Genomic DNA, 56,050 nt, shown 5'->3' on the forward strand with positions numbered 1-56,050 from the left:
GAATGACGAGGAACATCTCGCCCGGCGTAGTGACCTGGGCGGCGAGCCACAGCGTCAGCGCGCCGACCAGATGGCAAATGGCGTAAACCCATTTGGCGCTGATCCATTTATCGGCAACGATACCGAGCAGCGTCGGCATAAATACCGCAGCGATACCGAGCGAGCTATAGACCGCTCCGATGGCCGCACCGTCGAACTTGAGGGTGACGAACATATACGAGCCGAGCGTGGTGAGCCAGCTTCCCCAGAGGCAGAACTGCAGGAACGACAGTACTTTGAGCTGCAGCTTAAGATTCATGTTTTGATCCTCACGGATATAGAATTGTTTTGTGTTTTAAATAACATTTATAGCGTTATTTTGGTTGGATTCTATCATTTATGCGGTGGATGCTTTTGTTAACTGCCGCAGAAAATCGCAAAACAGTTGCGCAACTCTATTGTGTATAGCAGAAGGAAGGCGCCCTTGAGGAAACAAGGGCGCTGGAGGGAGATTACCTGCGGCGATAGCCTTTCTGCGCAGAGTTAACCTTGTACAGATAACGACGCGACTCGGCGGAGGGGTGACGGCTGGTGATGGTTTGATAAACATCGCCCGGCGTCATGTTGTTGATGATATTCGCCGCCTGAACCTTATCGCTGGAGAAGACCCGCAGTACGCTGCCCGCGCCGCCGTTATACGCGGTGATGACCGCATAGCGACGCGAGGTCGGGTTGGTGATACCGGACAGATAGACGTTGTTAAGCATTGCCAGATAGGCGGTGCCGGTGTCGATGTTATTGACCGGATCGAACAGGTAGCTGCGGCTCGGTAGGCCTGATTTCCCCTGCGAACGGAACACGTCCTTCCCGGCGCTGTGCTGCACTACCTGCATCAGCCCCAGGGCGTCGGCGTGACTTACCGCATAGGGGTTAAAGGAGGATTCGGTTTGCATAATCGCCAGGATCAGCGATTCATCAACGCCGTATTTGCGCGATGCCTGACGGACCATACCAATGTACTTATGCGCGCGTTTGTCGAGGTGGTTCGGCACCAGGTTAATGGTGATGCTGTAGATCATGCGCGGGCCGTTGCTGCGGCTTTTCAGGCGTGTTTGCAGCAGATAGTCGGCGAAGCGCGAGGCGCGCCACTCCCAGCGAATGGCCTCGCCGGTGTTATCCACCACCTGGCCATACAGGAACGGCTCTTTTGAAATCTGAATATCATCGACGTCAGAATAGAGGTCAATGGAGTTAGGGTCATCGCCCATCAGCAGGGTTTTAATAATCGCCTGGCGCAGGCGCCCGGCCGGGTCGGTACCGGCGATAGTTTCAACGGTAATCGTCCCCGCATCAAAGTTGATGTGGCTGCGGGTTTGATACTGGTCGGTGTATTTAACGTAGTCCTTCGGCCCGGCGAGCAGAACTTCGTTATAACCCCAAATGTTCTCGATGTTATGGGCGAACTGGCCCATCAGGATATCAAAGCCGTTGGTGTCCTTCACCCACGCCTCGTTATACTCGGCGCCTTTTTTGGTTGAGCTGGAACACGAAACGAGCAAAGGCGCAATCAGCGCTAGCGCTAAGTATTTTTTCATCATTCCGGGAGTGCGTGTTGTGTTTATTGTTGTAAAGGGCCGTCAGGCCCTTACTGTTTTTCTGGCGGCGTATAGCCTTCGATGTGCACGTCTTTGCCTTCAAACAGGAACTGAACCATCTCCTGCTCCAGCAGTTTGCGATGCTCAGGGTTCATCATGCTGAGTTTTTTCTCGTTTATCAGCATCGTCTGCTTATGCTGCCATTGGGCCCAGGCTTCTTTGGAAATTTCGTTATAGATGCGTTTGCCCAGCTCGCCCGGATACAGCTGAAAATCCTGGCCATCGGCTTCACGCTGCAGGAAAGTACAAAAAATCGTTCTGCTCATTCTTAATCCTCTTTAATCGCCAGAAAGCTAAACCGGTGCTCCGGCTTTTAACTGTTGCAACAAGCGCTCCACGGGGGCCGCCAGACCGACGGACGGCGGCTGCGCTAAGTTATACCAGAGTGCGCCCCCTTCATCCATGCATGCGCCGGATGAGTGCACTGTAAGCCACATCGGCACAATATCCAGATGGAAATGGCTGAAAGTGTGGCGGAACGCGGTTAATTGCGTCAGATTCTCAGCCTTGATCTGCCGCTGGGCCAGCCACTCCCGCAGCGTATCTTCATCTTCAAACTGCGGGAAGCAGAACAATCCCCCCCATAATCCCACCGGTGGGCGCTGGGAGAGAAACACCTTGTCGCCGTGCTGCATCAGCAGGAAATAGCCGGTACGCTCGGGGATCGTCTGTTTCGGTTTTTTGCCTGGATATTGAGCCCATGAATGATTTGCGTAGGCCACGCAGCCGTTATTCAGCGGACAAAGCTCGCATTTCGGCTTTGAGCGGGTGCATACCATCGCTCCAAGGTCCATCATGGCCTGGTTAAAACGCTCGACCCCATTGGCCGGCGTGACGTCCTCGGCGATCTCCCACAGGCGTTTCTCAACCTCTTTTTTCCCCGGCCAACCGCTGACAGCATAGCAGCGCGCGAGCACGCGCTTCACGTTGCCGTCGAGAATCGGATAATGCTGACCGAGAGAAAGGGACAAAATCGCGCCGGCGGTGGAGCGGCCCACGCCTGGCAGCGCGGCGACTTCATCGAAGGTCTGTGGGAATTTTCCGCCGTGCAGGGTGGCCACCTGCTGCGCCGCTTTATGCAGATTGCGCGCGCGGGCGTAATAGCCAAGTCCGGTCCAAAGATGCAGGACTTCATCGAGGGGCGCGTTCGCCAGATCGGTAATTGTTGGGAAACGCGCCATAAAGCGTTCAAAATAGGGGATAACCGTCGCCACTTGCGTTTGTTGCAACATCACCTCGGAGAGCCATACTTTGTAAGGCGTCTTGCCAATTTGCCAGGGCAGGGTTTTGCGCCCGTATTTGTCGTACCAGTCCAGCACCTGGGCTGAAAATTGCGCGGCGAGAAAAGTCAAAGCTACGGCTCCGGGAAAGCGATTATAAGGTGGCAGATTGCAGCACAAGGGCGAGGGGCTGTAAACCCTTGCATCCGCCGGGTAACTTTGGATAATGCCCGTTTTCCGAACACATCTCACAAGCAGACTTAACTTTTATGAAAAACGACGTCATATCTCCGGAATTCGATGAAAACGGCCGCCCGCTGCGCCGTATTCGCAGCTTCGTCCGTCGTCAGGGCCGCCTGACCAAAGGTCAGCAGCACGCGCTGGACACTATTTGGCCGGTGATGGGCGTTGAATTCAACGAAGCGCCGCTCGATTTCGCCGCCCTGTTTGGCCGTGAAGCGCCGGTCACGCTGGAGATTGGTTTTGGCATGGGGGCGTCGCTGGTGGCGATGGCGAAAGAGAAGCCGCAGCAGAATTTCCTCGGCATTGAAGTGCACTCGCCGGGCGTCGGCGCCTGCCTGGCGTCCGCCGAAGAAGAGGGCGTGCAGAACCTGCGCGTCATGTGCCACGATGCGGTGGAAGTGCTGCATACCATGATTCCGGATAACTCCCTGAGCATGGTGCAGCTGTTTTTCCCTGACCCGTGGCACAAAGCGCGTCATAATAAGCGCCGTATCGTTCAGCCGCCTTTTGCCGAACTGGTGAAAAGTAAACTGAAGCTGGGGGGTGTCTTCCATATGGCGACCGACTGGGAGCAATATGCCGAGCATATGCTGGAAGTGATGTCCTCGCTTGAAGGGTATCGTAACCGGTCTGAAAGCAACGACTATGTGCCGCGCCCGGAATCGCGCCCGGTAACCAAATTTGAACAGCGTGGCCATCGTCTTGGCCACGGCGTATGGGACTTAATGTTCGAGAGGGTGAAATAATGGCAACGAATCGTAGCCGTCGTCTGCGTAAAAAAATGCATATCGACGAGTTTCAGGAAGTGGGTTTCTCCGTCGCGTGGCGCTTCGCGGAAGGAACCAGCGAAGAGCAGATCGACCAGACCGTTAACGATCTGATTGATGAAGTGATTGAGCCTAATAAGCTGGCCTTTGATGGCAGCGGCTATCTTTCCTGGGAAGGGCTGATCTGCCTGCAGGAAATCGGCAAATGCACCGAAGAACACCAGGCCATCGTGCGTAAATGGCTGGAAGATCGCGGGCTTGCCGATGTACGCACCAGCGAACTTTTTGATATCTGGTGGGACTAAGTTTGACAAGGGTCGGCAACTGCCGGCCCGTTTTGTCTGAAGGGAGTTAAATGATGCGCAAAACGCTGTTGGCAGTGGCGCTGTCCGTCACCGCTTTGTCCGCGCATGCGGACTACCAGTGTAGCGTCACGCCGCGTGACGATGTCATCCTCAGCCCGCAGCAGGTGCAGGTGAAAGGCGAAAACGGCGATCTGGTGATTAAGCCGGACGGCAATCTGACCTTTAACGGGAAAGCCTATGCGCTGAATGCCGCCCAGCGCGAGCAGGCGCAGGACTATCAGGCTGGACTGCGCAGCAGCCTGCCGTGGATTGATGAAGGCGCCCGCACGCGGGTAGAAAAAGGCCGAGCCGCGCTGGATAAAATCATTACCGAACAGGTGGGGGCCAGCAGCAGCATGCATAGCCGCCTGACCAAGCTTGATGCGCAGCTGAAAGCGCAAATGGGCCGTATTATTGAACATCGCAACGATGGGCTGACGTTCCACTATAAAGCCATCGATCAGGTGCGCGCCGACGGCCAGCAGCTGGTAAACCAGGCGATGGGCGGTATTCTGCAGGACAGCATCAACGAGATGGGCGCGAAGGCGGTTCTCAAAGGCGGCGGTAACCCGCTGCAGGGGATCCTTGGTAGCCTTGGCGGCCTGCAAACGGCCATTCAGGACGAATGGAAAAACCAGGAGGCAGATTTCCAGCAGTTTGGTAAGGACGTCTGCGGCCGCGTGGTCTCCCTTGAGGAGAGCCGCAAAGCGCTGGTGGGGTCGTTAAAGTAAGTTTTAATTCGCTACCTGCGGGCGCAGGTAGCGATTATGGTCAGTCGGTCACATCAGCCCCAGCAGCTGCGGAATAAACAGCGAGATCTGCGGGATATAGACAATCATCATCAGCGCGATCAGCAGGGCGGCGTAGAACGGCAGCAGCGGTTTAATGAGCTGCTGAATTTTAACGCCGGAAATAGAGCAGCCTACAAACAGCGCGCTACCTACCGGCGGCGTCAGCAGACCGATGCACAGGTTAGCGACCATCATGATGCCGAAATGCACCGGATCCATCCCCAAATCCTGCGCGATGGGCAGGAATATCGGCGTGAAAATCAGTACCGCCGGGGTCATATCCATAAAGATCCCGACGATTAACAGCACGATATTTATCAGCAGCAGAATCACCACCGGGTTTTCAGAAATCCCCATTAGCGCATCGCTTATCATGTAGGGTATATCGGCGTTGGTCATCGCCCACGACATGCCGACGGAAAAGCCGATCAGCAATAGCACGATGGAGGTCATCACCACCGATTCAAGGATCAGCTTCGGCAGATCGCGCCACTTCACTTCCCGGTAAATCAGCACTGACAGGATAAAGGTGTAAACCACGGCGATAGCCGACGCTTCGGTCGCGGTAAAAATGCCGCCGAGGATCCCGCCCATCACAATGATCACCAGCAGCAGGCTGGGCAAGGCGTCGAAAAACGCTTTTGCCGCCTGGGCGCAGGTGGGACGTTCAGAAACCGGATAACCGCGACGTTTAGCGATAAAAGCGCACACCACCATGATGGCCAGGCCCATCAGAATGCCCGGCAGATAACCGGCCATAAACAGCGACGCAACCGAGACGCCCCCGGCCGTCAGGGAGAAGACGATCAGGACGTTTGACGGCGGGATGAGCAGGCCCGTGATGCATGATGAGACGTTAACCGCCGTGGAGAACGCCGGGTCGTAGCCCTTCCGGGTCTGAATGGGGTTGAGCGTTCCCCCTACCGCCGCCGCCGCGGCGACCGCCGAACCTGAAATCGAGCCGAACATCATATTTGCCAGCACGTTGACGTGGCCCAGCGATCCCGGCACGCGTCCGACCATCACCTGCGCCAGATTGATTAAGCGGATGGCAATCCCGCCGCTGTTCATCAGGGTGCCGGCAAAGATAAAGAATGGAATCGCCAGCAGGGCGAAGTTGTCGAGGCCGTTCGCCAGGCGCTGAGAAACGGTAATCACCGCAATATCCCACGGGAACATCAGCAGCATCGAGCCGACGGTCGCGATGCCAATGGAGAAGGAGATGGGGACACCAATAAAAACCAGAATAAAGAAAGAGCCAAATAGCATCAGTGCGATATAGCTGTCCATCAATTTGCCCCCGCTTCATAGTTTTTCATATTTTTCAGACCGTTGCTGATAAAACAGAGCGTGTAAAACATCATAATGATGCCGGTTAGCGGCAGGATCAGATACACGTAGCCCATGGGGATCTGCATCGCGGCCGAGACCTGGGATGTCGACAGCGTTTTTTCAATCAGCTTCACGCCGCCGGTTACAATTACTGACCCGGCAAAAATAAAGATCAGCAGATTAATAATGACGCTGAACAGCGCTTGCTTGCGGGGAGGAAGCGTCATGGCGAGTAAATCGATCGCCAGATGACGCTGGGCGCCGACAGTATATGCCGCACCCAGCAGCCCGACCCAGATCATCAAAAATCGCGCCAGCTCGTCGGTCAGGGTGCTTGGCTGGTTTAGCACGTAGCGGCTGAACACCTGCCAGACGACGCAGACCACCAGCGCAATCATAACGGCGACGGAGAATGCGGCGATCGTGCGGTCCACCGCCAGCTTTATGCGGTTAAGTATCATCATTGTTTTCCCGATGAAAGCGGGCCAGCGGCTGGCCCGCTAAGTGTTATTCGGCGGCAGCTTCAAATTTGTCCAGCAGGGCGGCCTGCTTCGGATCTTTTTTGAAGTCATCAAACAGCGGCTGCACGGCGGCGCGGAACGGTGCTTTATCCACTTTGATGATTTCGCCGCCCATGGCTTTGGCCTGCGCGCGGGTGTCGGCGTCGATCTTGTCCCACAGTTTTTGCTGATACGCTTCGGAAGCTTTTGCCGCCTTGATCAGGATTTGCTGCTGATCCGGCGTCAGTTTGTCCCAGGTTTTACTGGAGATAACGAGGAAATCCGGGATGGAGGCATGTTCATCTTCAGAGAACACTTTCGCGATTTCGATATGGCGCGTTTGCACCCAGGAAGGCACATTGTTCTCCGCGCCGTCCACCACGCCCTGCTGCATGGCGGTATAAACTTCACCAAAGGAAATGGGCGTTGGCGAACCGCCCATTAATTCGACCATTTTTAAGGTTGTCGGGCTGGCCTGGACGCGGATTTTCAATCCTTTTAAATCTTCCGGTTTAGTGATGGGCTTTTTGGCGTAAAAACTGCGGGTCCCGGCAACATAAGCGGAAAGCGCAAAGAATCCTTTATCTTTCGTAGACTCCGTTATTTCCTTACCCACCTCACCGAAGACGACTTTATTGAAGTGATTCTGGTCTTTAAACAGGAACGGTAAATTATATATCGCGTAGACGTTATCGAAGGACTCCAGATCGCTGGCGGAACCTTTGGTCATATCCAGCGCGCCATTTTGTAATAACTCCAGAGTTTCACGCGCGCTGCCCATTTGGCTACTGGGATAAATACGGATCTTTATAGCCCCGTTGGAAAGTTGGTTAACCTCTTTGGACATCTCCTCAAAGGCCTGATGAACAACATGGCTGCGTTCAAGGTTATGTGCCAGTTTTAATGTGACTTTTTCAGCCGCGCTTGCGCCTGAGGAGAGCAGGGCAAGCAAAGATACACACACCAGAGAACGAGAAAAAGAGAATTTTTTCATGAGTCGGCTCCATGCACTTGGGGTAATTGGTCAATATCTTAAGGGGTAATTTTTGTTTCTGTATGACATATTATCCTTGTTGTCGTACATCTTTAAGCTATCTGTCTCACACTTTTTCTCAATAAGTCGATCAAAAAGATATTTTTGTGCGGTTGGTTATATTTATTTTAAATAAATGAATGTGAATTTATTTTCTTTGGAAATGTTGAATTGAGATGCTTCGGGAATAGTGATATTGATGTTTCGTAAAAAACGAATAATTAATTATCCCGCTATTTTTATAACGGGATAAGTGGAGAGGAGATTATTCGCTGAGGAAAAGTTCGAGAAGGGAATTCAAAAATAGCTTACCGTGCTCGGTAATTTGCCAGTAGCGCTCATCTTCCATCAGGTAGCCTTCGGCGATGGCGGCATCGATTTGCGGACGGATCGTACGCTCATCAAGGCCGGTGTAGCGGCTGAATTCATCGCGCGGGGCGGCTTCCAGCAGGCGGAAACGGTTCATAAAGAACTCAAACGGTTTATCCGCATCTTCCACATCGTGCTGGCGCTCCAGATAGCGGCCTTCCATGTAGCCGCGTGGATGCCGGGTTTTCGCCGTCCGCAATATGCGCCCATCCGGGAACGTCACTTTGCCGTGCGCGCCGCAGCCAATCCCCAGGTAGTCGCCAAAGCGCCAGTAGTTCAGGTTATGCTGGCACTGATAGCCCGGCTTAGCGTAGGCGGAGGTTTCATATTGCTGATAGCCCGCCGAACTGAGCAGGCTATGCCCCTGTTCATAAATGTCCCACAGCGCGTCGTCGTCCGGCAGGGTTGGCGGACGCGAGCCAAACAGGGTGTTTGGCTCAATGGTCAGCTGATACCAGGAGAGGTGCGGCGGATTGAGCGCGATTGCCTGGCGCAGGTCATCCAGCGCCTCTTCCAGAGACTGATCCGGCAGACCGTGCATTAAATCGAGGTTAAAGCTGCGCAGTCCCAGACCGCTTGCCAGATTTGCCGCGCGCCGGGCTTCCTGTGGCCCATGGATACGTCCGAGCCGCTGCAGCTTCTGTTCGCTAAAGCTCTGTACGCCGATGGAGATGCGATTAATACCTGCGCGCTGATACTCGACAAAGCGATCCGCTTCCACGGTGCCGGGGTTGGCTTCCATGGTGATTTCCGCGTTGGATGCCAGCGGAAGAGATTCGCGCACGCCGTCGAGCAGGGTTTGCATCGCCGTGCCTGAGAGCAGGCTCGGCGTACCGCCGCCGATGAAAATAGTCCCGATTTCACGTCCCTGCGCATAGTGGGCGTCGGCCCGCAGATCGTTCAGCAGATGCTGAACGTAGTCGTCGTGCGGTACCTCGCCCTTTAACGCATGCGAGTTAAAATCGCAGTACGGGCATTTTTGCACGCACCACGGGATGTGAATATAGAGGCTCAGGGGCGGCAAATTAGCCATTACGTAAGGCTTCCAGTAACAGTTTTAGCGCGCGTCCGCGGTGGGAAATGGCGCTCTTTTCTTCACGGCTCAGCTCCGCTGCGGTTTTACCTTCCGTCGGAACAAAGAATATTGGGTCGTAACCAAAGCCGCCGTTGCCTGCGGCTTCACGAGCGATGATGCCCGGCCAGCTGCCGTGGCAAACCAGCGGCGTTGGATCTTCCGCATGACGCAGATAGACCAGCACGCAGTGGAATTGCGCCTGGCGCTTATCGTCCGGCACGTCGCGCAGCGCGTCGAGCAGCTTTTCCAGATTGCGCTGGTCGGTCGCATCTTCACCGGAATAGCGGGCGGAGTAGATGCCGGGCGCCCCGCCTAACGCATCGACGGCCAGACCTGAGTCATCGGCGATGGCCGGGAGCCCGGTCACCTGCGCGGCATGGCGCGCCTTCAGAATGGCGTTTTCGATAAACGTCAGGCCGGTTTCCTCTGCGGAATCCACGCCCAGCTCGGTTTGCGCCACGATATCGAGGCCAAAATCTGCCAGCAGCGAGGCCAGCTCGCGCACTTTTCCGGGGTTGCCGGTAGCGAGAACAACTTTTTGCATATGAGATCCTGTTTATTCTGTCAGCGCGGCGACCCCGTCCGGGATCTGCTGCGGATGAATGATTTTTATCTGTTTGTGGCGGCCCAGTTCTCCTTTCTCAATAAGCACCTGGCTTTTCGCTACGCGAAACTGTTTGGCGAGGAATTTTACCAGATGGGCGTTGGCCTGGCCGTCAACGGGAGGCGCGGTAATGGCGACTTTGAGCTCGTCGCCATGTAAACCAACGATGCTGTCGCGGCTGGCCTTGGGCTGAATATACAGCCGTAAGACCAACCCGTCAGCGCAGGCTTCGACGGCACTCATAGCGCCATCCACAGCCCCGGAAGCAGAACGTTGCCGGTAGCCTGCAACAGTTCGGCGATACCCATATTGATTACGTACAGCAGCAGAACCAGCACCATCGGCGAGAAATCAATGCCGCCCATTGAGGGCAGCAGCCTGCGGATCGGGCGCAGCAGCGGGTCTGCCAGCTGCATCAGAACATATTCCACCGGGCTGCGGCCCTGGCTTACCCAGCTCATGATCGCCATTAACAGAAGAACCCAGAAGATCAGCGAGCCGACAGTTTTGATAAGGATCAGCAGCGCGGAGATCCAGATAATCGGCTGGAAGGTGACGACCATAAAAAGGACGATAGCTTTCACGACGCAGAGAATAAATGCGACCAGCAGGGAGGCGCTGTCGAGCGGCCCCATCGCCGGGATAATACGGCGCAGCGGCCCAACGACAGGCTGCGTAGCCTTGACCACGAACTGCGAAAACGGGTTATAAAAGTCGCAGCGCGCCCACTGCATCCAGACGCGTAACAACACGACCATTGTGTAAAGCTCAATGACCGTTGAGAGCAGGAAAGTCAACGTCTTCATGGCGTTCCTCAGATTCCTTGTTTTTTGCTGTAGTCGCGCGCGCCGAAAATTGCGGTTCCGATGCGCACCATAGTGCTTCCCGCCGCGATGGCGGCTTCCATATCATCCGACATTCCCAGCGACAGCGTATCGACGGTAGGGTAGTGCGTTTTTAGCCGCGCAAATGCTACCGCCATTTGTTGGGCGACGGCAAACTGCCTTACATATTCTGACTCTGGCGCGGGAATGGCCATTAAACCGCGTAGCTGCAGATTAGGGAGTTTAGCGATTTCTGCCGCCAGCGCGTCCAGCTCTTCAGGCGGAATACCCGACTTGCTCTGCTCATCGCTAATGTTGATTTGAATTAGCACGTTGAGCGGCGGCAGTTGAGCCGGGCGCTGTTCACTCAGGCGGACGGCGATTTTGAGACGATCGACGGTATGGCACCAGTCAAAATGCTCGGCCACCAGACGGCTCTTATTGGACTGCAGCGGACCAATAAAGTGCCACTGTAGACCGGTTGCGCCCGTTTCCTGAAAGTAGCGGATTTTATCCACGCCTTCCTGGACATAGTTTTCGCCAAACGCGAGCTGGCCGGCAGCCATCGCTTCTTCGATAGCGCTCGCAGGTTTCGTTTTACTGACTGCAAGCAACGTAACTTCTTCTGGAGCACGGCCGCAGCGTGCGGCAGCGGCTGAGATTTTGTCCCGGACCTGTGCCAGGTTATGCGCAATATCGTTCATATACCGAGGATGAGTTATGGAACTGGAAGAAATAGTGGCCCTTAGTGTAAAGCATAACGTCTCCGATCTACACCTGTGCAATGCTTCAGCGCCGCGCTGGCGTCGCCAGGGCAAGCTGGAGCCCGCGCCGTTTACCTCCCCTGATATTGGCAAAATACTCACTGATTGGCTCAACGCCGAGCAGCTCGACCAGTGGAAGGCCTGCGGACAGGTTGATTTCGCGCTGACTCCGGCGGGTGGGCCGCGTCTGCGCGCCAGCGCATTTGTGCACAATCGCGGTCTGTCGCTGGCGCTGCGTCTGTTGGCGGAAACCTGCCCTCAGCTGGCGGATCTCGGCGTGCCGGCCGCCTTAACGGAGCTGCTCAATGAGGAGAGCGGACTTATCCTGGTCACGGGGGCTACCGGTAGCGGGAAATCAACCACCCTGGCGGCGATGGTGGGCTATCTTAACCAGCGCCTCAGCGGCCATATCCTGACGCTGGAAGATCCGGTTGAATTTATTCACCGCAGCGAGCGCTGTCTGATTCAGCAGCGGGAAATCGGCCGCCACTGCCCCTCATTTGCCGCTGCCCTGCGCGCCGCGCTGCGTCAGGACCCGGATGTCATTCTGTTAGGAGAACTACGTGACAGCGAAACGATCCGCCTGGCATTAACGGCAGCGGAGACCGGACATCTGGTGATGGCGACGCTACATACGCGCGGCGCGGCGCAGGCGGTTGAGAGGCTGGTGGACGTCTTTCCGGCGCAGGAGAAAGAGCAGGTACGCAGTCAGCTGGCGGGAAGTTTGTGCGCGGTGCTGGCACAAAAACTGTTTCCAGATGCTGCTGGCGGCAGAGTTGCGTTATACGAGCTTTTGGTTAATACCCCGGCGGTGGCTAATTTGATCCGAGAGGGGAAAACGCATCAGCTGCCCGGCGTAATGCAAACCGGGCAGCAATCGGGCATGCAAACATTTACGCAAAGCTTTCAGCAACGTACGACCGCCGGGCTTTTGTAGCTGCGCTTTTTATATTCAGAGATCCTACCAATAGCTTGTTATAATAATGTTTTATTAATGTTTGTTACCCTTATTTGATATTACAAATAAACACCTAAGCTTAAGCCGAATAATGTATTCCATGAAAAACGAATTGACATAAACCTCTCATAACCAGGAAAAAAGTTTGATAATCTTTTGACTCTCTTAAGGCATTCGATTTATGCTGTTTACAGGGATAGGAAAATTCCCATGGAATATTGTTTCAATGTGTAAAAGTGGTTTGTTTTTATAAATACACAGACGATCGTATTCTTGTTAATTCATTTAACCGCTATGAAGGCGGAAATCAACTAAGGAGAGTTTTAAGTGATTAATTTATCTGAGGATTTGGCTTTTTCTCACCAGGTTACTTTTATTACTCACCCCTCCATTCAAAGCAAAGCATTTGCGACCTGGCTGGCCGAAAGGTTATCCGCATCGGTCATTCTGCAAAATATTAACAAACCCCTCGCGCAACGCCTTTTGAAAAATTCTGTAATATTATTTGATATTGCGGTTTCAAATAAAAAGTTGAATAGCGTATGGCGTGATATTATTCGCATGCAGGGAGATAACCCCCGTTTATTGATTATCAATAGCGCACAAAAGTATGAGCTCTACGAAATGGCGCAGTGGCCAGCGCTGTACGGCGTTTTCCGTCATGACGATGATGAATCGCGCTTAATTGAGGGCGTTAGGGCTGTGCTGAACGGCGAACAGACGGCTGAATTGAGCGTGATGCACCCGGCGATGTATGCTGCGGATCATGTATCGGCGCCTGCGGAAAATTCACCGTTGACCGAGCGTGAATGTGAAATTCTGAATGAACTTCGCTGCGGGGCGACAAATCTGGATATTGCCCGCGCGCTATTTATCAGTGAAAACACGGTGCGTACCCATCTGTACAACGTGTTCCGTAAGCTAAGCGTGAAGAACCGGACTCAGGCGGTAAGCTGGGCGAATGAACATCTGCGCCACTAAACATGAAATCCGGATGATGGCGCCTGCCGCTGGTATGGGGCGCCATCATTCAGCTTCAGTAACTCTGCTCGAAGTAGCTTTCCAGAATAATGACGGCAGAAGCGGAATCCACGCTGCCTTTTTTTAGCGCCCGGAATCCACCCTGTTCGAATAGCCCGGCTCTGGCTTCAACCGTGCTCAGACGTTCATCATGCAGGATTATCTGCACGCCGAAGCGGCCATGGATTTTATTCGCGAAGTTGCGCGCACGGGCTGTCAGGGGTTGTTCCGTACCGTCCATATTCAGCGGCAGGCCGACAATCACGGCTTCGGGCTGCCACTCTTTCAGCAGTTTCTCAATAACGTTCCAGTCAGGCTTACCGTCCTGCGCTTTCAACGCGGGGAGGGGGCGGGCGGTGCCGGTGATGCGCTGCCCTACGGCGACGCCAATGCTTTTGGTGCCAAAATCGAAGCCTAAAAACGTTCCGCTCATTACGCGTGCCCCGCTTCGGCTGGCATGGTCACGATATCAATGCCAATCAGCTTCGCAGCCTCACGCCAGCGGTCGGCTATCGGCGTGCTGAACAAAATATTCCGATCGGCCGGCGCGGTGAGCCAGGCGTTATCCAGTATCTCCTGCTCCAGCTGGCCTTTCTCCCAGGAAGCATAGCCCAGCGCAACCAGCACGTTCTCCGGCTGTTTATCCGTACCCAGCGTTTCGAGCACGTCGCGGGAGGTAGTGATCACCGTGTTATCGGAAATACGGATGCTGGAGGAGAAATCGGAAGGCGGCGAATGCAGTATAAAACCCCGATCCTCGGCCAGCGGACCGCCAACCATCACCGGTTTATCCAGGCGGATCTCGGGATTACGCGGCTCAGGCGTGATTTTTAATTTCTCCAGGATCCCTTCAACCTGCAGATTTTCCATCGGCTTATTGATGATGATGCCCATGGCACCGTCATCGTTATACTCGCAGATATAGACTACGGAGCGACGGAACATCGGGTCCTGGAGAGCAGGCATGGCAATTAGAAAGTGATGCTGTAAATTCATTGTCAGAGGTTCTGTTCCTGGTTCAAAAAAGCAGCACCCAGTATGCGGGTAAAGCAAGGGAGTGTCGATTCACTTTATCTTTCAGGTTTCAGGGGCTTGCCTGCCTGAGCCTGAAAGCGAATCGCCTGCGCTGGCTCCAGGCTACAGGCGCGGGCCTGCAGCCGGAATAAGCGCTTTATTTATTGAGGCGCTTCTCGATGGCGTCCATCAGCATCCCGGTAATGGAAATCGGGAAGGCGGCTTCGATTTCACGGACGCAGGTGGGGCTGGTGACGTTAATTTCCGTCAGACGATCGCCGATGATGTCCAGGCCGACGAAGATTAAGCCTTTGGCCTTCAGCGTGGGGCCAACGCGGCGGGCGATGGCCCAGTCGCTTTCGGTCAGCGGGCGCGCTTCGCCACGACCGCCGGCAGCAAGGTTACCGCGGGTTTCGCCGCCCTGCGGGATACGGGCCAGGCAGTAAGGAACCGGCTCGCCGTCAACCACCAGCACGCGCTTATCGCCATCTTTAATGGCTGGCAGATAGTTCTGCGCCATGCAGTAGCGGTTGCCCAGCTCGGTCAGCGTCTCGGTGATGACGCCGAGGTTAGGGTCACCCTCTTTTACGCGGAAAATAGAGGTGCCACCCATACCGTCCAGCGGTTTGAGAATGATATCGCCGTGTTTTTCCCAGAAGGCTTTCAACTGCGCTTTATTACGGGTGACCAGCGTTTCCGGGGTCAGCTCGGAGAACCAGGCGGTAAACAGCTTTTCGTTACAGTCGCGCAGGCTCTGCGGTTTGTTGACGATAAGCGTGCCTTGCTCTTCGGCGCGTTCGAGGATGTAGGTCGCGTAGATAAACTCGGTATCGAACGGCGGATCTTTACGCATCAGAATGACGTCAAGCTCCGCGAGAGGCAAATCCTGCTCGCCGTTGAACGCGTACCATTTGTCGTAGTTCTGCTCGACGCTTAGCTTGCGCGTACGGGCGCGGGCTTCGCCGTTGATTAAGTACAGATCGTTCATCTCCATATAATGGAGTTCATAGCCGCGACGCTGCGCTTCCAGCAACATGGCGAAGCTGGTGTCTTTCTTGATGTTGATGGTTGCGATGGGGTCCATCACGATGCCGAGCTTAATCATTGTTCTTCTCCGTTAACGCTTCAACCTAAGTCGCCAAAACGCACCTGCAGGGCGGTAATGGCAGTGAGCGCAGTTGTCTCTGTACGCAGAACGCGCGGTCCCAACAGGATATCAGTAAACTGGTAGCGAGCTGTCATCGCTATCTCTTCTGCCGAAAGCCCGCCTTCCGGGCCAATCAGCAGCCGGATACGTTCGACCGGCAGCGGCAGCGTATTAATGCTGGCGCTGGCGCGAGGGTGCAAATTAAGCTTCAGGCCCTCGTCCTGCTCCGCACACCAGGCTTCAAGCTGCATGGCCGGGCGGATTTCCGGCACCACGTTGCGGCCGCTTTGCTCGCAGGCGGCAATGGCGATTTTCTGCCACTGCTGGATCTTTTTCTGCAAACGTTCGGCGTCCAGTTTAACGCCACAGCGCTCGGAAAACAGTGGCGTTATGAGGCTTACACCAAGTTCGATCGATTTCTGGATGGTGAATTCCATTTTTTCGCCGCGGGACATCACCTGGCCCAAATGGATATGCAGAGGGGATTCACGGTTATCAACTTTGCTGCTCTGTACTTCAACCAGAACATTTTTCTTACCGGCCTCGACAATAACCGCCTCGAAGACCTGATTGCTGCCGTCAAAAAGCTCTATAGCCTGGCCTTTACCCATCCGTAAAACGCGACCGACATGGTTGGCCGCGTCGTCGGAAAGAGCTATCTGGCTACCCGTGGTAATGCGTTCCGGGTGATGGATGCGAGGAATGCGCATGCTTGATGTTCCGTTCTTAGCGCAGATGTCTCTTCCCCCAGTAAAGGGGGAGGAGTAAAGCTGCAAATTAACAATTGCCGCTAGTGTAGGTTAGCTCTTTTGCGCCTGGCAAGCCTGCAGGACATAAGGATTATGGTTGCCCTGAACTTTGGCAATACGCGCGTCGCGTTCGCACTCCCAGGTTGTGACCGGGTACATCTTATCCCAGGCGGTAAACAGCTGGGTTTGCTGGCGGGAAAGATTGAGCTGGTAGCGGTCGCGCATATAGAAGTAGGTACGGGCGATGGCGCCACGTGCGCGCGCCGGCGGCTCGGCAACTTTATCTTTAAAATCAACTTTCATTGCGCACTGACCGTACTGGCCTTCGCCGCCGTTCCACTGGCTGTACATAAAGTTGGCGCGATCGCCGTTGACCTCGCCGACCGCCGGCTGCAGGTTATGCATGTCGCTTTCCATCTTGCGGTATTCCGGATCTTTAGCGCAGTTTTTGCGCCCGCCGTCCTGCCAGCACTGACGCTGATGGCCAAACTGCCATGCGGGAACCACATGCTCCCACTCGACCCGGCTGGCGCGATTTTCATTTTTACGCACTTTATAGCCACAAGACTCCAGGTCGATAACCCCCTTTTTTCCCTGCCAGTTGATTTTACAGCCGCAGTAAAAATCGCCGGGGGCATCGGCATTGACCTTGACCCCAGCGGTCTTGGCCTGAGAAAAACTGTTGATTCCTTCCGCTGCAAGCGGAGCGCATACCGCCGCGCTGAGAAATGCGACAGCAAAAATATGAATACGGGACATCGTTAACTCCGTGTCAAAACGAGCCCGCAACGTAACGAATGTGATTGCCAGACGCAATCAGTCAGATCAGAAAATTTCCAATTATTTCCGGAGATTACTTTTCCGCCACCAGAACATCTCCACAGCGCACGCAGCGATAGATGGCCTCTCCGCGCATCACGCGATTGTGGCGGCGGACGGTAAGCTGGTGCTGCTGGCACTGGCAGCGGTAGGGGAAGGTATTTTTACGGACTGAATCGAGTTCGAAACGATGGGTGCGCAGAGCTGGAACGCCCAGCACGCTTTCCATCATCCATTTCCACTCTTTGCCGTGTGGCGCCACGCGGCCAAAGTGCTTCCACACCAGCAGGTGGGCCAGCTCGTGCGGCACGACTTCATCAATAAACGCCTGCTGGTTTTCCAGCAGCAGCACCGGGTTAAGGCGGATTTCATTTTTCTCCAGCCAGGCGGTACCGGCGGAGGTTCCCCGCTGCTGATAAACCAGCACCGGTTCAGGGTAAAGTCGTCCCAGCTTGAGGTTCGCTTTGGCCAGATTCTCCCGCAGGCTGCGCATAACGGCCTGTTGAAGGGCAATGGGAATTCGGGGTGTTTTCATAGCGCCAGAGGATAGTGCGGCGGGGTGAGGAGAGCAAGAAGAAGCTTCCTCCCGGGAGGGAGGAAGTGTATCAGGCTAGTCGCGCGCGCCAATTTCGCGCAGCTTGCGGCCTTTCATCAGGTTACGTTCGATATGCTCCAGCGAAACGTTTTTGGTTTCCGGGATCAGCCACAGGGTCAGGAAGATGAACAGGATGTTCAGGCCGCCATAGACCCAGAAGGTGTTGGCGCTGCCCAGCGAGTTCAGCATGGTCAGGAACGTCGCGCCGACGATCATGTTGGCAATCCAGTTGGTGGCCGTTGAACAGGTGATACCGAAATCACGCCCTTTCAGCGGCTGGATTTCGGAACACAGCACCCAAATCAGCGGGCCGGCGCTCATGGCAAAGCCAACGATAAACATCAGCAGCATCAGAACGGCAAAGTACTGCGCCGTGGCGGAGTGGATGCCGATATGCATCATGCTGCCCAGAATGCCCATGCCGAGCGCCATGACGATAAAGCCAAGGATCAGCGTCGGCTTACGGCCCCAGCGGTCGACCAGCCCGATGGCGATAAAGGTCGCCAGCACGTTGGTCAAACCGACGATGACGGTGCCCCACATCTGTTCGGTGGTATTGGCATAGCCCGCCAGTTCAAAAATCTTCGGCGCGTAGTACATGATGACGTTCATACCGGTGAACTGTTGCATCACCTGCAGCAGAACGCCGAGGAATACCGCGCGGCGGAAGTTGCTGTTTTCTTTGAACAGCGACCAGCCGGACTGTTTTACCTTCAGGCTTTCGCGGATCTCATCCAGCTCGCGTTTCGCTTCAGCGCTGGTGTCGCGCAGGCGCAGCAGAACCCGTTCGGCATCGACAAAGCGGCGCTTAGCGGCAAACCAGCGCGGGCTGTCCGGCAGGAAAACCACGCCAATCAGCAGCAGCACCGCCGGGATAATAATCACCCCGAGCATCCAGCGCCAGGCGCCGCTGTAGCTGAATGCCGTATCGGAAAGATAGGCGCCGAGAATACCAATAGTAATCATCAGCTGGTACATCGAAATCATGCTGCCGCGGATTTTTTCCGGGGCGATTTCAGACAGATACAGCGGGGCGGTGTAGGAGGCGACGCCCACGGCCAGGCCGAGCAGCACGCGGGAGATCAGTAGCACTTCCACGTTCGGCGCGGCGGCGGAGAATAGCGAGCCGGCAACGAACAGGATGGCGCCAATCATCAGGCTTTTTTTACGCCCGAGTTTGAAGGAGAGCCAGCCGCTGCCCACTGCGCCGACGGCGGCGCCGAACATCATGGAGCTGACCACCCATTCCTGAGTGTGGGCGCTTATCTGGAACTCGTTGGCAATAAAGGGTAAGGCACCCGCAATAACACCGATATCAAGGCCGAACAGCAGGCCAGCCAGTGCGGCGAGGAAGCAGACAAAGAACGTCATCGTCTTGTTCGAACGCCCTTGTTTTTTGTTGTCAGGCATAACGCCCTCCGGTTGAGTTATTGATCCTGTCGATGCGTAGGGTAGGTAAATACGTCGTAAAAAAATGTGATAGTAATCACGACTGTGTAATCGGTTACACTAGAGTAAAGAAACGTAATTGTTATAAACGTATTTAAATCAGTATATTAATTGAGTTTAGTCTAAGGAATTAAAAGCGCTAATCAGACTTTGCTGAAATATTGTGTAACAAAGTGAAGGGTTATTACATTTTGCACGTATTAGGGGAGTATATTTGCGCTGTATATGATGTAATCGCTTCCATTATTGACGAGCGGAAGGCAGGATTCGGCGTCAGCGGAGGGAAGCTAAAGTAAAAAGGCCAGCGCGGGGCTGGCCTTGAAAGCGGGGGAGTGCGGAGATTATTTCAGACCGGACGCTTCGCGCAGCTGGGCTGCTTTGTCGGTTTTTTCCCATGGGAAATGTTCGCGACCGAAGTGACCGTATGCCGCCGTCTCTTTGTAGATCGGGTGCAGCAGATCCAGCATCTGAATCAGGCCGTACGGACGGAGGTCAAAGAACTCACGCACCAGCAGGGTCAACTGCTCAGAAGGCACTTTTTCGGTACCAAAGGTTTCAACCATGATTGACGTCGGCTCCGCCACGCCGATGGCGTAGGAAACCTGAATTTCACAACGATCGGCCAGGCCAGCGGCAACGATGTTTTTCGCTACATAGCGCGCCGCGTAGGCCGCAGAACGGTCCACTTTAGATGGATCTTTACCGGAGAACGCGCCGCCGCCGTGACGAGCCATGCCGCCGTAGGTGTCAACGATGATTTTACGCCCGGTCAGGCCGCAGTCGCCCATTGGTCCGCCGATAACAAAACGGCCGGTTGGGTTGATAAAGAATTTTGTGGCGCTGTTCAGCCACTCGGTCGGCAGAACCGGTTTGATGATCTCTTCCATCACCGCTTCCTGCAGCGATTTCTGGTCGATATCTTCCGCGTGCTGGGTCGACAGGACTACCGCGTCAATGCCGACGATTTTACCGTCGTCGTACTGGAAGGTGACCTGGCTTTTCGCATCCGGGCGCAGCCACGGCAGAGTGCCGTTTTTGCGCACTTCAGCCTGACGCTGCACCAGACGGTGCGCATAGGTGATCGGCGCCGGCATCAGCACGTCGGTTTCGTTGGTGGCATAGCCAAACATCAGGCCCTGGTCGCCCGCGCCCTGTTCCAGCGGATCGGCGCGGTCAACGCCCTGGTTGATGTCCGGAGACTGTTTACCGATAGCACTCAGGACCGCGCAGGAGTTGGCGTCAAAACCCATGTCGGAATGCACGTAGCCAATTTCACGGACCGTGTTACGGGTGATCTCTTCAATATCAACCCATGCGCTGGTGGTGATCTCGCCACCGACCAGAACCATGCCGGTTTTGACATAGGTTTCACAAGCTACGCGCGCCTTCGGATCCTGTTCGAGGATCGCATCCAGCACGGCGTCGGAGATTTGGTCAGCAATTTTGTCGGGATGCCCTTCTGATACGGACTCTGACGTAAAGAGGTGTTTTGCCATGTTTTATTTCACCTGTGGACGATTCGGGTAGCTCATACTGTTGTGTAGAATGGCTTTGACGGATGACTCTACCAAAGCTTGCAGGTAGCGACACGAGCAGTCTGAGTGTTAATCAGTATAGATGGATTAACTTCTGGACGGCTATTTTAGGGCAGTTCTTGACCCCATTTCCAGCCTTTTTTGATATTCGTCGCATTTATAGAAAAAGGGCGGTGGCAATTTTTCCTGACAATCCCCGGCAACGCGCATATTTTTATTTTGCTTTTTACCCCGCTTCTCGGTATAAAACGCCGCGCGCGGCTCATTAAAACAGCGCACGAGCATTTACCTCGTGACGCCACTTCCAGCCGGGTTAAGCAGTCTGTATTGACAGAGTCCCGCAGCGGCGTTTTCGCTGACTGTCTGGAACGTATAGCTTTGGCTTGTCGCTGGCCCGTCTCGGGGCAGTGTGGAGGTGATACCAGATAATGAACCCACGTTTTTCGCCTGATTCGTCGCGTCGTTCCGTCGCGCGTCACTATCCCGCAACCCGCATCTCTCTCATGCAAACCAGCCGATGTTCTACCCATCTCGGCGCTTCTCAGGATTCCCGGGCCGGCAGGCTGCTGGAACACTGAACAAGGGCGCTCTTGCGATAGCAAGGGTTTTCTCGTGGTTTCTCCGGACTGTCATACTCCGTTCGGGTACGTGTTTTACGATGATATGAATAAGAAACCGGTCGCTCAGCCGCAAGACCAGCACTATCTACTGGGATTTCGGACTGTTTATGGGTTGTTATCGCTTCTTCGGATTGCGATAGTAGTCAACTGTTTTACACTTGTTACTAAAATTTGAGGTTCGCTATGTCTGACGACATGTCATTATCTTCGCCTTCGTCAGCAGGCGATCACGGTGTACTACGTTCCATGCAGGAGGTTGCGATGAGCTCCCAGGAAGCCAGCAAGATGCTACGTACTTACAATATTGCCTGGTGGGGTAATAACTACTACGACGTTAACGAACTGGGCCATATCAGCGTCTGCCCGGATCCTGACGTCCCGGAAGCGCGCGTTGACCTTGCTGAGCTGGTGAAAGCCCGTGAAGCTCAGGGGCAGCGCCTGCCTGCGCTGTTCTGCTTCCCGCAGATTTTGCAGCACCGCCTGCGTTCGATTAACGCCGCCTTCAAACGCGCGCGTGAGTCTTATGGCTATAACGGTGACTACTTCCTGGTTTATCCGATCAAGGTCAACCAGCATCGCCGCGTCATTGAATCGCTGATCCACTCCGGCGAGCCGCTGGGTCTGGAAGCCGGTTCGAAGGCTGAGCTGATGGCGGTGCTGGCACACGCCGGTATGACCCGCAGCGTCATTGTTTGTAACGGCTACAAAGACCGTGAATATATCCGCCTGGCGCTGGTGGGCGAAAAGATGGGCCACAAGGTCTATCTGGTCATCGAGAAGATGTCGGAAATCGCCATCGTGCTGGAAGAAGCCGAGCGGCTGAACGTGGTACCGCGTCTTGGCGTGCGCGCGCGTCTGGCTTCGCAGGGCTCCGGTAAGTGGCAGTCCTCCGGCGGCGAAAAATCCAAATTTGGCCTCGCGGCGACCCAGGTTCTGCAGCTGGTTGAAATTCTGCGCTCTGCCGGGCATCTGGACAGCCTGCAGCTGCTGCATTTCCACCTTGGCTCGCAGATGGCCAATATTCGCGATATCGCCACCGGCGTACGTGAATCCGCGCGTTTCTACGTTGAGCTGCATAAGCTGGGCGTGAATATTCAGTGCTTTGACGTTGGCGGCGGTCTCGGCGTTGACTACGAGGGCACCCGTTCGCAGTCCGACTGTTCGGTAAACTACGGCCTGAACGAATACGCCAACAACATTATTTGGGCGATTGGCGATGCCTGCGAAGAGAACGGTTTGCCGCATCCGACGGTGATCACTGAATCCGGCCGCGCAGTCACGGCGCACCACACCGTGCTGGTATCGAACATTATCGGCGTTGAGCGTAACGAATATACCGAGGCGACCCCGCCTGAGGAAGACGCCGCGCGTCCGCTGCAAAGCATGTGGGAAACCTGGCTGGAGATGCAGGAAACCGGCAACCGCCGCTCGCTGCGCGAATGGTTGCACGACAGCCAGATGGATCTGCACGATATCCACATCGGCTACTCCTCCGGCACTTTTAATCTTCAAGAGCGCGCCTGGGCCGAGCAGCTGTATCTGAATATGTGCCATGAAGTTCAGAAGCAGCTCGACCCCAGCAACCGCGCGCATCGCCCGATTATTGATGAACTGCAGGAGCGCATGGCGGATAAGATCTACGTCAACTTCTCCCTGTTCCAGTCGATGCCGGATGCGTGGGGTATCGATCAGCTGTTCCCGGTGATGCCGCTGGAAGGGCTGAACAAGATACCGGAACGCCGCGCGGTGCTGCTGGATATCACCTGCGATTCCGACGGCGCGATTGACCACTATGTGGATGGCGACGGTATTGCGACCACCATGCCGATGCCGGAATACGATCCGGAGAATCCGCCGATGCTGGGCTTCTTTATGGTGGGCGCCTACCAGGAGATCCTCGGCAATATGCACAACCTGTTCGGCGATACGGAAGCCGTAGACGTGTTTGTCTTCCCTGACGGCAGCGTCGAAGTTGAGCTGTCGGATGAAGGGGATACCGTTGCGGATATGCTGCAGTACGTGCAGCTCGATCCGAACACGCTGTTGACCCAGTTCCGCGATCAGGTAAAAAATACGGACCTGGACGCCGCCCTGCAGCAGCAGTTCCTTGAAGAGTTCGAAGCGGGTTTATACGGCTACACTTATCTCGAAGACGAGTGATATACGTCCTCTCCGTAGCCGAGAGGGAAGAGAGGGGGAGAGAAGGCTCATTACGGCCATTCGCCAGACTCACTTGAACGCGTAGACATTTACGGCGATAATTCGCTCAACTAAGCAGTAAACTCATTTAAACCCTTCCTCGTCGGGCCTAACGACGCGGAAGGGTTTTTTTATATTTGTATTTCAACGCAACGACGGTAAAAGAGGTCATATCCATGAGCACCTTAGGTCATCAATACGATAACTCCCTGGTATCCAACGCATTTGGTTTTCTGCGTCTACCGATGAATTTCATGCCGTATGACAGCGATGCGGACTGGGTCATCACCGGCGTACCGTTTGATATGGCGACCTCCGGACGCGCGGGCGGCCGTCATGGCCCGGCGGCGATCCGTCAGGTGTCGACGAACCTTGCGTGGGAGCACAACCGCTTCCCGTGGAATTTTGACATGCGCGAGCGCCTGAACGTCGTGGACTGCGGCGACCTGGTTTATGCCTTCGGCGACGCGCGTGAAATGAGTGAAAAGCTGCAGGCCCACGCGGAAAAACTGCTGGCGGCAGGTAAACGCATGCTCTCCTTTGGCGGCGACCACTTTGTCACCCTGCCGCTGCTGCGCGCTCACGCTAAGCACTTTGGCAAAATGGCGCTGGTGCATTTTGATGCCCATACCGATACCTACGCCAACGGCTGCGAATTTGACCACGGCACCATGTTCTACACCGCGCCGAACGAAGGCCTGATCGATCCGAATCACTCAGTGCAGATCGGTATCCGTACCGAGTTTGATAAAGACAACGGCTTCACGGTGCTGGATGCGGGCCAGGTCAACGATCGCAGCGTTGACGACCTGATCGCTCAGGTGAAACAGATCGTCGGCGATATGCCAGTGTACCTGACCTTTGATATCGACTGCCTGGACCCGGCGTTTGCCCCGGGTACCGGTACGCCGGTGATCGGCGGCCTGACCTCCGATCGGGCGATCAAGCTGGTGCGCGGCCTGAAGGATCTGAACATCGTCGGCATGGACGTGGTGGAAGTCGCTCCGGCCTACGACCAGTCCGAAATCACCGCCCTGGCGGCGGCGACGCTGGCGCTGGAAATGCTCTACATTCAGGCGGCGAAAAAAGGCGAATAAGCCTCAGACGCTCACTGCTGCTGCGCGACGCATGCGCAGCAGCAGCACGCCTCCGGCGCAAAGCGTCATCAGCTGTGATACCACCAGCACCGAGAATCCCGAGCTTACCGATCCCGCCGACTTCATGACCATCCCCATCAGCAGCGGGATAAACGCTGCGCAGATATTGCCGATGCCATTAATAATGCCATAGGCGCTGCCGACCGCCTCGCGTGGCGCATGGTGCTGCACGACCGCAGGGATCGCCGCGCCCTGCAACCCCCAGAATACGTTCGCCGCCAGCATAAACAGCGCCAGCATCGCCTGCTGGTGGCTGAGCATCAGCGCCAACACCGACAGAGCGGTCAGCAGGCCGCCGATAATAAACAGCACGGGCGCCTGCTCCGGCCGCATCTTATCGAGCAATACCCCGCCGAGAAATTTTGACCCCAGACTTAGCAGAAACGGAACCGCCGCCAGCAGGCCGGTGGCCTGCAGCGAGAAGTGATGCTCGTCGCGTAGCCAGGCCGGCAGCCAGGCGCTACTGCCCCACAGATAGCTGAGGGTGGCGATCTCCACCACCAGGATCCAGCCGAGCAGCGGCGTGCGCTAGGCGAGAGTAAAGGTTTTGATGATACCGGGCTTTGCGCAGCGTTCATTGACGACAGGGGCGGGCAGAAAGCGCCAGATTAATCCGCCGCCGAGCAGCAGGTTCAGCAGCGCCAGGGCGTAAAACGAACCCATCCAGCCGACGTGCGCCATCAGCCAGGTGACCAGCGGAAAGCCCATCGCCAGCCCGAGCGAGACGCCGAGGGCCGTCACGGCGTTAGGTTTACCAACCTCATCGGCAGCGAAGCTATCGCTGATAAAGCGGGTTTTCAGCGAGAATAGCGGCCCCTCGGCAACGCCGAGAACGATGCGCGCGATTAACATTCCCAGCAGCGAGCCCAGCAGCGGCGAAACCGCGCAAACCAGCGCCCATATTGCCACGCTGCTTAACAGTCCCTGGCGATAGTTGAGCCTGCTTTCTATAAGCGGAGTTAATATTAATGCCGATAAACCATAACCCAGGAGAAAGCATGTCATCAGCATGCCTTGTAACATTCTGTTTTCATTTAAATGAAAGTGAGCGGCGAATTCGGGGTTCAGGATCATTACCGAGATATTTACCCGATCGACGTAAGAAATAATTATTAACAAAAGTAGTGCGATAGTACCTTGCCATCTTGCCGCCATGTTTTACCTCTTTTTTAAATTTAATACATATTGGTTATTATTTTTTTAACGCCAGAAATAATCACCTGACTAAAATGGTTCACCTATGAAACTCTATGTTTTTTAAGGTTAAAATTTCATTTTGTTTCATATGTGAAACTGTGAGATTTACCTTTGTGCTCATTTCTAACGAGCATTGTGAAAAGAAGTCAACAGGTCCACTTCATTTCTTAAGAGATAGCGTTATTTATAATGAAAGAGCACTTTAAATATCATCATTTCATCTGGCTGCTTTTTTTCGTGATCAATTCCACAGTTAGCTAATTAAAAGTCTATTCATTAACAATTTAATCACATTAGCGCTTGACGAAAGATTCATCGCTTTTATATTGACCGTATTAAATAAGAAACAGAGTTTCATATATGAAACAGAGCCCGGAGGAATGCGATGAGCTGGATTGGCGTGTGTGACGCGGAGCAAGTACAGGAAGATTTCCCCTACAGCGGCAGTATCGACGGTAAAGAAATCGGTATCTATCTGATTGATGGCGAATATTACGCGCTGGAAGACGTTTGTCCCCACGCTTATGCGCTGCTGAGCCAGGGCTTTGTTGAAGATGGCAAGGTGGAGTGCCCGCTGCATGAAGCGGTATTCGACGTCAAAACCGGCCAGTGTTTGCACGGCCCCGGTGGCCGCAGCCTGCATCGCTACCCGGTGCGGGTATACGACCAGCAGATCCAGATTTCTTTTATCGAGGAGAACGTGGCATGAGCGAATCCCTGGACTTTAACCCGGCATTGCCGGAAAGCCGTCAGTTCACGCCGCCGGCGGAAGGCGGAAACGGCAATATTCACAAGCCCGGCGACTATCCCAATCTGATCTGGCAAACCCGCAGCCGGGTGCCGGAAAGCTGGGAACTACAGCTTATTGCCACCCTGGAAACGCTCTTTGAGCAGGGCGCGGAAAACCTCGGCGAGCTGGTGAGCGGCCTGAACGGCGTCAGAATGTACGACCAGCAGGGCGAACCGTGGAGCGAAAGCAGCTTCCAGGCATTTCTGCAGGTAAATGGATACTGAGGACACAGCGATGACGACAACGGTACAAAACTATCTTGATAAAGGGTTACGCGGCCTGTGGTATCCGGTGCTGGCGAGTTGGGAAGTGCAGTCGGCCCCGGTGGGCATTACCCGCCTCGGCGAACAGATTGTGGTCTGGCGCAATAAAGACGGCCAGGTGCAGGCGCTGGAAGACCGCTGTCCGCATCGCGGCGCGCGCCTGTCGATGGGCTGGAACCTGGGCGATCGCATCGCCTGCTGGTATCACGGCGTGGAAGTGGCCGGCAACGGCGAAGTGAAAGACGTCCCGGCAGTTGACCGCTGTCCGCTGGTGGGTCAGCAGTGCGTCCGCAGCTACAGCGTTCAGGAAGCGCACGGCGCTATTTTTCTGTGGTTTGGCGTCACCGCCGACCAGCAGCCTGATGAGCTGAACTTTCCGCAAGAGCTGGCCGATAGCGACAAATATAGCAACTTCCTGTGTACCGCGGCATGGAAATGCAACTACCAGTACGCCCTGGAAAACGTGATGGACCCGATGCATGGCACCTATCTCCACTCCTCCTCGCACTCGATGGCGGAAGGCGATCGCAAAGCCGACATGGTGCTGCAGCCCACGAAAACCGGGTTTATTTTTGAGAAGAAAGGGCAGGTTGGCGTTAACTTCGACTGGGTTGAACTGGGCAACAGCGGGACCTACTGGATGCGCCTCTCTATTCCGTACAAAAAGCGCTTTGGACCGGGCGGTCACTTCTGGATTGTCGGCATGGTGGTGCCGGAAGATAACGACAACTGCCGCGTCTTCTTCTGGCGCATCCGTGGCGTACAGGGCTGGCAGCGCGATCTGTGGCGTTTTATGTATCGCAACCGCCTGGAAAAACTGCACTGGGAAGTGCTCGAACAGGATCGCGTGGTGCTGGAAAGCCTGGCGCCGAATGCCCGCGATCGTGAATATCTTTATCAGCACGACGTCGGCCTTTCGCGTCTGCGCCGCATGATGCAGAAAGCGGCAAAAGAGCAGTTGGCAGCCCTGGAAGAGCAGCAGGGAGCCGCCTGATGAACGGCCTGCTTAACGGGAAACGTATCGTCGTCACCGGCGCGGCGCGCGGCCTGGGCTACCACTTCGCCGAAGCCTGCGCCGGACAGGGCGCGGCGGTGGTGATGTGCGACATTCTGCGGGGTGAGCTGGCGGAAAGCGCCCATCGTCTGCAGGAAAAGGGCTACCGCATCGAATCCCACGCGATCGATCTCGCCGATAGCGAATCGATCGACCGGGTATTCAGCGCTATCGGCGAGCGGGGAGCGATCGACGGGTTAGTGAATAATGCGGCAATGGCCACCGGCGTCGGCGGTAAAAACATGCTCGATTACGATCCGGATCTGTGGGATCGGGTGATGACGGTTAACGTTAAAGGTACCTGGCTGGTGACCCGCGCGGCGGTGCCGCTGCTGCGCGAAGGGGCGGGGATCGTCAATGTCGCCTCGGATACCGCCCTGTGGGGGGCGCCGCGGCTGATGGCCTACGTTGCCAGTAAAGGCGCGGTGATCGCGATGACCCGCTCAATGGCCCGCGAGCTGGGGGAAAGGCGCATCCGCATAAACGCCATCGCGCCGGGGCTGACCCGCGTTGAGGCGACGGAATACGTGCCTGCGGAACGCCATCAACTTTATGAAAACGGTCGCGCGCTGAGCGGCGCGCAGCAGCCGGAAGACGTCACCGGCAGCGTGGTCTGGTTGCTCAGCGATCTGTCGCGGTTTATCACCGGCCAGCTGATCCCGGTCAACGGCGGTTTTGTTTTTAACTAATAAGTGAGGCGGTATGGCGAACGATCAGGAAGTGAAGTACCTGGTGCCGGGGCTTGAGCGCGGCCTGCAGCTGCTGCTGGCTTTTGGCGAACAGCATCGCGATCTGACCTTCGCCGAGCTGCACCGGCTGGTGGATATGCCGAAAGCGACCGCTTATCGCGTGGTGCAAACGCTGGAGTATATGGGCTTTCTCGAGCGCAACGCGCGCACCAACACCTTTTCGCTGGGGATGAACGTGCTGCGGCTGGGCTTTGAATATATCGCCTCGCTGGATATCGCCCAGGTGGGTCAGCCGGTTATCGAGCAGCTGCGCGATGTCAGCCAGTGCAGCAGTCATCTGGCGATCCGCGATGGCCGGGACATTATCTACATCGCTCGCGTCAGCGCGGCCGGTTCGCGGATCAACCAGGTCAGTGTTGGCACCCGGCTGCCGGTGCACTGCACCTCGCTGGGCCGCATGCTGCTGACCGATGTTTCACGCAGCGAGTTTGAACAGCTGTTCCCTGACGAGCGACTGCCGGGCAACACGCCGGGCCAGCTGCACGATCGCGAAGCGCTGTGGCAGATGGTACAGCAGGATAAAGCCCGCGGCTATGTGATTGGCGAGTCGTTCTTCCGCCACGGCATCTCGTCGATTGTCTACCCGGTGTATGACCGCAGCGGCCGGGTGGCGGGGGTGGTCAGCATCCTGGTTCCCTCCGATGAGATCCCGCAAAGCGATCGCGAGCGGCTGCAGAACGACGTCAGCCTGGCGGCGGACAAAATTTCCGGTTTCTTGGGATATTTGTCTCAGGCTAGTTAAATCAAACACTTAATGGCAGGCGCTTGAATGCGCCGGGCATGTTTACGCCCAAATTCGGGCGACAGAACGGTAAAGAGGCGACGAACAATGAGTATTACCGGAATTGAAAAGCTGGAATTTGGCGTAGATGACCTGAACCATAGCGCCAAATTTATGCACGATTTTGGCCTGGCTGGCGATGCCAGCGGGCGCGTGTTTACCACCCTCAGCGGCGCGCGCGTCGAGCTTAATCCGATCGACAGCCCCGACCTGCCCCCAGCGTTTGAGGCCGGCAATACGCTGCGCCGTATGACCTGGGGTGTAGCGGATCAGGCGGCGCTGGAGGCGCTACGTCCAAAGCTGGAACGTCAGCCCGGCTTCCGCAGGGTTGACGGCGCGCTGGAGTGCCTCGACCCGAACGGCATGACGCTGCGGGTGCAGGTCAGCCAGCAAACGGCGGTAGAGCTTAACGTCGAGCCGATCAACCAGTGGGGCGATGTTCGCCGCATCGACACGCCGAGTCCAGTTTACGACCGCGCGCAGCCGATCAACGTCGGCCACGTGGTGTTCTTTGTTGAAGAGCTGGCGGCGGTCGAAAGCTTCTATCGCGAAGTCCTCGGCTTCCAGGTGTCAGACCGCTACATCAACCGCGCGGTATTCCTGCGCTGCGGCGCGCGCGGGGGCCATCACAACCTGTTCCTGCTGCAGCTGCCGAACCGCAAGCGGGGTCTGAACCACGTGGCCTTCACCGTGCGTGACATCCACGAGGTGATCGGCGGCGGCATCGCGATGAACAAAAACGCCTGGAGTACCTTTATCGGCCCCGGCCGCCACCCGGTCTCTTCGGCCTACTTCTGGTACGTCAACAGCCCCACCGGCGGCGCCTTCGAGTACTACACCAACGATGATTATCTGACGGAAAACTGGCAGCCGCGCGAGCTGGAGCACTCGTTGGTCTCCTTTACCGAATGGGCAGTGGAGGGCGGTATCGACCACGATACTCGCCGCCAGCAGAAAAAAACGGAGGCGGTATGACGGCGCGGATTGTGATTGTCGGCGGCGGCCAGGCGGGCGGCTGGGCGGCGAAAACGCTGCGCGACGAGGGATTCGACGGTGAGATTTGCGTGGTGGCGGAAGAGGAATGGGATTTCTACGAGCGGCCGCCGCTTTCCAAAGCCGCATTGTTGGATACCGATGCGCAGCTACCGCGCTTGTTTTCGCACGAAGCGCAGCAGGCGCTGAACCTGACCTGGTATCGTCCGCTGCGTGCAGAGCAGATTGACCGGGCCGCTAAAACGCTGATTTTAAGCAACGGCGAACGTATTAGTTACAACATTCTTTTAATCGCCACCGGGGGGCGAGCGCGTCTGCCGGGCGAGGCGTGGGCGGCGCATCCTCAGGTTTATACCTTGCGTCACTGGCAGGATGCGCAGCGTCTGAAAAGTCGTCTGGCGGAAAGTCAAAAACTGGCCATTGTCGGTGGCGGCTGGATTGGCCTTGAGATTGCCGCCTCGGCGCGGAAAAACGGCGTGGCGGTGACGCTGTTCGAGCAGCAGCCTGCGCTGTGCATGCGTTCGGTGAGCGGCGAGGTGTCGCAATGCTTAGCGGCAATTCATCGCGCGCAGGGCGTGGATATCCGTACCGACTGCGGCGCGCTGGAGCTGGAAGATAATAACGGCCTTCCGGTCATTCACTGTGACGGTAAGCGCGAAATTTATGATGCGGTGGTGGTGGGGATCGGGGTCGATCTTAATCTCGAACTGGCGCGCGACGCGGGGCTGAAAACAGAGCGCGGGATCGTTGTGGATACCCAGGGGAGAACGTCGGATCCGTTCATCTTTGCTGCCGGGGATGTGGCGCAGCATCATCACTACGGCCTGTGCATCCAGTCCTGGGCCTTCGCCCAGAATCAAGCGGTGGCGACGGCAAAAGCGATGCTCAACCCCGATGCGCCAGGCTACGACGACGCGCCGTGGCTGTGGTCGGATCAATATCAGCACAATATCCAGATCCTTGGTATTCCGCAGCCGGGCAGCAGAACGATAGCGCGTGAAGACTCGCTGTACTTCTCGCTGGACGAAAACGGGCGGCTGGCGCAGCTGGTGGCGTTCAACGATGCGCGTACCGTCAAGCTGGCGAAGCGCTGGATGGCGGCAGGGCGAGATTTATCCGCTGTACCGCTCGCTGACCCGGCCTTTTCACTGATGTCATTGCGATAGCTAACCCGCACCCTTAAGGGGGAGAAATGACCACATTAGAGACTAACGCCGCGCCTACTGAGGCGAGCGGCGAGGGCATCCGCACGCCTGAAAAAGCGGTTCGCTGGGCCATTCCGCTGTCGCTGCTGGCCTGCGTACTTCTGGCGTTCTTCGACAAGATCAGCATCGCCGCGCTGTTTTCCGATAGCCACTTCCAGCAGGCGATGGGCATCGATTTCGACACCACTCGTCTGGGTATCCTGATGAGCGCTTTCCTGCTGAGCTACGGATTTTCCTCAGTGCTGTTAAGCGGCCTGGGCGACCGTATCGCGCCGCTGCGTCTGCTTACCGGGATGATGGTGGTGTGGTGCATTTTAATGCTGGTGATGGGCTTCACCCACAACTACACGCTGATGGTGACGCTGCGAATTCTGCTGGGTATCGCCGAGGGGCCGCTGTTCCCGCTGGCGTTCGCTATCGTCCGCCATACCTTTCCGCAGCACCTGCAGGCGCGGGCCACCATGCTCTGGCTGCTGGGCACCCCGGTGGGCGCGGCGATTGGCTTTCCGCTATCGATTTGGCTGCTCAACACCTTCGGCTGGCAGAGCACCTTCTTTGTGATGGCGATGCTGACGGTGCCGGTACTGATTTTTGTGCGTATCGGGCTGCGCGGCGTCAGGCTGGAGGCGAAAGCAAGCGGCGGGCAAACGTCGCAGGAGGCGCGCCGCAGTGCCCGCCGCGAGCTGTTTGTCAGCCCGCACTTCTGGATGATTTGCATCTTCAATATCGCTTTTCTCGCCTATTTGTGGGGCATCAACGGCTGGCTGCCGGGCTACCTGATTAAGGGCAAAGGTATCCATCTTGAACACGCCGGCTGGCTGTCTTCAATGCCGTTTATCGCCATGCTGCTCGGCGAAATCATCGGCGCCTGGCTGTCAGACCGCGTCGATAAGCGCGCTGCCGCCTGCTTTATTTCCCTGGCAGGTGCAGGTATTGGCCTGGCTGCGGTGATGCATTTCACCACGCCGTTGCCGGTGATCGCGGCGATGAGCTTTAGCACCTTTATGTGGGGGACCGGCGCGCCGAATATCTTCGCGCTGCTGGCCAAGGCGACCCATCCGCGAGTCAGCGCCACCGCGGGCGGAATTTTCAACGGGCTGGGAAACTTTGCCGGGGCGTTATCGCCGGCGGTGATGGGCGCGCTTATCGCCTTCACCCACAGCATGGATTCCGGGCTGATTTTTCTGGTGGTGATGGCGGCGGTGGGCTGCGTCCTGTTACTGCCGCTGCTAAGACGTTACTGAGGATAAAACGATGACTGATTCAACCGTAACCGCAAAACCGAGTCTGAAACCTGAACATCTGACGATGGAAGAGTGGGTCGAGTCGCGTATTGCGCGCTTTGAAGGCCGTAAATACGACTGGAATGCGCTGAAGTTCCAGGCGGATTTCGATCCGAAGTATCGCCGCGCGCAGATGCGCTATATCGGCACCGGCGCGACCGGCGTCGCCAGCGATAGCAATACCGTTCAGGCGGAACACTTCACCTTCTCCACCATGGTACTGCCGTCCAAATGCGAAGGCCCGCTGCATCTGCACGACGATGTGGAAGAGGTGTTCTTCATGCTCAAAGGGCAGATCACCCTGATGATTCAGGATGGCGACAGCTATACCGAGACCGTCCTGCGCGAACGCGATCTGATTTCCGTTCCGGCCGGAATTTATCGCGGGCTGTTCAACCATGGAGAGGAAGAGGCGCTGATGTGCGTGATGCTCGGTACGCCAAAGCCGCATATTCCGACCTACCCGGAAGATCATCCGCTGTCAAAAGTGAAGCGTAGCTAAGGAGCGATGATGACGGGTTTTCGTGAACAAGGAAGCGGTACGCCGCTGACGCTGCTGCACGGCATCAGTTCCGGCGCGGCCTCCTGGCATAAACAGATGGCGCTTCCGGGCTACCGCGTGCTGGCCTGGGATATGCCCGGTTATGGCGAAAGCCCGATGCTTGCGACGGCGCGGGCGGATGCCGGCGACTACGCCGATGCGCTGGCGCGGATGCTCGACCGCGCCGGGGTGCAGAAAACCGTACTGGTCGGCCATTCGCTGGGCGCGCTGGTCGCCGCCGCTTTTGCCGCCAGGTATCCGCAGCGCGTGCGGTATCTGGTGCTGGCCGACGTCGCTCAGGGCTACGGCCAGGCGGCAGCCGCGCAGCGGGAAAAAGTCTGGCAAGGGCGTCAGCAACAGATGGCGCTGGGCGGTGAGGCGATGGCCCTGGGACGGGCGGCGAAGCTGCTGCGCCCCGGCGCGCGCGAAGCCGATGTGGCGACGGTTGCGGCAGGCATGCGCAGGCTGCGCAGTGAAGGCTATCTCGCCGCCGCCTGGATGCTGGCGCACGACGACATCCACCGCTGGCTTGCCGATTATCGCGGCCGCTTCGCCGTGTGGTGCGGCGAGCAGGATGCCATCACCCAGCCCGAGTTGGTGCAGGGGGTGGCGCTACGCTACGGCATGCCGTACACCGCTATCCCGCAGGCCGGGCACGCCAGCTATCTCGATAACGCGACGTTTTTTAATCAACAGCTTTTACGCATAGGGGAAGAGGTGCGCGATGAATGCACAAATTGAAGGACGCGTCGCGGTGGTCACCGGCGGCTCGTCAGGGATTGGTTTCGAAACGCTGCGCCTGCTGCTGGGCGAAGGGGCGAAAGTCGCCTTTTGCGGCCGCAATCCGGACCGGCTGGCCAGCGCCCACGCGGCGCTGCTAAACGAATATCCCGCTGGGGACGTGTTTTCCTGGCGCTGCGACGTTCTGAATGAACAAGAGGTTCAGGCCTTTGCAAATGCAGTAGAAGCCCATTTTGGCGGCGCTGACATGTTGATAAACAACGCCGGCCAGGGCTATGTCGCCCATTTCGCCGATACGCCGCGCGAGGCCTGGCTGCACGAAGCCGAGCTGAAACTGTTCGGCGTGATTAATCCGGTCAGGGCGTTCCAGCCGCAGCTTGAGCGGTCGGATATCGCCTCAATTACCTGCGTGAACTCGCTGCTGGCGCTGCAGCCGGAAGAGCACATGATCGCCACCTCCGCTGCCCGCGCCGCGCTGCTGAATATGACGCTGACCCTGTCGAAGGATCTGATCGGCAAAGGGATTCGCGTCAATTCCATTCTGCTGGGCATGGTCGAATCCGGACAGTGGCAGCGCCGTTTTGCAAACCGCAGCGATAAGAGCCAGAGCTGGCCAGAGTGGACCGCCGACATCGCCCGCAAGCGCGGGATCCCGATGGCGCGGCTCGGAAAACCGCAGGAGCCGGCGCAGGCGCTGCTGTTTCTCGCTTCGCCGCTGGCTTCGTTTACCACCGGCGCGGCGCTGGATGTGTCCGGCGGCTTTTGCCGTCACCTGTAGGGAAAGATGATGAAAAAGGTGATGTTAATCGGCTACGGCGCGATGGCGCAGGCGGTCATTGAACGGCTGCCGCCGCAGGTGGCGTTAGGCTGGATCGTGGCGCGCGAGCCGCACCATGCGGCGATCCGTCGGCAGTTTGCCGGGGCGGTTGCGCCGTTAAGCGATCCGCAGCAGTGCGACCAGACGCCGGATCTGGTGCTTGAATGCGCCAGCCAGCAGGCGGTGGCGCAGTACGGTGAGGCGGTGCTGGCCCGCGGCTGGCATCTGGCGGTGATTTCCACCGGCGCGCTGGCGGATAGCGAACTGGAACAGCGCCTACGCCAGGCGGGAGGCAGGCTAACGCTGTTGGCGGGCGCGATAGCCGGTATTGATGGCCTGGCGGCGGCGAAAGAGGGCGGCCTTGAGCGTGTGACCTATCAGTCGCGTAAGAGCCCGGCCAGTTGGCGCGGCAGCTATGCCGAGCAGCTGATCGATCTTAGCGCGGTACATGAAACGCAGATCTTCTTTGAGGGCAGCGCCCGCGAAGCGGCGCGGCTGTTTCCGGCGAACGCCAACGTGGCGGCAACCGTGGCGCTGGGCGGCATTGGTCTTGATGCCACCCGGGTGCAGCTGATGGTGGATCCGACGACGCAACGCAACACCCATACGCTGCACGCCGAAGGGCTGTTCGGCGAGTTTCACCTGGAGCTTAGCGGCCTGCCGCTCGCCAGCAATCCCAAAACGTCGACCCTGGCGGCACTGAGCGCGGTACGCGCCTGCTGCGAACTGACATAACGCAGAGAGGCTGAGATGGACGAGTTAGACATTTTTATCGGCGGCCAGTGGCGGCGCGGCGGCGGCAACCTGATGCACAGCCGCTTTCCGGCGGATGGATCGCTTAACGCTTCGCTATATGCGGCCAGCCTGGACGATCTGCAGGAGGCGATCGACTGCGCCGATCGCGCCTGGCGGGAGCCGACGTGGCGGGCCACGCTGCCGCATCAGCGGGCAAAGATCCTGCATAAGGTCGCCGATCTGATTGAAGCGCAGAGCGACGAGTTAACCCGCAAGCAGAGCCGCGACAACGGTAAACCGCTGGCGGAAGTGCGAGGTCTGGTGATGAGTGCGGCGGGTACCGCGCGCTATTTTGCCGCCGCCTGCGAACTGCTGGAGGGCGAGCTGCCGACGCCGCGTCAGGCGGATCTGCTGACCCTGAGCCGCTATGAACCGCTGGGCGTGGTGGCGGCGATTACGCCGTGGAACTCGCCCATCGCCAGCGAAATGCAAAAAGTTGCGCCGGCCATCGCCGCGGGGAACGCAGTGATCCTCAAGCCGGCGGAAGCGACGCCGCTGATGGCGCTGGAGCTGGCGCGCATCTTTGAGCAGGCCGGGCTGCCCGCCGGGCTGCTGAGCGTGCTGCTGGGCAAAGGTTCGGTGATTGGCGATGCGCTGGCTCGTCATCCTAAGGTGCGCAAAATTTCCTTTACCGGCGGTACCGCTACCGGACGACATCTGGCGCACGTGGCGGCGGAAAAACTGATCCCGGCGTCGCTGGAGCTGGGCGGCAAATCGCCGACCATCGTGCTGGAAGATGCCGATATTGAACAGGCGGCGCGGGGTATCTGCTACGGCATATTCAGCTCCGGCGGCCAGGCCTGCATCGCCGGATCGCGTCTGTTCATTCATGAAAAAGTCTATCCGCAATTAATGGCCCGGCTGCTGGAATTAACCCGCGGGCTGCGGGTGGGCCATCCGTTTAGCGCCGACACCCACGTCGGACCGCTGATTAACGATAAGCATCGCCAGAGCGTGCTGGCGTATGTCGAACTGGCGAAGCGCGAAGGCGGTAGCGTGCTGTGCGGCGGCGAGATCCCGGCGGATCCGGCGCTGGCGGCGGGCAGCTACTTCCAGCCGACGATCGTCGAGGGACTGAACAACCAGGCTCGCGTCTGTCAGGAAGAGATCTTCGGGCCGGTGCTGGTGGCGTTGCGCTTTAGCGATGAAGCGGCGCTGATCCGCGAGGCCAATGACTCCGTCTTCGGGCTGGCGGCGGGGATCTGGACGCGCGATACCGGCCGCGCCTTGCGCCTGAGCGAACAGCTGGAGGCCGGTACGGTGTGGATCAACACCTATAAGGTTTTCTCTATCTCCACCCCGTTTGGGGGCTTTAAAGAGAGCGGATTGGGCCGCGAAAAAGGTATCCAGGGTCTGAAGGCCTGGATGCAGCAGAAGAGTATTTATCTGGCGACGGGTAATAGCGTCAACCACTGGTGCGATTGAGATAAGGGTGAACAATGAGCGAAATGATAACCGTCGGCGACGCCATCGCCAGAACGCTGGAGCAGTATCATGTTGAAGCCATGTATGGCGTCATCTCTATTCACAATCTGCCGATCGCCGATGCCGTTGGCCAGCGGGAAAAAATCCGCTTCGTCCCGGCGCGCGGGGAGGCGGGATCGGTGACTATGGCTGACGCCCACGGGCGTTTTTCCGGGCTCGGCGTGGCGTTGACCAGCACTGGCGCCGGGGCGGGCAACGCCGTCGGCGCGCTGGTTGAAGCGATGAACGCCGGCACGCCGCTGCTGCACCTCACCGGCCAGGTTGAAAAAGCCTGGCTGGATGCCGATACCGGGTTTATTCACGAAACTCGCGATCAGCTGACTTTCCTGAAGGCCAGCTCAAAGCGCGCTTATCGCATCAGTAGCGCCAATCAGGCGGTCGCTCTCCTGCATAAAGCGATTCAGGAGGCGCAGACGCCGCCATGTGGCCCGGTCTCGGTTGAAATTCCGATTGATATTCAGAGCGCCAAAATCCCGCTTTCGCTGCTGACCGCGCCGTTGAAACACGCTTCGGCTGTGGCGCCGGAATCGTCGATGGTTGATACGCTGTGGGCGCAGCTTAAGCAGGCGAAGCGGCCGCTGCTGTGGCTTGGCGGCGGCGCCTTAGAGAGCTGCGAGGCGGTGAAGGTGCTGGCGGATGCCGGGATGACGGTGATTTCCAGTACCCACGGCCGCGGCATTCTGCCGGATGGTCACCGCGCCAGCCTGCGCGCATTTCATAATTCGCCGTCGGTTGAAGCGCTGATTTCACACTGTGATTTCACACTTGTCGCCGGTTCACGGTTACGCAGCAACGAGACGCGTTCGTGGACGCTGGAGCTGCCCGCGCCGCGGGTGCAGATTGATATCGACCCGGCGGCGGCCAGCCGTAACTACCTGATGGACAATACGCTGGTGGCGGACTGCCGCGCATTATTAGGCGCGCTGGCGGAACGAGCGCAGGGGCGCATATGGGGCGACGCGCGCTGGGATAGCCAGATAAAAGAAGCGGTGGCGATCGCGGAGCAGGGGCTGCGCGAACAGTGCGGCGATTACGCCAGATTAAGCGACGCGATCGCGCAGGCGCTGCCGGCGAACGGCATCCTGGTACGCGATATTACCGTGTCCGGTAGCCTGTGGGGCAGTCGCCTGTTTCGCGCCCACGGTCCGCTGATGAATATTCACTCGCTGGCCGGGGCTATTGGTATGGGGCTGCCGATGGCTATTGGTACCGCGATTGCCAATCCGCAGCGTAAGGTGGTGGGGCTGGTTGGCGACGGTGGCCTGAGCCTGAACCTCGGTGAACTGGCGACGCTGGCTCAGGAAAAGGCTAACGTGACGCTGCTGATTATGAACGATGGCGGCTACGGCGTGATGCGCGGCATTCAGGATAAGTATTTTGGCGGCCGCCAGTATTATAACGAGCTGCATACGCCAGATTTTACGCTGCTGGCACAGGCCGTCGGTCTGCAGGCGTGGAGCGTCGATCGGGCGGAGGATTTCCAGGCGGTGATGACCGAAGCGCTAGCGATGCCGGGGCCGTCGGTGGTGGAGGTGAAAATGGGCGAGATAGGCGCGCTGCGCTTTGCCGGCCCGCCGCAGAAGACGCTGTACTAGTCTGACGGCGAGCCCGCAGGCCGCCTCCGGGGAAAACGCCCGGCTTGAGGGCCCAAACCCTCTCCTTACCGGGAGAGGGGGGAGGCTCCACAAGGCGTTCCTCTTCACTATAAATAGTGAGAGTACGCCGGGGCTTACTTGATCCCGTCGGCCTTCATGCGATCGCGGATATGTTGAGCGCGTTCTTCCGATGCCGGGTGGTCATCAAACATGGAGCTTTGGCGTCCGGCTTCCAGCTTTGCCAGTTTCTCGAAGCTGGTGGCGAGGCCTGCCGGATTAATGCCGCGCTTGCGCAGCAGATCGTACGAGTAGTCGTCCGCTTCAGACTCCTGACGCTGAGAGAACTGCGAGTTCACCAGCTTCTCGCCCAGATCGCCCAGCTGCGACTGCGACAGGCTACCGACGATGCCGCCCGCGGAGGCCGCCGCCGCGCGTACCGCGTTGGTGCCTAATGCCACCTGCATGCCTTTCTTCACGTGGCCCAGCGCAACGTGACCCATTTCGTGGCCGATAACCGCTTCGACTTCATTATCATTCATCAAATCCATCAGCCCGCTATAAACGCGGATGCAGCCGTTAGCCATGGCGAAGGCGTTAACGTCTTTAGTTTGATACACCTTGTAGTTCACCGGCTGGCCGTTGATGTTGTCCCCCAGCGCAGCGGCGATTTTACTCAGACGTTTACTGTATTCACTGCTGGCAGGCGCGATAGTCGCTTTCGCATCCATCTCCTGACAGGCTTTGTCGCTTAAGGCTTTTACCTGCTCGTCGCTGAGTGAATAAGCCTGGAAAGCCTCCGCGCCGGAGCTAAGCAGGCCGTTGGAATCCATGTTCTGGCATCCGGTAAGCGTGGCTGCGATCCCAAGGGCAAGAAGAGCTGAGCGAATTTTCATTTTTTATCTTCCACAATCTTATGGTTATTTATCCGAAAAAACGGCGATGGCTACCTGCCGTATCCTGTGCAAATTATAAATACTATATGAGAATGCGGGCGAGAGGATTACGCCGTAGCACAACGTGTTCCAGAGATTTCTTAAACGGCAAAAGGATGCTCCATGTACATGCTTTGCCGCTTAGGTTACATTGTTCACACTTTTTTCCGGCGTAGCCCAAAACGCGCTGTCGTCAAGTCGTTGCGGGCATGGCCTTCATTATCCGATCTGGAGTCAAAATGTCCTCACGTAAAGAGCTTGCTAACGCTATTCGTGCGCTGAGCATGGACGCAGTACAGAAAGCCAAATCCGGTCACCCGGGTGCCCCGATGGGTATGGCTGACATTGCCGAAGTCCTGTGGCGTGATTTCCTGAATCATAACCCGCAGAACCCGTCCTGGGCCGACCGCGACCGTTTTGTCCTGTCCAACGGCCACGGTTCCATGCTGATTTACAGCTTGCTGCACCTCACCGGTTATGATCTGCCGATTGAAGAGCTGAAGAACTTCCGTCAGCTGCACTCTAAAACGCCGGGTCACCCGGAAGTCGGCTACACCGCGGGCGTGGAAACCACTACCGGTCCGCTGGGGCAGGGTATTGCGAATGCGGTTGGTATGGCCATCGCGGAGAAAACTCTGGCGGCGCAGTTCAACCGCCCGGGCCACGACATTGTTGACCACTTCACCTACGCGTTCATGGGCGACGGCTGCATGATGGAAGGTATCTCTCACGAGGTATGCTCCCTGGCCGGTACCCTGAAGCTTGGCAAGCTGGTGGCGTTCTATGACGACAACGGCATCTCTATCGACGGTCATGTAGAAGGTTGGTTCACCGATGACACCGCGAAGCGTTTTGAAGCCTACGGCTGGCACGTGGTGCGCGGCGTTGACGGCCACGATGCTGACTCGATTAAACGCGCGGTAGAAGAAGCGCGTGCGGTCACCGACAAACCGTCCCTGCTGATGTGCAAAACCATTATTGGTTTCGGTTCGCCGAACAAAGCCGGTACCCACGACTCCCACGGCGCGCCGCTGGGCGACGCGGAAATCGCGCTGACCCGCGAAGCGCTCGGCTGGAAACACCCGGCATTTGAAATCCCGTCTGAAATCTATGCCCAGTGGGATGCCAAAGAAGCCGGCCAGGCGAAAGAGTCCGCGTGGAACGAGAAATTTGCCGCCTACGCCAAAGCCTTCCCGCAGGAAGCCGCCGAGTTTACTCGTCGTATGAAAGGCGACATGCCGGCTGACTTCGATGCGAAAGCGAACGAGTTCATCGCGAAGCTGCAGGCTAACCCGGCGAAAATCGCCAGCCGTAAAGCATCTCAGAACGCCATTGAAGCCTTCGGCCCGCTGCTGCCTGAGTTCCTTGGCGGTTCCGCTGACCTGGCGCCAAGTAACCTGACCCTGTGGTCCGGTTCTAAAGCGATCAACGAAGACACTGCCGGTAACTACATCCACTACGGCGTGCGCGAATTCGGTATGACCGCGATTGCCAACGGTATCGCTCTGCACGGCGGTTTCCTGCCGTACACCTCTACCTTCCTGATGTTCGTCGAGTATGCGCGTAACGCGGTACGTATGGCCGCGCTGATGAAACAGCGTCAGGTAATGGTCTACACCCACGACTCCATCGGTCTGGGCGAAGACGGCCCGACTCACCAGCCGGTAGAGCAGGTGGCTTCCCTGCGCGTCACGCCGAACATGTCCACATGGCGTCCGTGCGACCAGGTGGAATCCGCCATCGCGTGGAAATATGGCGTTGAGCGTCAGGACGGCCCGACCGCGCTGATTCTGTCTCGTCAGAACCTGGCGCAGCAGGAGCGTACTGAAGAGCAGCTGGCGAACGTTGCCCGCGGCGGCTACGTGCTGAAGGATTGTGCCGGTCAGCCGGAACTGATCTTCATCGCCACCGGCTCTGAAGTTGAGCTGGCGGTTGCCGCTTACGAAAAATTGACTGCCGAAGGCGTGAAGGCGCGCGTGGTTTCCATGCCGTCCACCGACGCGTTCGACAAGCAGGATGCCGCTTACCGTGAAGCCGTGCTGCCGAAAGCCGTCTCTGCGCGCGTGGCCATCGAAGCGGGTATCGCCGACTACTGGTTCAAATACGTGGGCCTGAACGGCGCGATCGTTGGCATGACCACTTTCGGTGAGTCTGCGCCGGCGGAGCTGCTGTTTGAAGAGTTTGGCTTCACCGTGGATAACGTTGTCGCCAAAGCGAAAGCACTGCTGTAGTCCTTTCACCCCTCCCGGGGGCGGCGCGGTAAAGCGGCGCCTTGCCCGGCCTACAGGCCAGCACGGTCGGGTGGCCCGGACAGGTGCGCAGCACCGCCGCTGGGGAAGAATTTGATTGTCACCGTAAAAAAACGGGTCGCTCAAGCGGCCCGTTTCTTTTTCAGGAAATACTCAGCAGTCTGCCCTTTTCCAGGCGCACCATGCGGGAAAAGTGGCGCTGGATAAAAGCCGGGTCATGGCTGATAGCCACTACGCTGGTCCCCCTCTTGCGGCAAACCGCAAGCCACTCCTCAAATATCGTCAGCCAGTGCGGGTCAAAATCGCGGCTGGGTTCGTCGAGCAGCAGAATTGCTGGCGCCATCGCTTCCAGACAGGCGACGGCAACCATGCGGCGCTGGGCGGTATGCAAATCCAGCGGATGCGCATCGGCGACATCCTCTAACTGGCAAAGCTGCAGCGCTGCCGCGGTGCGTTGAGTAACTTCTGTGGCAGGCCGTTTCTGTAGCCGCAGCCCGAAGGCGATTTCTTCAGCCACCCTGCTGTGAAAGATTTGATTTTCAGCTTCCTGAAACAATACGCCGAGCATACCGGCGCGATGGCGATTTTTATAATGCGCCATCGGTTTATCCAGCAGATTGACGGTACCGGACGTGGCGGGTAGCAGTCCGGCCATCACCCGCAGCAGGGTGGATTTCCCCGCGCCGTTATCGCCGGTGAGCGCCAGCCATTCGTTTTCACAGAGGTTTAGCGAGATGTTTTGCAAACAGTCTGCCGCCGCGCCGGGCCAGCGATAAGTCACCTGATTTAACGTCAGCATAGTGGGAAAATCGCTCCATCATGCAGTCGCCATCCCTGCTGACACCAGGCAAGAAAAGGCGAGGGGGTTCGTTCAAAAAGGATAATCAAGGAACGCTGCGCCTGCGCCCAATGCTGCAAGCGCACAAGAAGCATGGTGCTTGCCTGCGCTGTCAAACGGCTAAACGCTTCATCCAGAATCAATATCCTGGGCTGCATGACGAGCGCGCTGGCAATGACTACCCGCTGGGTTTCTCCCCCGGAGAGCGTCGCCGGGTGGCGATGACGTAACGCCTGGCACGCTGTCAGCGTCAGCGCTTCATCAATACGGCGCATAATCTCGTCTTCGCTGAGGCAGAGATTTTCAGGTCCAAAAGTGACCTCTTCTTCGACGCTGAAGGTACAGCCGGAAAGCTGGAGATAGGGGGATTGTTGAACCAACTGGATGGTGCTCGCCTGTTCGACGAGCGACAACTGTCCGATAGGGTTCCCGAGTAACGTTCCTTTACCTTCAGTTTCTCCGGGGAGGAAATCCGGATACCAGCCCGCCATCAACTGCGCAAGCGTACTTTTTCCGCTGCCGTTATCGCCAAAAATCGCCACCATACCGGGCTCGGCGTAGTGAAAATCGAAGCAGGCAGGTGGGCGCGCGGCATGGGTTGGAAGATAGCGAAACTGTTCTAATGTAACCATATCCAGACTCCGGTCTCGGCTATCATCAGCACCACCATGGCGTAGCGTGCCCAACGCTGTAAGGGGCTGTCCGGCGGCGCCCACAGTGTGGTGCGTGTCCGATGCAGGCGAAATCCTCGCATATCCAGCGCCGCACCGCGTACGGCTAAATCGTTGAGCGCATTATGGGTAAGCGGCACAATCAATGCAGGCATCGCGCGTAAACGATGATACCAGGCCTCATCCAGCGGTACGCCCCGTGCGCGCTGGGCCTCATGAATAATCGCCAGTTGACGTTTGAGTTGCTCGACAACCAGCAACGGGCCGGCAAACAGATAGGCGAGACCCGGCGGCAAGCGGGAGGCAAACAGGGCGCGCATAAACCGCGAAACCGGCACGTAGTGCATCCACAGCTGCGATGTTGATACGATGGCCAGGATCCGCAGCCAGAGCGTGACGGCATTGGCCCAACGTTCAGGTTCACGCGCTTGTCCACCGATCCATTCGCTCAACCAGCCGCCGTGCACCAGCCACAGGCCTAACCCTAAAGGGATCATCAGCCAGAGTACGTATTTTGCCCGTGGTCGCGTGGCCTTCATTCCCAGTAAACAAATGAAAGTTAGCGCGCTATAAAGGCTTAATGGCGTACCCGCGGGGAGCAGGAGCGTGGAGCAGGCGGCGAGCGCCCACAGGCTTAATGAAGTAAAGGGATGCATTTAGCGTACAGCAGACATGGTTGGGAAATGGCGCGTTGTGCGCAGCGGAAGCTGGCGCAACAGGACCCAGACGATGACCGCCGTCAGGATTTTATCGACCAGGTTCGCGCCAAGCACGGTAATCGCGACGGACTCCACCAGATTCTGGCCGACCGAGTGCATCCAGGCGACAAAGAGATCGGCACCGCTGCCGGTAACGCCGCCAAACAACGTAGTGCGAATAGGCACGGCGACAAGCGTGACGGCAAGAGTAATGATGATACCGCTGACCACCACTTTCGGTAAGGTGCGAAACCATCCCGTCCGCGCCAGCCATCCGGCCACCAGCCCGATAACCATCGCCACCGGAGCGAAGGCGGCGGCGATAGGATCGGTCAACAACCCCCACAGCAGGTTAGTGAGTAGGCCAGTCAGCATTCCGACCACCGGGCCTAACAGCACCGCGCTGATTAAGGTGCCAATAGAGTCGAGAAAAATCGGTAATTTCAGCATGCTGATCAGCTGCCCGCCGACCATATTGATGGCAATAGCAATGACGATCAGGGCCAGAGACTGGCTGGAAAATTGGCGACGCGCCATAGAAGACCTCGTTTAAGTGAAGCGTTAGCGGGATGAAATGACCAGTTCGTCATAGCCGGACACCGCGCACGGCTGACGGCTAAACGCCACGGAGGTCAGTTCGCCGATCACCAGTTCAAGAGTGGTGCGGACGGTACAGCCGGGCATCATATGGCCGCCGAGCATGGCGCCTTGCGGATCGGACAGGGATAAATGGAGATGTTCTCCGGTTAATTCCAGCGTGCCATTCAGAGAAATCACCTCATATATTCCGTTCAATAAGGTGGTTTCATCCTGACCTGCAAAGCGTAACGCTACGTTGCTTAGGCTGCCGGTACAGCCGGCTATCCAGACGGCCTGAATATGGTGTTGCTGCACGAACGCGCGCAGACGGGAAAAAACCTCCTCGCCCGGAAGTAAGCGAAGCGCATAGTAACGTGCCGCAGAGGGCTGAATGTGGGGAATTGTCATGATTTTAGAGGGACTCCGAGACTCGGACGTAACGGTAATAATATCGCCGCTCTTCAGTATAGTTTCTGATATAAATCAGTATTAGCGGCCCGGCAACGAAAAGATATTGCTACGCTTATTCGCCATTCTGGAATATGGAATAAATTCCCCAGCAGATAGCGCGAAAGTGTGATGTAAGTCAGATAAATGGTTTCTCCAGCTGGACAATCATTCCTTTTATTCCTTGTTTGGCTTATTCTAGCTGAAGCGTTTCAGTCGTCTAAATGTTCGACAATTAATCAATCAGTCGCAGTTTGCGACAGGTAAGGTTTCCCTCAGAGCGTTGCTGCATTACTCTGTCAGCCACCTCTTATCATGGACAGCCTTGCAGGAGACCTATGACCATACGCATTGCGATTAATGGCTTCGGTCGCATCGGGCGTAACGTGGTTCGTGCTTTGTATGAATCCGGGCGTCGTGCGGAAATTACCGTGGTGGCAATCAATGAACTGGCGGATGCTGCCGGCATCGCGCATTTGTTGAAATATGACACCAGCCATGGGCGCTTTGCCTGGGATGTTCGCCAGGAGAGAGAGCAGCTGTTTGTCGGCGATGATGCTATTCGCCTGCTGCATGAGTCTTCCCTTGAGGTGTTGCCGTGGCGTGAGCTGGCGGTGGATGTGGTGCTTGATTGTACGGGCGTTTACGGCAGCCGTGAACATGGCGAAGCCCATCTTCAGGCTGGCGCGAAGAAGGTGCTCTTTTCACACCCTGGCGGCAACGATCTCGACGCAACGCTTGTTTTTGGCGTCAATCATGATGAACTGCGAGCCGAGCACCGTATCGTCTCCAACGCCTCCTGCACGACCAACTGCATTATTCCGGTCATTAAACTATTAGATGATGCCTACGGCATAGAGTCAGGAACGGTAACGACGATCCACTCATCAATGAACGATCAGCAGGTCATTGATTCCTGGCATCCGGATTTGCGTCGTACGCGAGCAGCCAGTCAGTCGATTATCCCGGTTGATACTAAGCTTGCTGCGGGGATTACGCGTTTTTTCCCTCAGTTTAACGATCGTTTCGAAGCGATTGCGGTGCGTGTGCCGACCATTAATGTGACGGCTATCGACCTTAGCGTCACGGTGAAAAAACCGGTAAAAGCAAGTGAAGTCAACCAGTTGCTGCAAAAAGCAGCACAGGGTGCATTTCATGGTATAGTTGACTATACGGAATTACCGTTAGTCTCGATAGATTTCAACCACGATCCGCATAGCGCCATTGTTGATGGCACGCAAACGCGAGTAAGTGGCGCGCATTTGATCAAAACGCTGGTCTGGTGCGATAACGAATGGGGCTTTGCTAACCGGATGCTCGATACCACGTTAGCGATGGCCGCACAAGGTTTCAGGTAAGGCGCGCAGGCGCCTGCAAAACTTTATCAAGAATCAACGAGAGGATTCACCATGTCTGTAATTAAGATGACCGATCTGGATCTGGCTGGTAAACGCGTTTTTATCCGTGCTGATCTGAACGTACCGGTTAAAGAAGGGAAAGTAACCAGCGACGCGCGTATCCGTGCTTCTCTGCCGACCATCGAACTGGCCCTGAAGCAGGGTGCGAAAGTGATGGTCACTTCCCATCTGGGTCGTCCTACCGAAGGCGAGTACAACGAAGAATTCTCTCTGCTGCCGGTTGTTAACTACCTGAAAGACAAACTGTCTAACCCGGTACGTCTGGTTAAAGATTACCTGGACGGCGTAGAAGTCGCTGCCGGTGAGCTGGTGGTTCTGGAAAACGTTCGCTTTAACAAAGGCGAGAAGAAAGACGACGAAGCGCTGTCGAAAAAATACGCTGCGCTGTGCGATGTATTCGTCATGGACGCGTTCGGTACCGCTCACCGCGCGCAGGCGTCTACTCACGGTATCGGCAAATTCGCTGACGTGGCTTGCGCAGGTCCGCTGCTGGCCGCTGAGCTGGACGCTCTGGGTAAAGCGCTGAAAGAACCGGCTCGTCCGATGGTCGCTATCGTGGGTGGTTCTAAAGTTTCCACTAAGCTGACCGTTCTGGATTCCCTGTCTAAAATCGCTGACCAGCTGATCGTCGGCGGCGGCATCGCCAACACCTTCGTTGCCGCTCAGGGCCACAACGTTGGTAAATCCCTGTACGAAGCCGATCTGGTTGACGAAGCTAAACGCCTGCTGACGACCTGCGATATCCCGGTTCCGACTGACGTTCGCGTGGCAACCGAGTTCTCTGAAACCGCAACCGCCACCCTGAAATCTGTTAACGACATTAAAGATGAAGAGCAGATTCTGGACCTGGGCGATGCTTCCGCAGAGAAACTGGCTGAAATCCTGAAAAATGCGAAAACCATCCTGTGGAACGGCCCGGTCGGCGTGTTCGAATTCCCGAACTTCCGCAAAGGGACGGAAATCGTGGCTAACGCCATCGCAGACAGCGAAGCGTTCTCTATCGCCGGCGGCGGCGACACTCTGGCAGCAATCGACCTGTTCGGCATTGCTGACAAAATCTCCTACATCTCCACCGGCGGCGGCGCATTCCTCGAATTCGTGGAAGGTAAAGTTCTGCCGGCAGTAGCCATGCTCGAAGAGCGCGCTAAGCAGTAATTCAGTTCAGGCGGGGAGACCCGCCTGTTTTTCAGCGCGCGTAAAAGCTCGCGAACCTTCTTCAACGGTCGAAGATACAGATACAGGACTACGTAACATGTCTAAAATTTTTGATTTCGTAAAACCGGGCGTCATCACTGGCGACGACGTTCAGAAAGTGTTCCAGGTAGCTAAAGAAAACCAATTTGCTCTGCCAGCGGTAAACTGCGTGGGTACTGATTCCATCAACGCCGTTCTGGAAGCAGCTGCAAAAGTTCGTTCTCCGGTTATCGTTCAGTTCTCTAACGGCGGCGCTGCGTTCATCGCGGGCAAAGGCGTGAAAACTGACGTTCCTCAGGGCGCAGCCATCCTGGGCGCTATCTCTGGCGCGCATCACGTTCATCAGATGGCTGAGCACTACGGTGTTCCGGTTATTCTGCACACCGACCACTGCGCGAAGAAACTGCTGCCGTGGATCGATGGTCTGCTGGACGCTGGTGAAAAACACTTCGCTGCAACCGGCAAACCGCTGTTCTCTTCTCACATGATCGACCTGTCTGAAGAGTCCCTGCACGAAAACATCGAGATCTGTTCTAAGTACCTGGCGCGTATGGCCAAAATGGACATGACTCTGGAAATCGAACTGGGCTGCACCGGCGGCGAAGAAGACGGCGTGGACAACAGCCACATGGATGCTTCTGCGCTGTACACCCAGCCGGAAGACGTTGATTACGCGTACACCGAGCTGAGCAAAATCAGCCCGCGTTTCACTATCGCCGCTTCCTTCGGTAACGTACACGGCGTTTACAAGCCGGGCAACGTAGTACTGACCCCGACTATCCTGCGCGACTCCCAGGAATACGTTTCTAAGAAACACAACCTGCCGCACAACAGCCTGAACTTCGTATTCCACGGTGGTTCCGGTTCTTCCGCTCAGGAAATCAAAGACTCCGTAAGCTACGGCGTGATCAAAATGAACATCGATACCGATACCCAATGGGCAACCTGGGACGGTATCCTGCAGTACTACAAAACTAACGAAGCTTACCTGCAGGGCCAACTGGGCAACCCGAAAGGCGAAGACCAGCCGAACAAGAAATACTACGATCCGCGCGTATGGCTGCGCGCTGCACAGACTTCCATGGTGACGCGTCTGGAGCAGGCATTTAAAGAGCTGAACGCGATCGACGTTCTGTAAGAAAATTTCGTTTCTTACCCGGAAGCCCGCAGAAATGCGGGCTTTTTTATTATTGGAACAACATGAAGTTTTGCTAAATAAATGTGATCAATTTGGCAAAACGCACTGTTATTGTTTACCCTTAACCTGTTTGCAATTATCAGGTTTGGTTATTTTATTTCCCGTCCGGGTATCCATAAGGAAAGTTGAATGGAAGATTTGAACGTTGTCGATAGCATAAATAACGCCGGTTCATGGCTGGTGCGCAATCAGGCATTACTGCTGAGCTATGCCGTCAACATCGTCGCGGCTCTCGCGATTATTATTGTCGGCTTGATCGTGGCGCGCATTGTTTCCAATACTGTGAATCGCCTGATGCGGGCGCGGCATATCGATGCCACCGTTGCCGATTTTCTTTCTGCGCTGGTGCGCTATGCCGTTATTGCTTTTACGCTGATCGCCGCTCTGGGCCGCGTGGGCGTGCAAACCGCCTCGGTCATTGCCGTCCTCGGCGCCGCGGGTTTAGCTGTAGGTCTGGCGCTGCAGGGCTCGCTGTCTAACCTTGCCGCTGGCGTCCTGCTGGTGGTCTTCCGCCCATTTCGCGCCGGTGAATACGTTGACCTGGGCGGCATCGCGGGAACCGTGCTGAACGTGCAGATTTTTTCTACGACCCTGCGCAGCGCGGATGGCAAAATCGTGGTGGTGCCGAACGGTAAAATCATCGCCGGGAATATCATCAACTTCTCCCGCGAGCCGGTGCGCCGCAACGAATTTATCATTGGCGTGGCCTACGATGCTGATATTGATAAAGTGAAGCAACTGCTCACTAATATTATCGAATCGGATGAGCGTATCCTCAAAGATCGTGAAATGACCGTTCGTCTGAATGAACTGGGCGCGTCATCGGTGAACTACGTGGTACGCGTATGGAGTAAAAGTAGCGATCTGCAAAGCGTTTACTGGGATGTTCTGGAGCGCATTAAGCGCGACTTTGACGCCAACGGCATCGGCTTCCCGTATCCGCAGATGGATGTGCATGTGATTCGTCCGCAGGAAAAAACAGAGTAGTTTTCCCCTCCAAAAGGCCGGTATGCCCGGCCTTTTATTCGAACCTGATTATTAGATTGGCTTATCAATGATTAATGTTTTCAATTTCCTCTAATGATATTTGCGCGCTATATTCCCGGCATTGACTCTTTCAGTGGAAATCACTCCCCATGTTATCGTATTACTTTCAGGGCCTTGCTCTGGGAGCGGCCATGATTTTGCCGCTCGGCCCGCAAAACGCCTTTGTGATGAATCAGGGCATTCGCCGTCAGTACCATCTGATGATCGCGCTGCTGTGCGCCATCAGCGATCTGCTGCTGATTTGCGCCGGGATTTTTGGCGGCAGCGCGCTGCTGATGCAATCGCCGTGGCTGCTGGCGCTGGTGACCTGGGGCGGCGTCGCTTTTTTATTGTGGTACGGTTTTGGCGCGCTGAAAACGGCCTTTAGCAGCAATCTGGAGCTGGCCAGCGCGGAAGTGATGAAGCAAGGGCGCTGGAAAATTATCGTCACCATGCTGGCGGTGACCTGGCTGAATCCCCACGTTTATCTGGATACGTTTGTGGTGCTCGGAAGTCTCGGCGGGCAGCTGGCGATGGAGCCGAAGCGCTGGTTTGCCTTAGGCACCATCAGCGCATCGTTCTTGTGGTTCTTTGGCCTGGCTCTGCTGGCCGCCTGGCTGGCTCCGCGCCTGCGTACGGCGAAGGCGCAGCGCATTATCAACGTGTTGGTCGGTCTGGTGATGTGGGTCATTGCCTTCCAGCTGGCGAATGACGGCTTCGCCCATGTGCAGGCGCTGCTTAACTAAGCCTTGTCCGATGGACTTTCTCCGCGTAAGCGCTAAGCTTGCTGGCATGCGTCTGTGTATAGACGACCAATGTAATATGGAGAAACGACAGTGAAGTTAAAAGTCATGGCCCTGGCGGCGGCACTCGGATTTAGCGCAATGGCAGTTCAGGCAAACGAGTTGCCAAACGGCCCACATATCGTCACTTCAGGTACCGCCAGCGTCGCTGCGGTTCCTGATATCGCTACGCTGGCGATTGAAGTAAACGTCTCCGCGAAAGACGCGGCATCCGCTAAAAAACAGGCCGATGAGCGCGTGGCCCAGTATCTCTCCTTCCTGGAGAAGAGCGGCATTGCGAAGAAAGACATTAACTCAGCTAACCTGCGTACCCAGCCTGATTATGACTATCAGAACGGCAAAAGCATTCTCAAGGGCTATCGTGCGGTGCGTAGCGTTGAAGTGACGCTGCGCCAGCTGGATAAGCTCAACGGTCTGTTAGATGGGGCGCTTAAAGCCGGTCTGAATGAGATCCGTTCAGTCTCACTGGGCGTGGCGCAGCCGGACGCTTATAAAGATAAAGCGCGTAAAGCGGCGATTGATGATGCCATTCACCAGGCTCAGGAGCTGGCTACCGGCTTCCACGGCAAACTGGGGCCAGTCTATAGCGTTCGCTATCATGTCTCCAATTACCAGCCAAGCCCGATGGTGCGGATGATGAAGGCCGATGCGGCGCCGGTTTCTGCCCAGGAAACCTACGAGCAGGCAACCATTCAATTTGATGACCAGGTGGACGTGGTGTTTGAGCTGCAACCGACCCAGCCTGCGCCAGCACCTGCTGAACCGGCGAAACCCGCCGAACAACCCAAAGCGGCGCAGTAATCCCATCGCCCGGCCTTCGCGCCGGGCTTTTTCTGTGACTATCTGTAAAAGTGAGAGCGCGACAAAAGTCTTTTCCCTGAATGAGGTAAGGATATATCCCTGTTCGACTATGAGGTGAGCATGGATATCTTTATTTCGAAAAAAATGCGCAATTTCATTTTGTTGGCGCAGACTAACAACATCGCCAGAGCGGCGGAAAAAATCCATATGACCGCGTCTCCCTTCGGCAAAAGCATTGCTGCGCTCGAGGATCGGATAGGCTATACGCTATTTACCCGCAAAGATAACAGCATCAGCCTCAATAAAGCGGGGCAGGAGCTCTATCAGAAGCTGTTTCCCATTTATCAGCGCTTATCGGCCATCGATAACGAAATTCACTTTTCCGCGCGCCGCTCGCGCAACGTCGTCATTGGCATAGACAATACCTATCCGACGATTATTTTCGATCAGCTCATCAGCCTGGGCGATAAATACGATGGGGTGACCACCCAGGCCGTAGAGTTCAGCGAGAATGGGGTGATTGATAATCTGTTTGACCGTCAGCTCGATTTTATTATCTCACCGCAGCACGTTTCGGCCCGCGTGCAGGAGCTGGAAAATCTGACCATTAGCGAACTCGCGCCGCTGCGTCTTGGGTTTCTGGTTTCCCGCCGTTATGAAGATAGGCCGCCGCAGGAACTTTTACGTGAGCTGCCCTGGCTGCAGATGCGCTTCCAGAACCGGGCCAATTTTGAGGCAATGTTGGACGCGTATATGCGCCCCAGCGGGATCAACCCGACGATTATCTATCGTCCCTACAGCTTTATGGCCAAAATTAGCGCCGTAGAGCGGGGGCAGTTTTTGACGGTTATTCCTTACTTCGCCTGGCGTCTGGTCAACCCGGCGAAGCTGAAGTACTTCGATGCGCCCGGCAGCGCGATGTATATGCAGGAGTATCTCTATTCGCTGAAAAACCATCGCTATACCGCCACGATGCTTCAGCACATTACTGAGGATCGCGTCGGTACGGAGGACTAGCCGAGCATGGAGCCGTACTCAAGCAGATTACGATGCAGGTCGAACGCGTGGGCGAGGTCGTGATGAATATGCCCACCGGGCGCGTTATCCAGGTAGCGGTGTAAATAGTCCCGATAGAGCGGGTGCGCGCAGTTATCAATGATGACGCGGGCGCGTTGCAGCGGCGATAGCCCGCGCAGGTCGGCGATCCCCTGCTCGGTCACGATCACCTTTACGCTGTGCTCGCTGTGATCGACGTGGCTGCACATTGGCACGATAGTAGAGATTTTTCCCTCTTTGGCGATGGAGGGGGCCATAAAGATAGAGAGCCAGGCGTTGCGCTCAAAATCGCCGCTGCCGCCGATACCGTTCATCAGATTCACCCCGGCCACGTGCGTGGAATTAGCGTGGCCGTAGATATCAAACTCCAGCCCCACGTTGAGGGCGATAACCCCGAGGCGGCGGATAATTTCTGGATTATTGGAGATCTCCTGCGGGCGCAGGACAATACGGCTGGCGAAGAAATCCATGTTGTCGTAAATCTTGCGCAAAGCATCGGCGGATACCGTCAGGCTGGAGGCGCTGACGCCGGTAATTTTCCCGCTTTCCAGCAGATTAACCACCGACTCCTGTAATACCTCCGAATACATCATAAAAGCGGGAATATCCGGATTCTCACCCAGCCGCGCCATAACCGCGTTATTGATATTGCCCACGCCGCTTTGCAGCGGCAGAAATTCAGGCGGGATGCGTCCGCGAGCTATTTCTTCGAGCAGAAAGGTGACCACGTTATCGGCGATTTGCTGACACACGGGATTGACTTTATCAAGCGCATTGCCGGCGTCGGGCAGTTCGGTCTCCACGACCGCGACAATCTTTTGCGGATCGATTTGCACGTACCGACTGCCCACGCGATCCATCGCATGAAAGATGGCGATGCTGTTGCGCCGCGGCGGGGCGCCGGGGATGACGATATCAGCCAGCTCGGCGACGCGCGGATTGTGGTAGAGATTAAGCTCGATGATCACTTTCTTCGCCCGCAGCAGCCAGGTTGGCGCGTTGCCGATACCGCTGGTGAGCCAGACTCGTCCGTCCGGCGCGATAGCCGAGGCTTCGATCACCGCGACATCAATCTCGCCAAAGAAGCCGTAGTTGACCATTTGCGCCACTTCGCTCAGGTGCAGGTCGACAAACCTCACCTCCCCTTGGTTGATTTTTTGCCGCAGCCCGGAGGCGGTCTGATACGGTGCACGCCACGAGACGGCATCGGCCGCCGAGAGCGCATCATCGGCGGCGGCGCTGATGGAGGCGCCGGTCAGCAGGCGGATCTGGAAAGGCTGCTGCGCCTGATGTAATACACCGGCGCGGCGAGCGATGGCCGCGGGTAGCGCTTTAGGCGAACCGGCGGGCGTGAACCCGCTGAACGCAACCATCTGGTCATGCTGGATAATCTCCGCCGCTTCATCGGCGCTCATCCGTTTCATTTTATACTCCTTAACCCGGCGTGATTAATGGCCGACGAACTGAGGTTTACGCTTTTCCATAAACGCGCTCATGCCTTCCTGATAATCCTCGCTGTCGTAAACGGCGCGACGCATTCCCTGAATACGTTCAAACTCATCGGAATTCATGGTGTGCGCTTCGCCAAGCACGCGCAGCTCTTCCTTAATAACCGCGATCGCCAGCGGTGCTTTCTCGGAGATGTGGTGTGCCATCTGCAAGGTAAAATCCTCCAGTTCGTCGGCGTCCACCACGTGATTGAGAATACCGACCGCCAGCGCGCGCTGGGCGGTAATCGGCAGGGCGGTGAAAATCAGCTCTTTCACGATGTGAAAGCCGGCGTCGCGGGTCAGATTGTGAATGCCGACCAGGTTGTAGGGCACGCCGAGATTCACCGGCGTCATAGAGAACGTTGACGTGCTGGCGGCGATGATCAGATCGGAGCTCATGATCATCTCAAACGCGCCGCCCCAGACGCTTCCTTCGACCATGGAGATCACCGGTTTCGGATATTTTTGGATCATGCGGGTGATCTGACGCAGCGGATCGTCATAGGAGAGCGGATCGCGGCGGCCGCTGGGCAGTTCATGGATGTCATGGCCGGCGGAGAAGACTTTTGCGCCCCCGGGCGCGCGTAAAATAACGCAGCGTATTTCCGGCCGGTTGAGATCGCTCAGCGCCTGCATCAGATCGTCGATGAACACCTTGCTTAAGGCGTTGAGCTTGCGGCTATAGTTGAACTCAATGACCGCGACTTTCTGAATAATTTCGACATTAACATATTGATAAGACATAAATATCCTTTCACGCAAAGTAATGATTCTGGAGAAATTCGCTAATCTGCCGCAGGCCGGTGCGCGGCGAGAGGCCGTTGTTTTTCACCGCCTGTAGCGTCTGCTGGAAGTAGCGCTCGAAGTCGGTTCGGGCAAACAGCAGGTGCAGCGCCTCGGTTTCGGTCTGCTTTTGCAGCCACTCCAGCGCCTGGCGCTGGCGCAGTTTTTCAAGCTCTCCGCTGTCAGTCAGGGTTGTTTTGAAATCCAGAACAGCGAGCCAGACGGCTTCGATGCCGCTCCGCTCCAGCGCGCTACAGCTCAAAACGCGCGGCTGCCACGCGGCGTGCTTGCGGCGTAGAATATGCAGGGCGGATTCATACATATGCCGGGTGATGGCGACGCTGGCGCGATTCTCGCCATCATCTTTATTGATGACGACAATATCCGCCATCTCCATAATTCCTTTCTTGATGCCCTGCAGATCGTCACCGCCGCCGGCGATCTGCAGCGAGATAAAGCAGTCCACCAGGCGGGAGACTTCGGTTTCCGACTGACCGACGCCGACGGTTTCGACAATCACCACATCGTAGCCCGCCGCTTCGCACAGCAGTATCAGCTCCCGCGCGCGCAGGCTGGTGCCACCGAGATGGCCGCTTGAGGGCACCGGGCGGATAAAGGCCGAATCCGATCGCGCCAGGTCGATCATGCGCGTTTTGTCGCCAAGGATGCTGCCGCCGCTGACCGGGCTGCTCGGATCGACCGCGATCACCGCAACCCGCAGGCCATGTCGAATCAGCAGCATGCCGAAGGTTTCCAGAAAGGTACTCTTTCCAGCTCCCGGCGTGCCGGTGACGCCAAGGCGCAGGGTGTTGCCGG

Annotated in this window: 58 protein-coding genes and 2 pseudogenes (2 of these 60 running past the window's edge); 30 read left to right on the forward strand and 30 right to left on the reverse strand. The window is 56.7% G+C overall.

Annotation, left to right across the window (positions count from 1 at the left end; genetic code table 11):
* From EGY08_RS19540 to mutY, 4 genes are all read right to left on the reverse strand, one after another.
* Positions 1-298, reverse strand: partial view of a nucleoside permease gene (locus tag EGY08_RS19540; protein ID WP_004125191.1) — the beginning only. It extends 959 nt beyond the left edge of the window; the window shows 298 of its 1,257 coding nt (coding positions 1-298); the start codon lies at positions 296-298; its stop codon lies beyond the left edge, outside the window.
* A gap of 193 nt (positions 299-491) precedes the next feature.
* Positions 492-1,574 (reverse strand): membrane-bound lytic murein transglycosylase MltC, encoded by a 1,083-nt coding sequence (mltC, locus tag EGY08_RS19545; protein ID WP_004135825.1) that lies wholly within the window; start codon positions 1,572-1,574, stop codon positions 492-494.
* 50 nt (positions 1,575-1,624) lie between these two features.
* Positions 1,625-1,900 (reverse strand): oxidative damage protection protein, encoded by a 276-nt coding sequence (locus EGY08_RS19550; RefSeq protein ID WP_004105744.1) that lies wholly within the window; start codon positions 1,898-1,900, stop codon positions 1,625-1,627.
* A 27-nt stretch (positions 1,901-1,927) separates the two neighbouring features.
* The gene (gene mutY / locus EGY08_RS19555) at positions 1,928-2,986 is read right to left on the reverse strand and encodes an A/G-specific adenine glycosylase (RefSeq protein ID WP_049113284.1); all 1,059 of its coding nucleotides are present in this window, start codon (positions 2,984-2,986) and stop codon (positions 1,928-1,930) included.
* 137 nt (positions 2,987-3,123) lie between these two features.
* Here mutY and trmB point away from each other — a divergent pair, with 137 nt between their 5' ends.
* Genes trmB through EGY08_RS19570 form a run of 3 tightly spaced genes read left to right on the forward strand, consistent with a single transcriptional unit; the run spans position 3,124 to position 4,939 of the window.
* Positions 3,124-3,843, forward strand: coding sequence for a tRNA (guanosine(46)-N7)-methyltransferase TrmB (trmB, locus tag EGY08_RS19560; RefSeq protein WP_004125186.1), 720 nt, complete (start codon positions 3,124-3,126; stop codon positions 3,841-3,843).
* Positions 3,843-4,169: a YggL family protein gene (locus EGY08_RS19565; protein ID WP_004105731.1), complete on the forward strand. Its 327-nt coding sequence runs from the start codon at positions 3,843-3,845 to the stop codon at positions 4,167-4,169. The genes trmB and EGY08_RS19565 overlap by 1 nt, the downstream gene beginning before the upstream one ends.
* 50 nt (positions 4,170-4,219) lie before the next feature.
* Positions 4,220-4,939 (forward strand): DUF2884 domain-containing protein, encoded by a 720-nt coding sequence (locus EGY08_RS19570; protein WP_024358653.1) that lies wholly within the window; start codon positions 4,220-4,222, stop codon positions 4,937-4,939.
* Between the two features lie 48 nt (positions 4,940-4,987).
* Here the strand turns inward: EGY08_RS19570 and EGY08_RS19575 are convergent, their stop codons facing one another.
* The 8 genes from EGY08_RS19575 to EGY08_RS19610 form a co-directional block, all read right to left on the reverse strand.
* Positions 4,988-6,289, reverse strand: a complete 1,302-nt coding sequence (locus tag EGY08_RS19575; RefSeq protein WP_004125184.1) for a TRAP transporter large permease — start codon at positions 6,287-6,289, stop codon at positions 4,988-4,990.
* Positions 6,289-6,792 (reverse strand): TRAP transporter small permease, encoded by a 504-nt coding sequence (locus tag EGY08_RS19580; protein ID WP_123829442.1) that lies wholly within the window; start codon positions 6,790-6,792, stop codon positions 6,289-6,291. Before EGY08_RS19580 ends, EGY08_RS19575 begins: the two co-directional genes overlap by 1 nt.
* Before the next feature lie 46 nt (positions 6,793-6,838).
* Entirely contained in the window at positions 6,839-7,825 is a 987-nt protein-coding gene (locus EGY08_RS19585; RefSeq protein WP_123828817.1) for a TRAP transporter substrate-binding protein, read from the reverse strand.
* Positions 7,826-8,129: 304 nt separating this feature from the next.
* Entirely contained in the window at positions 8,130-9,266 is a 1,137-nt protein-coding gene (gene hemW / locus EGY08_RS19590) for a radical SAM family heme chaperone HemW (RefSeq protein ID WP_004125178.1), read from the reverse strand.
* Positions 9,259-9,852, reverse strand: coding sequence for an XTP/dITP diphosphatase (locus EGY08_RS19595; RefSeq protein WP_049113279.1), 594 nt, complete (start codon positions 9,850-9,852; stop codon positions 9,259-9,261). Before EGY08_RS19595 ends, hemW begins: the two co-directional genes overlap by 8 nt.
* A 12-nt stretch (positions 9,853-9,864) precedes the next feature.
* Positions 9,865-10,155, reverse strand: a complete 291-nt coding sequence (gene yggU, locus EGY08_RS19600; protein WP_004125173.1) for a DUF167 family protein YggU — start codon at positions 10,153-10,155, stop codon at positions 9,865-9,867.
* Positions 10,152-10,718 carry a YggT family protein gene (locus EGY08_RS19605; RefSeq protein WP_004105714.1) on the reverse strand — a complete coding sequence of 189 codons (567 nt, stop codon included), beginning with the start codon at positions 10,716-10,718 and terminating at the stop codon, positions 10,152-10,154. Before EGY08_RS19605 ends, yggU begins: the two co-directional genes overlap by 4 nt.
* A gap of 8 nt (positions 10,719-10,726) precedes the next feature.
* Positions 10,727-11,440 carry a YggS family pyridoxal phosphate-dependent enzyme gene (locus EGY08_RS19610; protein ID WP_004125172.1) on the reverse strand — a complete coding sequence of 238 codons (714 nt, stop codon included), beginning with the start codon at positions 11,438-11,440 and terminating at the stop codon, positions 10,727-10,729.
* Between the two features lie 16 nt (positions 11,441-11,456).
* Between EGY08_RS19610 and EGY08_RS19615 the strand changes: the two genes are divergently transcribed.
* Both EGY08_RS19615 and EGY08_RS19620 read left to right on the forward strand, forming a co-directional pair.
* Complete coding sequence (locus EGY08_RS19615; RefSeq protein ID WP_123828818.1) at positions 11,457-12,437, forward strand: type IV pilus twitching motility protein PilT; 981 nt, start codon at positions 11,457-11,459, stop codon at positions 12,435-12,437.
* A 348-nt stretch (positions 12,438-12,785) separates the two neighbouring features.
* Positions 12,786-13,439 carry a LuxR C-terminal-related transcriptional regulator gene (locus tag EGY08_RS19620; protein ID WP_123828819.1) on the forward strand — a complete coding sequence of 218 codons (654 nt, stop codon included), beginning with the start codon at positions 12,786-12,788 and terminating at the stop codon, positions 13,437-13,439.
* Between the two features lie 55 nt (positions 13,440-13,494).
* Here EGY08_RS19620 and ruvX read toward each other — a convergent pair whose 3' ends face one another.
* The 8 genes from ruvX to metK all read right to left on the reverse strand — a co-directional run bounded on the left by ruvX (position 13,495) and on the right by metK (position 20,747).
* On the reverse strand, positions 13,495-13,911 hold the full coding sequence (gene ruvX, locus EGY08_RS19625; protein WP_004125157.1) for a Holliday junction resolvase RuvX: 417 nt from the start codon (positions 13,909-13,911) through the stop codon (positions 13,495-13,497).
* Complete coding sequence (locus EGY08_RS19630; protein WP_004125153.1) at positions 13,911-14,474, reverse strand: YqgE/AlgH family protein; 564 nt, start codon at positions 14,472-14,474, stop codon at positions 13,911-13,913. The genes ruvX and EGY08_RS19630 overlap by 1 nt, the downstream gene beginning before the upstream one ends.
* A gap of 175 nt (positions 14,475-14,649) precedes the next feature.
* The gene (gshB, locus tag EGY08_RS19635; RefSeq protein WP_004125150.1) at positions 14,650-15,597 is read right to left on the reverse strand and encodes a glutathione synthase; all 948 of its coding nucleotides are present in this window, start codon (positions 15,595-15,597) and stop codon (positions 14,650-14,652) included.
* A gap of 20 nt (positions 15,598-15,617) precedes the next feature.
* Positions 15,618-16,349, reverse strand: coding sequence for a 16S rRNA (uracil(1498)-N(3))-methyltransferase (gene rsmE, locus EGY08_RS19640; protein WP_004125147.1), 732 nt, complete (start codon positions 16,347-16,349; stop codon positions 15,618-15,620).
* A 90-nt stretch (positions 16,350-16,439) separates the two neighbouring features.
* Positions 16,440-17,147: a deoxyribonuclease I gene (gene endA / locus EGY08_RS19645; RefSeq protein ID WP_004125144.1), complete on the reverse strand. Its 708-nt coding sequence runs from the start codon at positions 17,145-17,147 to the stop codon at positions 16,440-16,442.
* Between the two features lie 94 nt (positions 17,148-17,241).
* Entirely contained in the window at positions 17,242-17,742 is a 501-nt protein-coding gene (locus EGY08_RS19650) for a SprT family zinc-dependent metalloprotease (RefSeq protein WP_049113273.1), read from the reverse strand.
* Between the two features lie 75 nt (positions 17,743-17,817).
* Positions 17,818-19,212: a sugar porter family MFS transporter gene (locus EGY08_RS19655; RefSeq protein WP_004125138.1), complete on the reverse strand. Its 1,395-nt coding sequence runs from the start codon at positions 19,210-19,212 to the stop codon at positions 17,818-17,820.
* 380 nt (positions 19,213-19,592) lie between these two features.
* On the reverse strand, positions 19,593-20,747 hold the full coding sequence (gene metK / locus EGY08_RS19660; protein WP_004125136.1) for a methionine adenosyltransferase: 1,155 nt from the start codon (positions 20,745-20,747) through the stop codon (positions 19,593-19,595).
* A gap of 702 nt (positions 20,748-21,449) precedes the next feature.
* Here metK and yqgB point away from each other — a divergent pair.
* The 3 genes from yqgB to speB all read left to right on the forward strand — a co-directional run bounded on the left by yqgB (position 21,450) and on the right by speB (position 24,702).
* The gene (yqgB, locus tag EGY08_RS19670; protein ID WP_075210876.1) at positions 21,450-21,581 is read left to right on the forward strand and encodes an acid stress response protein YqgB; all 132 of its coding nucleotides are present in this window, start codon (positions 21,450-21,452) and stop codon (positions 21,579-21,581) included.
* An 8-nt stretch (positions 21,582-21,589) separates the two neighbouring features.
* The gene (gene speA / locus EGY08_RS19675; protein ID WP_004125134.1) at positions 21,590-23,566 is read left to right on the forward strand and encodes a biosynthetic arginine decarboxylase; all 1,977 of its coding nucleotides are present in this window, start codon (positions 21,590-21,592) and stop codon (positions 23,564-23,566) included.
* Positions 23,567-23,781: 215 nt separating this feature from the next.
* Positions 23,782-24,702 (forward strand): agmatinase, encoded by a 921-nt coding sequence (gene speB, locus EGY08_RS19680; protein WP_004125131.1) that lies wholly within the window; start codon positions 23,782-23,784, stop codon positions 24,700-24,702.
* Between the two features lie 3 nt (positions 24,703-24,705).
* Here speB and EGY08_RS19685 read toward each other — a convergent pair.
* A pseudogene (locus EGY08_RS19685) lies at positions 24,706-25,917 on the reverse strand (MFS transporter).
* 427 nt (positions 25,918-26,344) lie between these two features.
* Here EGY08_RS19685 and EGY08_RS19690 point away from each other — a divergent pair.
* From EGY08_RS19690 to EGY08_RS19755, 14 genes are all read left to right on the forward strand, one after another.
* Complete coding sequence (locus EGY08_RS19690; protein ID WP_004125124.1) at positions 26,345-26,668, forward strand: Rieske (2Fe-2S) protein; 324 nt, start codon at positions 26,345-26,347, stop codon at positions 26,666-26,668.
* Entirely contained in the window at positions 26,665-26,973 is a 309-nt protein-coding gene (locus EGY08_RS19695) for a recombinase-like helix-turn-helix domain-containing protein (protein WP_004125120.1), read from the forward strand. The genes EGY08_RS19690 and EGY08_RS19695 overlap by 4 nt, the downstream gene beginning before the upstream one ends.
* Positions 26,974-26,983: 10 nt before the next feature.
* The gene (locus EGY08_RS19700; RefSeq protein ID WP_004125117.1) at positions 26,984-28,006 is read left to right on the forward strand and encodes an aromatic ring-hydroxylating oxygenase subunit alpha; all 1,023 of its coding nucleotides are present in this window, start codon (positions 26,984-26,986) and stop codon (positions 28,004-28,006) included.
* Positions 28,006-28,755 carry an SDR family oxidoreductase gene (locus EGY08_RS19705; RefSeq protein WP_004125115.1) on the forward strand — a complete coding sequence of 250 codons (750 nt, stop codon included), beginning with the start codon at positions 28,006-28,008 and terminating at the stop codon, positions 28,753-28,755. The genes EGY08_RS19700 and EGY08_RS19705 overlap by 1 nt, the downstream gene beginning before the upstream one ends.
* Positions 28,756-28,768: 13 nt before the next feature.
* Positions 28,769-29,557, forward strand: a complete 789-nt coding sequence (locus EGY08_RS19710) for an IclR family transcriptional regulator (RefSeq protein WP_004125113.1) — start codon at positions 28,769-28,771, stop codon at positions 29,555-29,557.
* Between the two features lie 87 nt (positions 29,558-29,644).
* A complete protein-coding gene (locus EGY08_RS19715) occupies positions 29,645-30,571 on the forward strand; it encodes a VOC family protein (RefSeq protein WP_004125106.1) in 927 nt (308 codons plus the stop codon).
* Complete coding sequence (locus EGY08_RS19720) at positions 30,568-31,755, forward strand: NAD(P)/FAD-dependent oxidoreductase (protein ID WP_123828820.1); 1,188 nt, start codon at positions 30,568-30,570, stop codon at positions 31,753-31,755. The genes EGY08_RS19715 and EGY08_RS19720 overlap by 4 nt, the downstream gene beginning before the upstream one ends.
* Positions 31,756-31,781: 26 nt before the next feature.
* Positions 31,782-33,038, forward strand: coding sequence for an MFS transporter (locus EGY08_RS19725; RefSeq protein ID WP_123828821.1), 1,257 nt, complete (start codon positions 31,782-31,784; stop codon positions 33,036-33,038).
* A gap of 10 nt (positions 33,039-33,048) precedes the next feature.
* Positions 33,049-33,579 carry a cupin domain-containing protein gene (locus tag EGY08_RS19730; protein WP_004125089.1) on the forward strand — a complete coding sequence of 177 codons (531 nt, stop codon included), beginning with the start codon at positions 33,049-33,051 and terminating at the stop codon, positions 33,577-33,579.
* A gap of 9 nt (positions 33,580-33,588) precedes the next feature.
* Complete coding sequence (locus EGY08_RS19735) at positions 33,589-34,359, forward strand: alpha/beta fold hydrolase (RefSeq protein WP_004125084.1); 771 nt, start codon at positions 33,589-33,591, stop codon at positions 34,357-34,359.
* Positions 34,343-35,137, forward strand: coding sequence for an SDR family oxidoreductase (locus tag EGY08_RS19740; RefSeq protein WP_004125082.1), 795 nt, complete (start codon positions 34,343-34,345; stop codon positions 35,135-35,137). Before EGY08_RS19735 ends, EGY08_RS19740 begins: the two co-directional genes overlap by 17 nt.
* 9 nt (positions 35,138-35,146) lie before the next feature.
* The gene (locus tag EGY08_RS19745) at positions 35,147-35,911 is read left to right on the forward strand and encodes an aspartate dehydrogenase (RefSeq protein WP_049113594.1); all 765 of its coding nucleotides are present in this window, start codon (positions 35,147-35,149) and stop codon (positions 35,909-35,911) included.
* A gap of 15 nt (positions 35,912-35,926) precedes the next feature.
* A complete protein-coding gene (locus tag EGY08_RS19750; protein ID WP_123828822.1) occupies positions 35,927-37,396 on the forward strand; it encodes an aldehyde dehydrogenase in 1,470 nt (489 codons plus the stop codon).
* Between the two features lie 14 nt (positions 37,397-37,410).
* A complete protein-coding gene (locus tag EGY08_RS19755; RefSeq protein WP_123828823.1) occupies positions 37,411-39,051 on the forward strand; it encodes a thiamine pyrophosphate-binding protein in 1,641 nt (546 codons plus the stop codon).
* A 134-nt stretch (positions 39,052-39,185) separates the two neighbouring features.
* Here EGY08_RS19755 and EGY08_RS19760 read toward each other — a convergent pair whose 3' ends face one another.
* Complete coding sequence (locus EGY08_RS19760; protein WP_017145438.1) at positions 39,186-39,944, reverse strand: M48 family metallopeptidase; 759 nt, start codon at positions 39,942-39,944, stop codon at positions 39,186-39,188.
* Positions 39,945-40,222: 278 nt separating this feature from the next.
* Here EGY08_RS19760 and tkt point away from each other — a divergent pair, with 278 nt between their 5' ends.
* Positions 40,223-42,214, forward strand: coding sequence for a transketolase (tkt, locus tag EGY08_RS19765; RefSeq protein WP_024358643.1), 1,992 nt, complete (start codon positions 40,223-40,225; stop codon positions 42,212-42,214).
* A gap of 160 nt (positions 42,215-42,374) precedes the next feature.
* On the opposite strand, the gene EGY08_RS19770 is transcribed toward tkt, so the two are convergent.
* The 5 genes and pseudogenes from EGY08_RS19770 to EGY08_RS19790 all read right to left on the reverse strand — a co-directional run bounded on the left by EGY08_RS19770 (position 42,375) and on the right by EGY08_RS19790 (position 45,426).
* Positions 42,375-43,031 (reverse strand): ABC transporter ATP-binding protein, encoded by a 657-nt coding sequence (locus EGY08_RS19770; protein WP_049112182.1) that lies wholly within the window; start codon positions 43,029-43,031, stop codon positions 42,375-42,377.
* Positions 43,025-43,702, reverse strand: a complete 678-nt coding sequence (locus EGY08_RS19775) for an energy-coupling factor ABC transporter ATP-binding protein (RefSeq protein WP_123828824.1) — start codon at positions 43,700-43,702, stop codon at positions 43,025-43,027. Before EGY08_RS19775 ends, EGY08_RS19770 begins: the two co-directional genes overlap by 7 nt.
* 104 nt (positions 43,703-43,806) lie before the next feature.
* Positions 43,807-44,397: pseudogene (locus EGY08_RS19780) on the reverse strand (energy-coupling factor transporter transmembrane component T); the annotation flags it as partial.
* Positions 44,398-44,976, reverse strand: a complete 579-nt coding sequence (locus tag EGY08_RS19785; RefSeq protein WP_004125055.1) for an ECF transporter S component — start codon at positions 44,974-44,976, stop codon at positions 44,398-44,400.
* A 24-nt stretch (positions 44,977-45,000) separates the two neighbouring features.
* Positions 45,001-45,426, reverse strand: a complete 426-nt coding sequence (locus EGY08_RS19790) for a PPC domain-containing DNA-binding protein (protein WP_123828825.1) — start codon at positions 45,424-45,426, stop codon at positions 45,001-45,003.
* Between the two features lie 377 nt (positions 45,427-45,803).
* Between EGY08_RS19790 and epd the strand changes: the two genes are divergently transcribed.
* From epd to srsR, 7 genes are all read left to right on the forward strand, one after another.
* Positions 45,804-46,823 (forward strand): erythrose-4-phosphate dehydrogenase, encoded by a 1,020-nt coding sequence (epd, locus tag EGY08_RS19795; RefSeq protein ID WP_123828826.1) that lies wholly within the window; start codon positions 45,804-45,806, stop codon positions 46,821-46,823.
* Between the two features lie 51 nt (positions 46,824-46,874).
* On the forward strand, positions 46,875-48,038 hold the full coding sequence (gene pgk / locus EGY08_RS19800) for a phosphoglycerate kinase (protein WP_004125049.1): 1,164 nt from the start codon (positions 46,875-46,877) through the stop codon (positions 48,036-48,038).
* A gap of 97 nt (positions 48,039-48,135) precedes the next feature.
* A complete protein-coding gene (gene fbaA, locus EGY08_RS19805) occupies positions 48,136-49,215 on the forward strand; it encodes a class II fructose-bisphosphate aldolase (RefSeq protein WP_004125043.1) in 1,080 nt (359 codons plus the stop codon).
* 189 nt (positions 49,216-49,404) lie between these two features.
* On the forward strand, positions 49,405-50,262 hold the full coding sequence (locus tag EGY08_RS19810) for a small-conductance mechanosensitive channel MscS (RefSeq protein ID WP_004125028.1): 858 nt from the start codon (positions 49,405-49,407) through the stop codon (positions 50,260-50,262).
* A gap of 149 nt (positions 50,263-50,411) precedes the next feature.
* Positions 50,412-51,047: an arginine exporter ArgO gene (argO, locus tag EGY08_RS19815; RefSeq protein WP_032741948.1), complete on the forward strand. Its 636-nt coding sequence runs from the start codon at positions 50,412-50,414 to the stop codon at positions 51,045-51,047.
* 90 nt (positions 51,048-51,137) lie between these two features.
* Entirely contained in the window at positions 51,138-51,905 is a 768-nt protein-coding gene (locus EGY08_RS19820) for an oxidative stress defense protein (RefSeq protein WP_004125023.1), read from the forward strand.
* Positions 51,906-52,025: 120 nt separating this feature from the next.
* Positions 52,026-52,922: a LysR family transcriptional regulator SrsR gene (srsR, locus tag EGY08_RS19825; RefSeq protein ID WP_004125020.1), complete on the forward strand. Its 897-nt coding sequence runs from the start codon at positions 52,026-52,028 to the stop codon at positions 52,920-52,922.
* On the opposite strand, the gene EGY08_RS19830 is transcribed toward srsR, so the two are convergent.
* The 3 genes in view from EGY08_RS19830 to meaB are tightly spaced (at most 24 nt apart) and all read right to left on the reverse strand, a layout consistent with a single transcriptional unit that may run on beyond the window.
* A complete protein-coding gene (locus EGY08_RS19830) occupies positions 52,919-54,385 on the reverse strand; it encodes an acetyl-CoA hydrolase/transferase family protein (RefSeq protein ID WP_123828827.1) in 1,467 nt (488 codons plus the stop codon). The two genes, srsR and EGY08_RS19830, sit on opposite strands and share 4 nt — an antisense overlap.
* 24 nt (positions 54,386-54,409) lie before the next feature.
* Positions 54,410-55,195 (reverse strand): methylmalonyl-CoA decarboxylase, encoded by a 786-nt coding sequence (gene scpB, locus EGY08_RS19835; RefSeq protein WP_004125013.1) that lies wholly within the window; start codon positions 55,193-55,195, stop codon positions 54,410-54,412.
* Between the two features lie 10 nt (positions 55,196-55,205).
* On the reverse strand, positions 55,206-56,050 hold the 3' portion of the coding sequence (gene meaB / locus EGY08_RS19840) for a methylmalonyl Co-A mutase-associated GTPase MeaB (protein ID WP_123828828.1). Its footprint extends 151 nt past the window's final position; 845 of the gene's 996 nt are visible here — the last part of the coding sequence; its start codon lies beyond the right edge, outside the window; the stop codon is at positions 55,206-55,208.

The organism is Klebsiella sp. FDAARGOS_511 (genome assembly GCF_003812845.1).
In the GTDB taxonomy this organism is placed as follows: Bacteria; Pseudomonadota; Gammaproteobacteria; order Enterobacterales; family Enterobacteriaceae; genus Klebsiella; species Klebsiella grimontii.

Excerpts from the sequence above, each read along its gene's own strand:
- scpB (WP_004125013.1), bottom strand. The coding sequence starts at position 55,195 with ATGTCTTATCAATATGTTAATGTCGAAATTATTCAGAAAGTCGCGGTC.
- endA (WP_004125144.1), bottom strand. The coding sequence starts at position 17,147 with ATGTCCCGTATTCATATTTTTGCTGTCGCATTTCTCAGCGCGGCGGTA.
- metK (WP_004125136.1), bottom strand. The coding sequence starts at position 20,747 with ATGGCAAAACACCTCTTTACGTCAGAGTCCGTATCAGAAGGGCATCCC.
- EGY08_RS19575 (WP_004125184.1), bottom strand. The coding sequence starts at position 6,289 with ATGGACAGCTATATCGCACTGATGCTATTTGGCTCTTTCTTTATTCTG.
- speB (WP_004125131.1), top strand. The coding sequence starts at position 23,782 with ATGAGCACCTTAGGTCATCAATACGATAACTCCCTGGTATCCAACGCA.
- srsR (WP_004125020.1), top strand. The coding sequence starts at position 52,026 with ATGGATATCTTTATTTCGAAAAAAATGCGCAATTTCATTTTGTTGGCG.
- EGY08_RS19830 (WP_123828827.1), bottom strand. The coding sequence starts at position 54,385 with ATGAAACGGATGAGCGCCGATGAAGCGGCGGAGATTATCCAGCATGAC.
- EGY08_RS19735 (WP_004125084.1), top strand. The coding sequence starts at position 33,589 with ATGACGGGTTTTCGTGAACAAGGAAGCGGTACGCCGCTGACGCTGCTG.
- trmB (WP_004125186.1), top strand. The coding sequence starts at position 3,124 with ATGAAAAACGACGTCATATCTCCGGAATTCGATGAAAACGGCCGCCCG.
- gshB (WP_004125150.1), bottom strand. The coding sequence starts at position 15,597 with ATGATTAAGCTCGGCATCGTGATGGACCCCATCGCAACCATCAACATC.
- speA (WP_004125134.1), top strand. The coding sequence starts at position 21,590 with ATGTCTGACGACATGTCATTATCTTCGCCTTCGTCAGCAGGCGATCAC.
- EGY08_RS19770 (WP_049112182.1), bottom strand. The coding sequence starts at position 43,031 with ATGCTGACGTTAAATCAGGTGACTTATCGCTGGCCCGGCGCGGCGGCA.
- EGY08_RS19740 (WP_004125082.1), top strand. The coding sequence starts at position 34,343 with ATGAATGCACAAATTGAAGGACGCGTCGCGGTGGTCACCGGCGGCTCG.
- EGY08_RS19715 (WP_004125106.1), top strand. The coding sequence starts at position 29,645 with ATGAGTATTACCGGAATTGAAAAGCTGGAATTTGGCGTAGATGACCTG.
- EGY08_RS19610 (WP_004125172.1), bottom strand. The coding sequence starts at position 11,440 with ATGAACGATATTGCGCATAACCTGGCACAGGTCCGGGACAAAATCTCA.
- argO (WP_032741948.1), top strand. The coding sequence starts at position 50,412 with ATGTTATCGTATTACTTTCAGGGCCTTGCTCTGGGAGCGGCCATGATT.
- EGY08_RS19700 (WP_004125117.1), top strand. The coding sequence starts at position 26,984 with ATGACGACAACGGTACAAAACTATCTTGATAAAGGGTTACGCGGCCTG.
- epd (WP_123828826.1), top strand. The coding sequence starts at position 45,804 with ATGACCATACGCATTGCGATTAATGGCTTCGGTCGCATCGGGCGTAAC.
- EGY08_RS19790 (WP_123828825.1), bottom strand. The coding sequence starts at position 45,426 with ATGACAATTCCCCACATTCAGCCCTCTGCGGCACGTTACTATGCGCTT.
- EGY08_RS19655 (WP_004125138.1), bottom strand. The coding sequence starts at position 19,212 with ATGCCTGACAACAAAAAACAAGGGCGTTCGAACAAGACGATGACGTTC.
- rsmE (WP_004125147.1), bottom strand. The coding sequence starts at position 16,349 with ATGCGCATTCCTCGCATCCATCACCCGGAACGCATTACCACGGGTAGC.
- ruvX (WP_004125157.1), bottom strand. The coding sequence starts at position 13,911 with ATGAGCGGAACGTTTTTAGGCTTCGATTTTGGCACCAAAAGCATTGGC.
- EGY08_RS19760 (WP_017145438.1), bottom strand. The coding sequence starts at position 39,944 with ATGAAAATTCGCTCAGCTCTTCTTGCCCTTGGGATCGCAGCCACGCTT.
- EGY08_RS19695 (WP_004125120.1), top strand. The coding sequence starts at position 26,665 with ATGAGCGAATCCCTGGACTTTAACCCGGCATTGCCGGAAAGCCGTCAG.
- EGY08_RS19745 (WP_049113594.1), top strand. The coding sequence starts at position 35,147 with ATGAAAAAGGTGATGTTAATCGGCTACGGCGCGATGGCGCAGGCGGTC.
- EGY08_RS19650 (WP_049113273.1), bottom strand. The coding sequence starts at position 17,742 with ATGAAAACACCCCGAATTCCCATTGCCCTTCAACAGGCCGTTATGCGC.
- yggU (WP_004125173.1), bottom strand. The coding sequence starts at position 10,155 with ATGAGTGCCGTCGAAGCCTGCGCTGACGGGTTGGTCTTACGGCTGTAT.
- EGY08_RS19730 (WP_004125089.1), top strand. The coding sequence starts at position 33,049 with ATGACTGATTCAACCGTAACCGCAAAACCGAGTCTGAAACCTGAACAT.
- EGY08_RS19605 (WP_004105714.1), bottom strand. The coding sequence starts at position 10,718 with ATGAAGACGTTGACTTTCCTGCTCTCAACGGTCATTGAGCTTTACACA.
- fbaA (WP_004125043.1), top strand. The coding sequence starts at position 48,136 with ATGTCTAAAATTTTTGATTTCGTAAAACCGGGCGTCATCACTGGCGAC.
- mltC (WP_004135825.1), bottom strand. The coding sequence starts at position 1,574 with ATGAAAAAATACTTAGCGCTAGCGCTGATTGCGCCTTTGCTCGTTTCG.
- EGY08_RS19710 (WP_004125113.1), top strand. The coding sequence starts at position 28,769 with ATGGCGAACGATCAGGAAGTGAAGTACCTGGTGCCGGGGCTTGAGCGC.
- hemW (WP_004125178.1), bottom strand. The coding sequence starts at position 9,266 with ATGGCTAATTTGCCGCCCCTGAGCCTCTATATTCACATCCCGTGGTGC.
- EGY08_RS19630 (WP_004125153.1), bottom strand. The coding sequence starts at position 14,474 with ATGAATTTACAGCATCACTTTCTAATTGCCATGCCTGCTCTCCAGGAC.
- EGY08_RS19580 (WP_123829442.1), bottom strand. The coding sequence starts at position 6,792 with ATGATACTTAACCGCATAAAGCTGGCGGTGGACCGCACGATCGCCGCA.
- EGY08_RS19705 (WP_004125115.1), top strand. The coding sequence starts at position 28,006 with ATGAACGGCCTGCTTAACGGGAAACGTATCGTCGTCACCGGCGCGGCG.
- EGY08_RS19775 (WP_123828824.1), bottom strand. The coding sequence starts at position 43,702 with ATGGTTACATTAGAACAGTTTCGCTATCTTCCAACCCATGCCGCGCGC.
- tkt (WP_024358643.1), top strand. The coding sequence starts at position 40,223 with ATGTCCTCACGTAAAGAGCTTGCTAACGCTATTCGTGCGCTGAGCATG.
- EGY08_RS19565 (WP_004105731.1), top strand. The coding sequence starts at position 3,843 with ATGGCAACGAATCGTAGCCGTCGTCTGCGTAAAAAAATGCATATCGAC.
- yqgB (WP_075210876.1), top strand. The coding sequence starts at position 21,450 with ATGAATAAGAAACCGGTCGCTCAGCCGCAAGACCAGCACTATCTACTG.
- pgk (WP_004125049.1), top strand. The coding sequence starts at position 46,875 with ATGTCTGTAATTAAGATGACCGATCTGGATCTGGCTGGTAAACGCGTT.
- EGY08_RS19595 (WP_049113279.1), bottom strand. The coding sequence starts at position 9,852 with ATGCAAAAAGTTGTTCTCGCTACCGGCAACCCCGGAAAAGTGCGCGAG.
- EGY08_RS19570 (WP_024358653.1), top strand. The coding sequence starts at position 4,220 with ATGATGCGCAAAACGCTGTTGGCAGTGGCGCTGTCCGTCACCGCTTTG.
- EGY08_RS19550 (WP_004105744.1), bottom strand. The coding sequence starts at position 1,900 with ATGAGCAGAACGATTTTTTGTACTTTCCTGCAGCGTGAAGCCGATGGC.
- EGY08_RS19755 (WP_123828823.1), top strand. The coding sequence starts at position 37,411 with ATGAGCGAAATGATAACCGTCGGCGACGCCATCGCCAGAACGCTGGAG.
- EGY08_RS19615 (WP_123828818.1), top strand. The coding sequence starts at position 11,457 with ATGGAACTGGAAGAAATAGTGGCCCTTAGTGTAAAGCATAACGTCTCC.
- EGY08_RS19690 (WP_004125124.1), top strand. The coding sequence starts at position 26,345 with ATGAGCTGGATTGGCGTGTGTGACGCGGAGCAAGTACAGGAAGATTTC.
- EGY08_RS19785 (WP_004125055.1), bottom strand. The coding sequence starts at position 44,976 with ATGGCGCGTCGCCAATTTTCCAGCCAGTCTCTGGCCCTGATCGTCATT.
- EGY08_RS19810 (WP_004125028.1), top strand. The coding sequence starts at position 49,405 with ATGGAAGATTTGAACGTTGTCGATAGCATAAATAACGCCGGTTCATGG.
- EGY08_RS19725 (WP_123828821.1), top strand. The coding sequence starts at position 31,782 with ATGACCACATTAGAGACTAACGCCGCGCCTACTGAGGCGAGCGGCGAG.
- EGY08_RS19720 (WP_123828820.1), top strand. The coding sequence starts at position 30,568 with ATGACGGCGCGGATTGTGATTGTCGGCGGCGGCCAGGCGGGCGGCTGG.
- EGY08_RS19585 (WP_123828817.1), bottom strand. The coding sequence starts at position 7,825 with ATGAAAAAATTCTCTTTTTCTCGTTCTCTGGTGTGTGTATCTTTGCTT.
- EGY08_RS19750 (WP_123828822.1), top strand. The coding sequence starts at position 35,927 with ATGGACGAGTTAGACATTTTTATCGGCGGCCAGTGGCGGCGCGGCGGC.